Annotated in this window: 54 protein-coding genes and 1 tRNA gene (1 of these 55 only partly in view); 27 read left to right on the top strand and 28 right to left on the bottom strand. The window is 54.7% G+C overall.

Annotation, left to right across the window (positions count from 1 at the left end; translation table 11 throughout):
- Positions 1 to 258: 258 nt before the first annotated feature.
- From CODIS_RS03435 to CODIS_RS03410, 6 genes are all read right to left on the bottom strand, one after another.
- Positions 259 to 981, bottom strand: a complete 723-nt coding sequence (locus CODIS_RS03435) for an energy transducer TonB (RefSeq protein ID WP_069121326.1) — start codon at positions 979 to 981, stop codon at positions 259 to 261.
- Positions 978 to 1,355: a TonB system transport protein ExbD gene (exbD, locus tag CODIS_RS03430; protein ID WP_069121325.1), complete on the bottom strand. Its 378-nt coding sequence runs from the start codon at positions 1,353 to 1,355 to the stop codon at positions 978 to 980. Before exbD ends, CODIS_RS03435 begins: the two co-directional genes overlap by 4 nt.
- Positions 1,352 to 1,777, bottom strand: a complete 426-nt coding sequence (gene exbB / locus CODIS_RS03425) for a TonB-system energizer ExbB (protein ID WP_069121324.1) — start codon at positions 1,775 to 1,777, stop codon at positions 1,352 to 1,354. Before exbB ends, exbD begins: the two co-directional genes overlap by 4 nt.
- 151 nt (positions 1,778 to 1,928) lie before the next feature.
- On the bottom strand, positions 1,929 to 4,256 hold the full coding sequence (locus tag CODIS_RS03420) for a TonB-dependent receptor (RefSeq protein ID WP_069121323.1): 2,328 nt from the start codon (positions 4,254 to 4,256) through the stop codon (positions 1,929 to 1,931).
- A 322-nt stretch (positions 4,257 to 4,578) separates the two neighbouring features.
- On the bottom strand, positions 4,579 to 5,226 hold the full coding sequence (locus tag CODIS_RS03415; RefSeq protein ID WP_069121322.1) for a response regulator: 648 nt from the start codon (positions 5,224 to 5,226) through the stop codon (positions 4,579 to 4,581).
- A gap of 15 nt (positions 5,227 to 5,241) precedes the next feature.
- Positions 5,242 to 6,570, bottom strand: coding sequence for an ATP-binding protein (locus CODIS_RS03410; protein ID WP_069121321.1), 1,329 nt, complete (start codon positions 6,568 to 6,570; stop codon positions 5,242 to 5,244).
- Between the two features lie 108 nt (positions 6,571 to 6,678).
- On the opposite strand from CODIS_RS03410, the gene CODIS_RS03405 reads away from it, so the two are divergent.
- Positions 6,679 to 8,742 (top strand): TonB-dependent receptor family protein, encoded by a 2,064-nt coding sequence (locus CODIS_RS03405; RefSeq protein WP_069121320.1) that lies wholly within the window; start codon positions 6,679 to 6,681, stop codon positions 8,740 to 8,742.
- A gap of 104 nt (positions 8,743 to 8,846) precedes the next feature.
- Positions 8,847 to 9,209, top strand: coding sequence for a putative quinol monooxygenase (locus tag CODIS_RS03400; protein ID WP_069121319.1), 363 nt, complete (start codon positions 8,847 to 8,849; stop codon positions 9,207 to 9,209).
- A gap of 56 nt (positions 9,210 to 9,265) precedes the next feature.
- Here CODIS_RS03400 and CODIS_RS03395 read toward each other — a convergent pair whose 3' ends face one another.
- The 4 genes from CODIS_RS03395 to CODIS_RS03380 all read right to left on the bottom strand — a co-directional run bounded on the left by CODIS_RS03395 (position 9,266) and on the right by CODIS_RS03380 (position 12,931).
- Positions 9,266 to 9,910, bottom strand: a complete 645-nt coding sequence (locus CODIS_RS03395) for a response regulator (protein ID WP_069121318.1) — start codon at positions 9,908 to 9,910, stop codon at positions 9,266 to 9,268.
- Positions 9,907 to 11,247: an ATP-binding protein gene (locus CODIS_RS03390; RefSeq protein ID WP_069121317.1), complete on the bottom strand. Its 1,341-nt coding sequence runs from the start codon at positions 11,245 to 11,247 to the stop codon at positions 9,907 to 9,909. Before CODIS_RS03390 ends, CODIS_RS03395 begins: the two co-directional genes overlap by 4 nt.
- 531 nt (positions 11,248 to 11,778) lie before the next feature.
- Entirely contained in the window at positions 11,779 to 12,738 is a 960-nt protein-coding gene (locus CODIS_RS03385) for a 2-hydroxyacid dehydrogenase (RefSeq protein WP_069121491.1), read from the bottom strand.
- A 116-nt stretch (positions 12,739 to 12,854) separates the two neighbouring features.
- Positions 12,855 to 12,931, bottom strand: a tRNA-Arg gene (locus tag CODIS_RS03380).
- Positions 12,932 to 13,118: 187 nt separating this feature from the next.
- Between CODIS_RS03380 and CODIS_RS20380 the strand changes: the two genes are divergently transcribed.
- On the top strand, positions 13,119 to 13,634 hold the full coding sequence (locus tag CODIS_RS20380; protein ID WP_235615117.1) for a c-type cytochrome: 516 nt from the start codon (positions 13,119 to 13,121) through the stop codon (positions 13,632 to 13,634).
- A gap of 288 nt (positions 13,635 to 13,922) precedes the next feature.
- Here the strand turns inward: CODIS_RS20380 and rep are convergent, their stop codons facing one another.
- Positions 13,923 to 15,926, bottom strand: a complete 2,004-nt coding sequence (gene rep / locus CODIS_RS03370; protein WP_069121316.1) for a DNA helicase Rep — start codon at positions 15,924 to 15,926, stop codon at positions 13,923 to 13,925.
- Positions 15,927 to 16,083: 157 nt separating this feature from the next.
- On the opposite strand from rep, the gene CODIS_RS03365 reads away from it, so the two are divergent.
- From CODIS_RS03365 to CODIS_RS03350, 4 genes are all read left to right on the top strand, one after another.
- Positions 16,084 to 16,800: an LOG family protein gene (locus CODIS_RS03365; protein ID WP_417903649.1), complete on the top strand. Its 717-nt coding sequence runs from the start codon at positions 16,084 to 16,086 to the stop codon at positions 16,798 to 16,800.
- A 90-nt stretch (positions 16,801 to 16,890) separates the two neighbouring features.
- A complete protein-coding gene (locus tag CODIS_RS03360; RefSeq protein WP_069121315.1) occupies positions 16,891 to 17,238 on the top strand; it encodes a DUF2782 domain-containing protein in 348 nt (115 codons plus the stop codon).
- 16 nt (positions 17,239 to 17,254) lie between these two features.
- Positions 17,255 to 17,803 (top strand): TRAP transporter small permease subunit, encoded by a 549-nt coding sequence (locus CODIS_RS03355; RefSeq protein WP_069121314.1) that lies wholly within the window; start codon positions 17,255 to 17,257, stop codon positions 17,801 to 17,803.
- Complete coding sequence (locus tag CODIS_RS03350; RefSeq protein ID WP_069121313.1) at positions 17,796 to 19,175, top strand: TRAP transporter large permease; 1,380 nt, start codon at positions 17,796 to 17,798, stop codon at positions 19,173 to 19,175. The genes CODIS_RS03355 and CODIS_RS03350 overlap by 8 nt, the downstream gene beginning before the upstream one ends.
- Positions 19,176 to 19,302: 127 nt before the next feature.
- Here the strand turns inward: CODIS_RS03350 and lysM are convergent, their stop codons facing one another.
- From lysM to CODIS_RS03325, 5 genes are all read right to left on the bottom strand, one after another.
- The gene (lysM, locus tag CODIS_RS03345) at positions 19,303 to 19,734 is read right to left on the bottom strand and encodes a peptidoglycan-binding protein LysM (protein ID WP_069121312.1); all 432 of its coding nucleotides are present in this window, start codon (positions 19,732 to 19,734) and stop codon (positions 19,303 to 19,305) included.
- A gap of 75 nt (positions 19,735 to 19,809) precedes the next feature.
- On the bottom strand, positions 19,810 to 20,013 hold the full coding sequence (locus CODIS_RS03340) for a dodecin family protein (protein ID WP_069121311.1): 204 nt from the start codon (positions 20,011 to 20,013) through the stop codon (positions 19,810 to 19,812).
- Positions 20,014 to 20,345: 332 nt separating this feature from the next.
- Positions 20,346 to 20,954: an XTP/dITP diphosphatase gene (locus tag CODIS_RS03335; RefSeq protein WP_069121310.1), complete on the bottom strand. Its 609-nt coding sequence runs from the start codon at positions 20,952 to 20,954 to the stop codon at positions 20,346 to 20,348.
- A gap of 96 nt (positions 20,955 to 21,050) precedes the next feature.
- Complete coding sequence (rph, locus tag CODIS_RS03330; RefSeq protein ID WP_069121309.1) at positions 21,051 to 21,767, bottom strand: ribonuclease PH; 717 nt, start codon at positions 21,765 to 21,767, stop codon at positions 21,051 to 21,053.
- A 270-nt stretch (positions 21,768 to 22,037) separates the two neighbouring features.
- Positions 22,038 to 23,525 (bottom strand): helicase HerA-like domain-containing protein, encoded by a 1,488-nt coding sequence (locus CODIS_RS03325; protein ID WP_069121482.1) that lies wholly within the window; start codon positions 23,523 to 23,525, stop codon positions 22,038 to 22,040.
- A gap of 276 nt (positions 23,526 to 23,801) precedes the next feature.
- Between CODIS_RS03325 and ypfJ the strand changes: the two genes are divergently transcribed.
- Positions 23,802 to 24,725 (top strand): KPN_02809 family neutral zinc metallopeptidase, encoded by a 924-nt coding sequence (ypfJ, locus tag CODIS_RS03320; protein WP_069121308.1) that lies wholly within the window; start codon positions 23,802 to 23,804, stop codon positions 24,723 to 24,725.
- 111 nt (positions 24,726 to 24,836) lie between these two features.
- A complete protein-coding gene (locus CODIS_RS03315) occupies positions 24,837 to 25,121 on the top strand; it encodes a GlsB/YeaQ/YmgE family stress response membrane protein (protein WP_069121307.1) in 285 nt (94 codons plus the stop codon).
- A 27-nt stretch (positions 25,122 to 25,148) separates the two neighbouring features.
- Here the strand turns inward: CODIS_RS03315 and CODIS_RS03310 are convergent, their stop codons facing one another.
- On the bottom strand, positions 25,149 to 26,036 hold the full coding sequence (locus tag CODIS_RS03310) for a PP2C family protein-serine/threonine phosphatase (protein WP_069121306.1): 888 nt from the start codon (positions 26,034 to 26,036) through the stop codon (positions 25,149 to 25,151).
- Positions 26,033 to 26,959 (bottom strand): serine/threonine protein kinase, encoded by a 927-nt coding sequence (locus CODIS_RS03305; protein WP_069121305.1) that lies wholly within the window; start codon positions 26,957 to 26,959, stop codon positions 26,033 to 26,035. The genes CODIS_RS03310 and CODIS_RS03305 overlap by 4 nt, the downstream gene beginning before the upstream one ends.
- A 352-nt stretch (positions 26,960 to 27,311) precedes the next feature.
- Here CODIS_RS03305 and CODIS_RS03300 point away from each other — a divergent pair, with 352 nt between their 5' ends.
- From CODIS_RS03300 to lnt, 8 genes are all read left to right on the top strand, one after another.
- Positions 27,312 to 28,178 (top strand): YicC/YloC family endoribonuclease, encoded by an 867-nt coding sequence (locus CODIS_RS03300; RefSeq protein WP_069121304.1) that lies wholly within the window; start codon positions 27,312 to 27,314, stop codon positions 28,176 to 28,178.
- A 41-nt stretch (positions 28,179 to 28,219) separates the two neighbouring features.
- Complete coding sequence (gmk, locus tag CODIS_RS03295) at positions 28,220 to 28,852, top strand: guanylate kinase (protein WP_417903647.1); 633 nt, start codon at positions 28,220 to 28,222, stop codon at positions 28,850 to 28,852.
- A 271-nt stretch (positions 28,853 to 29,123) separates the two neighbouring features.
- Entirely contained in the window at positions 29,124 to 29,429 is a 306-nt protein-coding gene (locus CODIS_RS03290) for a hypothetical protein (RefSeq protein WP_069121303.1), read from the top strand.
- A gap of 22 nt (positions 29,430 to 29,451) precedes the next feature.
- Positions 29,452 to 30,969, top strand: a complete 1,518-nt coding sequence (locus tag CODIS_RS03285; protein WP_069121302.1) for a hypothetical protein — start codon at positions 29,452 to 29,454, stop codon at positions 30,967 to 30,969.
- 245 nt (positions 30,970 to 31,214) lie between these two features.
- The gene (gene miaB / locus CODIS_RS03280; protein WP_069121301.1) at positions 31,215 to 32,567 is read left to right on the top strand and encodes a tRNA (N6-isopentenyl adenosine(37)-C2)-methylthiotransferase MiaB; all 1,353 of its coding nucleotides are present in this window, start codon (positions 31,215 to 31,217) and stop codon (positions 32,565 to 32,567) included.
- 9 nt (positions 32,568 to 32,576) lie between these two features.
- Positions 32,577 to 33,551, top strand: coding sequence for a PhoH family protein (locus CODIS_RS03275; protein WP_069121300.1), 975 nt, complete (start codon positions 32,577 to 32,579; stop codon positions 33,549 to 33,551).
- Positions 33,529 to 34,020, top strand: a complete 492-nt coding sequence (gene ybeY, locus CODIS_RS03270; RefSeq protein WP_305782082.1) for an rRNA maturation RNase YbeY — start codon at positions 33,529 to 33,531, stop codon at positions 34,018 to 34,020. Before CODIS_RS03275 ends, ybeY begins: the two co-directional genes overlap by 23 nt.
- A gap of 62 nt (positions 34,021 to 34,082) precedes the next feature.
- Positions 34,083 to 35,618: an apolipoprotein N-acyltransferase gene (gene lnt / locus CODIS_RS03265; protein ID WP_154722996.1), complete on the top strand. Its 1,536-nt coding sequence runs from the start codon at positions 34,083 to 34,085 to the stop codon at positions 35,616 to 35,618.
- Here the strand turns inward: lnt and CODIS_RS20830 are convergent.
- A complete protein-coding gene (locus CODIS_RS20830; protein ID WP_154722995.1) occupies positions 35,580 to 35,837 on the bottom strand; it encodes a hypothetical protein in 258 nt (85 codons plus the stop codon). The genes lnt and CODIS_RS20830 overlap by 39 nt on opposite strands.
- A gap of 70 nt (positions 35,838 to 35,907) precedes the next feature.
- On the opposite strand from CODIS_RS20830, the gene CODIS_RS03260 reads away from it, so the two are divergent.
- The 5 genes from CODIS_RS03260 (at position 35,908) to CODIS_RS03245 (ending at position 39,712) form a co-directional block, all read left to right on the top strand.
- On the top strand, positions 35,908 to 36,690 hold the full coding sequence (locus CODIS_RS03260; RefSeq protein WP_305782081.1) for an SDR family oxidoreductase: 783 nt from the start codon (positions 35,908 to 35,910) through the stop codon (positions 36,688 to 36,690).
- A 46-nt stretch (positions 36,691 to 36,736) separates the two neighbouring features.
- On the top strand, positions 36,737 to 36,898 hold the full coding sequence (locus tag CODIS_RS20825) for a hypothetical protein (protein WP_154722994.1): 162 nt from the start codon (positions 36,737 to 36,739) through the stop codon (positions 36,896 to 36,898).
- Positions 36,898 to 37,398, top strand: a complete 501-nt coding sequence (locus CODIS_RS03255; RefSeq protein ID WP_235615116.1) for a hypothetical protein — start codon at positions 36,898 to 36,900, stop codon at positions 37,396 to 37,398. Before CODIS_RS20825 ends, CODIS_RS03255 begins: the two co-directional genes overlap by 1 nt.
- Positions 37,398 to 38,771 carry a UDP-N-acetylmuramate:L-alanyl-gamma-D-glutamyl-meso-diaminopimelate ligase gene (gene mpl / locus CODIS_RS03250; protein WP_069121296.1) on the top strand — a complete coding sequence of 458 codons (1,374 nt, stop codon included), beginning with the start codon at positions 37,398 to 37,400 and terminating at the stop codon, positions 38,769 to 38,771. The genes CODIS_RS03255 and mpl overlap by 1 nt, the downstream gene beginning before the upstream one ends.
- Positions 38,772 to 39,091: 320 nt before the next feature.
- On the top strand, positions 39,092 to 39,712 hold the full coding sequence (locus CODIS_RS03245) for a flavin prenyltransferase UbiX (protein WP_069121295.1): 621 nt from the start codon (positions 39,092 to 39,094) through the stop codon (positions 39,710 to 39,712).
- Here the strand turns inward: CODIS_RS03245 and CODIS_RS03240 are convergent.
- The 7 genes from CODIS_RS03240 to thiD all read right to left on the bottom strand — a co-directional run bounded on the left by CODIS_RS03240 (position 39,699) and on the right by thiD (position 49,363).
- Entirely contained in the window at positions 39,699 to 40,007 is a 309-nt protein-coding gene (locus CODIS_RS03240; RefSeq protein ID WP_069121294.1) for a c-type cytochrome, read from the bottom strand. The genes CODIS_RS03245 and CODIS_RS03240 overlap by 14 nt on opposite strands.
- 214 nt (positions 40,008 to 40,221) lie before the next feature.
- Positions 40,222 to 42,558 carry a diguanylate cyclase gene (locus tag CODIS_RS03235; RefSeq protein ID WP_069121293.1) on the bottom strand — a complete coding sequence of 779 codons (2,337 nt, stop codon included), beginning with the start codon at positions 42,556 to 42,558 and terminating at the stop codon, positions 40,222 to 40,224.
- Positions 42,555 to 44,393 (bottom strand): PhnD/SsuA/transferrin family substrate-binding protein, encoded by a 1,839-nt coding sequence (locus CODIS_RS03230; protein ID WP_162420115.1) that lies wholly within the window; start codon positions 44,391 to 44,393, stop codon positions 42,555 to 42,557. The genes CODIS_RS03235 and CODIS_RS03230 overlap by 4 nt, the downstream gene beginning before the upstream one ends.
- A gap of 169 nt (positions 44,394 to 44,562) precedes the next feature.
- Positions 44,563 to 46,548 (bottom strand): bifunctional DedA family/phosphatase PAP2 family protein, encoded by a 1,986-nt coding sequence (locus tag CODIS_RS03225; RefSeq protein WP_069121291.1) that lies wholly within the window; start codon positions 46,546 to 46,548, stop codon positions 44,563 to 44,565.
- A gap of 70 nt (positions 46,549 to 46,618) precedes the next feature.
- Complete coding sequence (gene hemL / locus CODIS_RS03220) at positions 46,619 to 47,902, bottom strand: glutamate-1-semialdehyde 2,1-aminomutase (RefSeq protein ID WP_069121290.1); 1,284 nt, start codon at positions 47,900 to 47,902, stop codon at positions 46,619 to 46,621.
- Positions 47,899 to 48,552, bottom strand: a complete 654-nt coding sequence (gene thiE / locus CODIS_RS03215) for a thiamine phosphate synthase (protein ID WP_069121289.1) — start codon at positions 48,550 to 48,552, stop codon at positions 47,899 to 47,901. The genes hemL and thiE overlap by 4 nt, the downstream gene beginning before the upstream one ends.
- Positions 48,539 to 49,363 (bottom strand): bifunctional hydroxymethylpyrimidine kinase/phosphomethylpyrimidine kinase, encoded by an 825-nt coding sequence (gene thiD, locus CODIS_RS03210; RefSeq protein WP_069121288.1) that lies wholly within the window; start codon positions 49,361 to 49,363, stop codon positions 48,539 to 48,541. Before thiD ends, thiE begins: the two co-directional genes overlap by 14 nt.
- Before the next feature lie 307 nt (positions 49,364 to 49,670).
- Here thiD and CODIS_RS03205 point away from each other — a divergent pair, with 307 nt between their 5' ends.
- The 3 genes from CODIS_RS03205 to CODIS_RS03195 all read left to right on the top strand — a co-directional run bounded on the left by CODIS_RS03205 (position 49,671) and on the right by CODIS_RS03195 (position 51,994).
- Positions 49,671 to 50,147 carry a DUF5063 domain-containing protein gene (locus CODIS_RS03205; RefSeq protein ID WP_069121287.1) on the top strand — a complete coding sequence of 159 codons (477 nt, stop codon included), beginning with the start codon at positions 49,671 to 49,673 and terminating at the stop codon, positions 50,145 to 50,147.
- Between the two features lie 140 nt (positions 50,148 to 50,287).
- Entirely contained in the window at positions 50,288 to 50,656 is a 369-nt protein-coding gene (locus CODIS_RS03200; protein ID WP_069121286.1) for a HesB/IscA family protein, read from the top strand.
- Positions 50,657 to 50,794: 138 nt separating this feature from the next.
- Positions 50,795 to 51,994, top strand: coding sequence for a protoporphyrinogen/coproporphyrinogen oxidase (locus CODIS_RS03195; protein ID WP_069121285.1), 1,200 nt, complete (start codon positions 50,795 to 50,797; stop codon positions 51,992 to 51,994).
- A gap of 39 nt (positions 51,995 to 52,033) precedes the next feature.
- On the opposite strand, the gene CODIS_RS03190 is transcribed toward CODIS_RS03195, so the two are convergent.
- Complete coding sequence (locus CODIS_RS03190; RefSeq protein ID WP_083220525.1) at positions 52,034 to 54,427, bottom strand: thioredoxin domain-containing protein; 2,394 nt, start codon at positions 54,425 to 54,427, stop codon at positions 52,034 to 52,036.
- A gap of 115 nt (positions 54,428 to 54,542) precedes the next feature.
- On the bottom strand, positions 54,543 to 55,439 hold the full coding sequence (locus tag CODIS_RS03185) for a sulfurtransferase (protein WP_069121284.1): 897 nt from the start codon (positions 55,437 to 55,439) through the stop codon (positions 54,543 to 54,545).
- 169 nt (positions 55,440 to 55,608) lie between these two features.
- Between CODIS_RS03185 and CODIS_RS03180 the strand changes: the two genes are divergently transcribed.
- Together CODIS_RS03180 and CODIS_RS03175 are read left to right on the top strand one after the other, a co-directional pair.
- Positions 55,609 to 56,013 carry a tetratricopeptide repeat protein gene (locus CODIS_RS03180; protein ID WP_069121466.1) on the top strand — a complete coding sequence of 135 codons (405 nt, stop codon included), beginning with the start codon at positions 55,609 to 55,611 and terminating at the stop codon, positions 56,011 to 56,013.
- Positions 56,014 to 56,028: 15 nt separating this feature from the next.
- A protein-coding gene (locus CODIS_RS03175) for an ExeA family protein (protein WP_069121283.1) crosses the window boundary here: on the top strand, positions 56,029 to 57,543 show its 5' portion. The gene runs 246 nt beyond the window's last position; the window shows 1,515 of its 1,761 coding nt (coding positions 1–1,515); the start codon lies at positions 56,029 to 56,031; its stop codon lies off the right edge, out of view.

The following is a 57,543-nucleotide window of genomic DNA, read 5'->3' as shown; positions in this document are numbered from 1 at the left end:
GCGGCCGGTGATTCAAATTGCCGGTTCCAATCAGGGTCAATCTCTTCATCTATCCTTTGAAGAGTATGGGCCGACCCTGACCCCGGAAAGGGTAGATGCCCTGTTTAGCCAAGTCCAGTGATTGATCTCCGCATGTTCATTAATCCTCTATTTTACACTGTTCTCCTGCTGGTGCGGCTAAAACTCATAATGAAATTAAAGTTAACTTCAAACATTTTTTCTGCGACTACCCTGGATCGAGATATGCTTGGCGGCAGTTCAACGGAGTCCATAGTTGATGGGAATGGTGAACTCCCATTGATCACGTTTAAACTCCTCGGGAAAGGGCAATCTGCCGCTGATCTTCTCAACCGCTCGACGAGCGGCCGTATCCAGCAATTTGCTGCCTGAACTCTCGACGATTCGCAGGGCCCCGATGACACCGTCCCGGCGGACGGTAAAACCCACCAACACCTCACCCTCCTGACGCAGGCGCACGGCCCGGCGGGGATAACCTTTGTTGTTTTCGATCGCCTTGCGCAGTGCGGCCTTGTACTCCTCCTCGAGGCGCCGGATCAGGCCCATATCGACGGCAGGTGCGACCGGTAGCGGTGTCTGCTTTAGCGGTTCAATGGGTTGCTCCACTGGCGGTGGTTTGGGCCTGGGCTTAGGTTCAGGCATGGGCTTGGGTTTCGGTACTGGCTTGGGTTTCGGTACTGGCTTGGGTTTTGGCGGCGGCGGTGGTGGCTCGACCACTTCAGGCTCCGGTTCGGGCTCCGGTTCTAGCTCCACAACGGGCTCTGGTTCCTGGATAGGCTCCGGTTCAGGTTCGGCCTCGGGTTCGGGTGGAGGAGGGGGTGGTTGAAACATCTCCAGGCGCACTGCCAGCCGGGTTTCCGCGGCGCTATCGCTGGGTAGCTGGGCGACACCGGTCAATACCAGGGTCAACAATCCCAGATGGATCAGGGCGGAGATGAGGAATGCCGGTGTATGGGTACTCATCGATCGCCGCGCGCAACGATAGAGAGCGTCTCCAGATTGTTCGCCTTGAGCAGATCGATGACAGTCACGAAGTGCTCGAAGCGTACCGATTTGTCCACATAAAGGATGATCGGGGTATTTTCATAGAGCGTACCTAGCCGCTCCCCGAGCGTTTCCTTGTCTACGGCAGTTTGATTGAAGTAGATCTGTTCCCCGGCGTCGATGGCGATCTCCACGCCCTCTGGATCACTGAGCGTTTCCGCGTGATCAGCCTCGGGCAGGTCGAGGGTGATTTTGCCCTGGTAGATAAAGGTCGCGGTGGTCAACACAATCGCCAGTAACACCAGCATGATGTCGATGAATGGGATGACGTTGACAGTGTCGATGCGTTTCATGATCGTTGTAAACGCTTCCAACGTTCAGTGATGACGTCGACCTTGCGCAGCAGGGCGTTGTAGAAGAGGATCGCCGGAATCGCCACCACCAGCCCCATGGCGGTAGCCTTCAATGCCAGGGCCAGTCCGAGCATGATCGTCGCCGGTTCGATATTGCCGCCCTGACCCAGGTCGTAGAAGGTGATCAATATCCCCAGTACCGTGCCGAGCAGGCCGATGTAGGGTGCATTGGCACCGATGGAGGCAATGGTCGTCAGGTGCGCGGTAAGCGCAATATTGAGGGTGTCAGGGTGGTCATAGTCGGCGAGACTGATTCGGGCGAAGAAGAGGTAGCGTTCGATGACGAACCAGACCATGACGAAGCTCATCAGGCCGAGCAGACCAAAGACAAAAATATCGAGATATTGTTTTAGGAACTCCACGCAGCCTCCGGCTCGAGCCCGGGAAAAAACAAGGGCCGGGATCACGCTCGGATGATGCCTGATGTAGACCCTTAGGTCCACTCACCCAAAACGATCAGCCGGCCCACACCGAGGATAAAAAGTTCTATTCACTAAGCAAAGCGCAGATCCTTCAATAAAACTTGTATCTGACCCCTGCCCAGACCGCCCTTGGCGAACCGGGTGAGAGGAATCGGGGATTTTCATAGTCGTCGCCCAGTACCTCGTCGGCCTCGCCATAGAGGCCGAAGGTTTCGTATTCCTTGTCGAACAGGTTGTCCACCTTGGCGAACAGCTTGAGGTTGTCAGTGGCCTGGTATTCACCCCGCAGGTTGATCAGGGTGTAGCCGTCGATCTCATCATCGAGGTTGGCCTCATCGCCACGTAACACGATATCGGAACTGTATTGGAGATCGGCGCCAAGGGAGAAGTTCGAAGTCACCCGGTAGGTCGCTCCCGCCTTGAGCAGGTTCTCTGGCAGCCCGGGAAGTCGGTCTCCGGAGCTCACTGCGATTTCGCCTTCGACCGCGAAGGGATTGTTGGGACTGGCGATGCTCAGATTCTCCTCGAAGCTGGCCTTGAGACGGGTGTAACTGAGAAACCAGTCGAGGCGATTGTCGGCCAGGCTGCCGTTGAGGGTTAGTTCAAGGCCCTGGCGTCGGGTTTCACCCACGTTGTCGAAGAAGCCCTCGTTGGTCAGGGCGCCGGCGCTGATGAAAAGTATGTCATCATCGTTGGTGGTCTGGAACAGTCCTACGTGCCAACTCAACCCAGGCATAGACCCCCTCAGACCGGCCTCCCATGTCTTTGCCACCACCTGCTCCAGGGGCGGATCGGAGAGGAAGGCGTTGGGTAACCGGCAGGGATCCTCAGGATCGGCGCAGGTCAGTTCCATGGCGGTGGGGGCACGATTCGATTCGCTGTAGCCGGCATAGAAATTGACTCCCTGGTTGATGTCGTAGGCCAGGCCCAGGGCCGGGTTGAAGCGGGTGAAGCTGTGGTCGCCGTTGAGTGCTGTGCCCAACTGGTCACGCAGCTCGATCTCTGTCTTGTTCCAACGACCGGAGAGAGTCAGTGCCAGCTGTTCGCTGACAGACCAGGTGTCGGTGAAATAGAAGGAGAGGTTTTTGGTCTCGGTCTCCACCTCGGTGAAACTCTCCTCGACGAAGATACCGCTACCGATTGCCTGACGGCTCTCATCGAGGCTGGCGAGCTCGGTATCGGAAGAAAAATCCACCTCGCTGCGATCCGCCGCCACGCCAATGATGAGTTGGTTGTCGCGACCGCCGAGGGGTTGCAAAAAGGCTGTCTGCAGACTCAAGCCAAAGGTATCCTGATCGCTCTTCGAGCGGTTCACGGTACCACCCTCCACATCGTCATCCGCAACGATGGGATTGCCGTTCCGGTCTAAAACAACTTCTTCCTCTTCCTCTTCTCCTTCCTCTCCCCCCTCCTCTTCTTCGCAGATAAAGCCTTCGTTCTCCTCCTCTTCGCACTCTTCAAAGTCGGAGTCATCGCCGTTGAGGGTGTCGATCTGGCTGTTGCGGAAATAGATCGCACCCTCCAGGACGATCTCGTCACCCAGCTCACGCTGACCGCCAAGGCGCAGGAGTGTCGCCTCCTGTTCAGTGATGTCTGGGCGGGTGAAGATCGCCTCCCGATCCTCCTCCAGCAGGTCCTCAGGTAAGGCTCCGTTACCGATCAGTTCGCTGTCACTGAGGCTCAGGCTTAGGTCGAGAGAACCTGTTTCACCCTGCCAGGCCAGGCTGCCGAACAGCTGTTTCGACTCCGATGGGGAGTAGTCGCGCCAGCCATCCTCGTCGAAGTAGTTGCCGGTGAAGAAGTAACCCAGGTTATCCCGGTTGCCGCCGATGCTGGCCTGGGCCGTGTAGCGGTCGAAGGAACCGCCCGATACCTCAACCTCGGCGCCTGGGTGGGTGAAGCCGTTCTTGGTCTGCACCGAAAGGGCACCGCCAAGGGTGTTGAGTCCGAACAGGGGGTTGGAGCCCGCCATCAGGTTGACTCCCGCAATGGCGGACTCGGGAATCACCGACCAGTTGACGGTATCACCGAAAGGCTCATTGATCCGCACCCCGTCCATGTAGACCGACATGCCCTGGGGCAGTCCGATCAGGGGAGAGGCGACGAAACCCCGATAAAGCAGGTCCGGCTGCAGGGGATTGTTCTGCGCCTCGTTGAGAAAGACACTACCGAACCGCTGGTTGAGAAACTCCGAGAGATCGAGACTCTGCTGCCGTTCTATCTCTTCATCGGTGGCGATCTCGGTATGCATCGGCAGACGGGTGCGTTCGATCTCGACCCCGTGCAGCGGGGTGGTGCTGATGACATCGATCGATGGTAAGCGTTCATCCGCCCACCCTGTCCCGGAGCCCGTCAGGACGAGGGAGGCGGTGAACAGCAACCTCTTGTGGTTTGCCTGTCGAAGCAGAACGGCGTACATGGTCTTTTCTCACTTTTTGTCGATTGCTTTGAGAGAATTTATATGCCCTTCAGGCCTTGAGTTGAAGAGGAGCTTTTCTCGGGATTTCGGGAAATTTTCCCGTACCAAAAAAGAACAAATTTGAACAGTGTCACACGTGACACCGTTAAACATTGTCAGCAAGTTCACGCATTGGATCTGTATTTGGACAGATGTAGGGTGCGGCTTGCCGCACCAAAACGCTGGCATGGACATGGTGCGAGCGTACTTAGGTTTACGCTGCGGCGAGCCGCACCCTACACGTAAAAAGTAAGATTTGCGTTCATTTGCGGAGCAATCGAAACTATTCGCTGACCGGGTCGATGATCCCATGCCGAATGGCAAGGTGTACCAGTTCTGTGGAGGTCTTTACATTGAGTTTGAGCTTGATCTGGGTGGTGTAGTTGGCCACGGTCTTATAACTCAACGCCAGTTCGCTGGCGGTCTCTGACGGTGTCTTACCGTGGGCCAGGAGGTTGAAAATCTGGAATTCACGGGTGGTCAGGCAATCGAATATCTCCCCGCCTCCGCCAGCCCGGCGCAGGGCCAGATTCTGTGCCAGTTCATGATCGATGAAGGCCTGGCCCGAGGCCACCGCGCGAATTGCATCGACCATGATCTCGGCGGCGCTGTTCTTGGTGATATAACCCCTTGCACCAGCGGCCAGCGCCTTTTCCACAAAGGCTGTGTCGTCGTGCATGCTGAATACCAGTATGGCCGCTTCGCTGTCACGGGCGATGATACGGCGGGTCGCTTCAAGACCGCCGATGCCGGGTAGCGATAGATCCATCACCACGACATTCGGAAGTAGCTCGGCGAAACGCTGACAGGCTTCTTCACCCCGCTCCGCTTCGGCGACGACCTTGATGTCAGGTATGCCGTCGAGCAGGGTGCGGTAGCCTGCCCGTACCACCGCATGGTCGTCGACCAACAGTACCCGGATTGGATTCATCTGCAATTGCCTCTGTCAGTCGGTCTTCTGGGTGAAGGGTAGATGGATATCAATTGATACACCCTGATCAGGCTCACTGGCAAGGGAGATTTTCCCATTCAACGCCTCGACCCGCTCACGCATACCCAGCAATCCCATGCCCTTATGTCTGCTGCTTTGGTCGAAGCCATCACCATCGTCCCGTATAGACAATGCAATCAAACCGTTTGCATCCCGTTCGAGTCGGATCTCGGCCTTTTCCGCGGCGGCATGCTTGGCCACATTGGTCAGTGCCTCCTGCACGATGCGATAGAGTGTGATCGCCGTATCCTCGTCTACCCCATCGAAGTTGCTGTTGATTGTGAGGGCGCAGAAACACTCCTCTTGGCGGTCGTTCCAGCCGTCCACCAACCGCTCGATTGCCGTTACCATCCCCAGCTCCTCCAGGGCTACCGGCCGCAGGCGGTTCATCATGTCCCGTACCACGCCATACATATGGTTACAGACACCGATGATGGCATCGGCACTCTCCGGTTCTCCGTCGGTTTGCAGCTTGAGGGTCACCGCCATCGCCTTGATGGCGCTGATGGATTGTCCCAGTTCGTCGTGCAGTTCCCGGGACAGGTGGCGACGCTCCGACTCCTGTACCGACAGCAGCCGCTTGTTCAGCTGCCGGTTTTCCCTCTGCTGTTCATCCAGCACCTGCGCCATGTGGTTGAATTGCTGAGACAGGCGATTGAGTTCGGGCAGGTTGAAATGGGGCAGACGGGCGGCATAGTCCCCCGACTGAATGATTCCAAGGCCGGTGCTGATCTCGTTTACCGGCTGCAGCGAGCGGCGGATGATGATGGCCATCAGAATGATGCAGAGGAAGGTGAAGGAGACGATGAGCAGCACGATCGAGCGTGCTTCCCGCCATGCATCTTGGATCTCATCGGTGGGATCGGCCAGGATAACGATCTCGCTGGTACCGATCAGCGGGCTGGCGATTCGCTTGCGATACTCCGCCGGCGGCGGTTTCACCAGATCGATGTACCATCCGGGCACACTCAGTTGGCGTGCCTGTTGGCGTTCGCTGAAGGGATAGATGATCGTGCCGTCTCCACGTACCACTGCGATGTTGAGGTGGCGGATATCGTTCAGTCGCTGAAGATGGCTGATCAGGATCTGCTGCTCCGCCGGTTGGTTCTCGGCGGTGCCGCTGATCAGGGCTGCGGTCAGCAGTTGCATGGTCAGGCGGGCACTCGACTTGATCTCGTCTGAGATATTGTCGCGCGTGGCGTCAATCGCATAGTAGGCGCCACTGGCGAGCATGCTCATGACGATTGCGATCACCAGCAGTATCAGTCGATGTGTCAGGGTCATGGGAACCCCCGGCCGGTAGTTGTCGGGAAAATATCCCTTGGCAGCTCTAAGACAACTGGATTATTTATAAGGATATACAAACCGTCCATTCTATCGGAGTCAATCACGATGCCTGATGTTCGTCAAACCCTAGTACCGGCCGTATTGATACTCATTGCCTCCCGATTCAGCGTCGTCATTGCCGATGAAGCCGGCAGGGCGACCGCCCTGGACGACATCTCGGTCACCGCTACGCGGGTCGAAAAATCACTGGAGACTGTGCCGGCAGCTGTCGGCATTGTGCAGCAGGAGGAGATCCAGTTTGCCGAGCCGCAGCTGGGTCTGGACGAGTCTCTTGCCAAGGTGCCGGGTATCTTCATGCAGAACCGCTACAATTTCGCCCAGGATCTGCGTGTCTCCATCCGCGGCTTCGGTGCCCGCTCCGCATTCGGTATCCGCGGCATCAAGGTATTGGTGGACGGTATCCCCGAAACCCTGCCGGACGGTCAGGCCAACGTGGACAGTATCGATAGCGGTTCAATCGGTAACATGCAGGTGATCCGCGGACCCGTCTCCGCCCTCTATGGCAACGCCTCGGGAGGTGCGTTGCTGATCGAGTCCGAGGAGCCGCCCGAAACCCCCTTCATCTCCTTTCGCCCAACCGTTGGCGAAGATGGATTTCAGAAACACCAACTCAAGTTTGGCGGCAAGCATGAACGCTTCGACTATCTGCTCAATATCTCTGATCTGAGTTATGACGGCTATCGGGAACACAGCGCCACCGAGCTCAGCGCCCTCAACAGCAAGTTCGGCTTCGATTTCACCGGCGGTGGCCGCCTCACCACCGTGCTCAACTACACCGACTCACCCCAGGCCGACGATCCCGGCGGCCTGACGGAGGCCCTGGTCGACGAGGATCCGACCCAGGCATGGACCCGCAACCTCAGCCTCGATTCCGGCGAGAAGCTGGAGCAGACCAGACTCGGTTTTGTCTACGACAGGCCGCTGGGTGAGCGTGGTGAGCTGCGCGTGCGCAACTACTACGTCTCCCGCGACCTTGCCAACCGTCTGCCTATCGGGGCGACCGGTCATGGCATTCTGTTGGATCGTTTTGCGTTTGGCGGTGGAGTACAGTATACCCATACCGCTCCCTTCTCGGGACACGCCAATCGGCTCACGCTGGGAATCGATCTGGACCGTCAGGAGGATGAGCGCAAGCGATTTCTGCTCGCAGGCGACAGCCTGGGCACGAAGATTCAGGATCAGGACGAACAGGTCGACAGTATCGGCTTCTACATACAGAACGAATACAGCATCAGCGAACAGATGGAACTCACGTTGGGTGGGCGTTACGACCGTCTTGACTTCGATGTGGATGACAACTTTCTCAGTAATGGCGACGACTCCGGCGATCGCAGCTTCCGTAAGTTCAGCCCGACCCTGGGAGTGCGCTTCACACCCAGGCCCGGACTTAATCTGTACGCCAATATTTCCCGCTCCTTCGAATCGCCCACGGCCGTCGAGCTGCGTGATCCCGACGGTGCCGGCTTCAACCAGGAGCTCGATCCACAGGTTGCCACCAGTTACGAAATCGGCGTCAAGGGCGTGTTGGGGAACAAGGTCCGTTATGACCTGGCTCTGTTCACGATGGATGTCACAGACGAGTTGGTTCCTTTTGAAATTGATGATACCGAATTCTATGAGAATGCAGGTGAATCGAGACGCAACGGATTGGAGGCTCAGTTGGTGTTCGAGCCGGTGGAATATCTGATCGCCACCCTGGCCTATACCTATTCTGACTTTGAGTTTGATGAGTTCATCGATGACAACGGCAACGATTTCAGCGGCAACGTAATCCCCGGTGTCCCCGAAAATCTACTCAGCGCCGATTTCACCTATACCCATCCCAACGGTATATACAGCCAGTTCACCGCCCTCTATGTGGATGAGATCTACGCTAACAATGCAAATACCGTCACCAATGATTCCTATACCGTGGCCGATCTGCGTCTCGGCTATAGCAAATTTATCGGACCCTGGGAAATTTCACCCTTCGTCGGTGTGAATAATATGTTCGATAAGCAATACAACGGCAATGTGCGCATCAACGCTTTTGGCGGTCGCTATTTCGAACCGGCGCCTGACCGGGATGTCTATGCCGGCTTGACTCTGCGTTACGATTTCGAAGGATAAGCCACGTAGGGTGCGGCTTGCCGCACCGAATTGATGAGGTATTGCGGATAATTAGGGCCTGTTAACAGGCATAAGCAGACGACAACCATCTTAGGAGAACAACCATGGCACTGAACGATCCCTGCTGTACCTTGGTCCCGTACTTCAAAATCCACGAAGGAAAGCTCGATGAGTTTCGTGATCTTGGTGAGCAGTTTGTGGAGAAAACCAGGACAGAACCCAGATGCATGCACTACGGTTTCAGTTTCAATGGCATGCAGGCACACTGCCGCGAAGGCTATATCGATGCGGAGGGGATACTTGCGCATCTCGATAACGTGAGCGCACTGCTGGATCAGGCCCTGAAGATCGCTGATATTACTCGGCTGGAGATTCATGCGCCTGCCTCCGAGATCGAAAAACTGCGGGAACCCCTGAGTGCATTGAATCCGGATTTCTTTACAATGGAAACCGGTTTTCGGCGTTAATGCCCCAGGGCCTGATAACCGGCCCTGATTAAAGCTGCATAATTTGGGAGTGATATCTACGCTTTCGGTATGACTCCATATCTAATTGCGAGTCGAACGAGCTCGACAGGGGAGTTAATAGCGAGCTTTTGTTTAATGCTCGTTTGATAATTGGCGACGGTCTTGTGCCCAATATCCAGGTGACTGGCTATGTCCTCAACAGTCTTGCCTTTTGCCAACAGACGGAACACTTCAAACTCCCTTGTTGTCAGTCTTCGCGTGGGATCATCATCACTGGACTCACTATGCAGGGCTACTTTCTGAGCCATATCAGTACTCAAAAAACTTTCCCCAATACTCGCTTGCCGCACGGCATTTATCAGATCGTTTGTAGGCCCTGATTTTGCGACATATCCCATGGCGCCGGCTGCCATCGACTGGATTGCGTAGCTGGTGTTTTCATGCATGCTGTACATGACAATCTTCGCGTCGGGCCAACGTCCTATAATTCGTCTCAAAGCCTCGAGCCCTCCCATGCCGGGCATCGACACATCCATAACCAATACATCAGGCATGGATTCACTGTATAACCGGTAGGCTTGCTCACCATTCTCAGCTTTACCTATCACGATCATGTCGCTGTTTTGTTCCAGTAGTCTGGTCAGCCCGGATCTGACTACGACGTGATCGTCCGCCAGCAGGACGCTGATGCTCTGACTCACATGACTTCTCCCTGCTTAGGGATGCTTACCCGGATGATCACACCCTCTCCAGGTCTGCTAATGATATCGATCTCACCATTCACACTGTTGACCCGTTGCTGCATCCCTGACAGGCCGAAACCTTGTCTCTGCTCCGACATGTCGAAACCCTCTCCGTTATCTGCGACCTCAAGTTCATAAGTTGCCGTGCATTCCTCCAATTCAATCCTGATACCAGCGGCCTTTGAGTGACGACTGATATTTGTCAGGCATTCCTGCAGAATGCGGTACAGGGTCAACTGAACGTTCTCGTCAAGTGCGGAGAACTGCCCCTGTATACGGTATGTGAGATCTGTCTGTGAATGCCGCTCTTGCCAGGATTTAATGAGCTCTTGCAGCGCTTCAATGAAGCTTAAATCATCAAGACCACCGGGTCTCAGGCGCTTTAGCATACTTCTCAGAATCACAATCATTTGGCACGCAACCTCATCGATTGCCTGGGCGCTTTTTATACTGGATGATAGATCCTTGGATCGCTGTATCACAGATGCGTCGACATGTATCGCCGTCAAATGCTGACCTATCTCATCGTGTAGCTCTTGCGCAAGACTTTTTCGCTCTGCCTCTTGCAGGGAAATGATCTGCTGGGTCAGGCGATGGTTATCCCGGATGCTGCTTTGCAATGTCGAGGCCATCGTATTGAACTTGTGGCTGATAGCCGCCATTTCAGGAAGCTTGAAGATGGGGAGACGCGTTCCAAGCTGCCCCGACTCAATGTCGGACAAAGCCTTCGTGATATGTGAAATCGGTCTCAGGGCGTGTGATACAACAATGTAGACCATTATGTTTACAGCCAGGAATACCAGAGAAATCATCGTCAGCAACATTTTGGTTTCTTCCCACGCCTCCGCAATTTCGCTGTTCGGCTCCGGACTGATGACAAGCTCCCCCTGTTTGGTCGTATTGACATAGACGGGCAGTCGTTTCTTGGTTATATCCCGTAACGCTGTCTGCATCAGTTGTTTGAACCAGTCAGGAGTGGCGTCGCTGTTTTCCGGGGGTGTTATGTTGTTACTTTCGATCAGGTTGTTCTGAAGGTCGTAAAAAGCGATCTGAAGATGACGAACATTTACCAACCGATCCAACTTGAATGGAGCAGGCTGTTGCTGTCTGGGCTCCTCGGTCTGATAAACATGGCGTAGCTCCGCCGCCAGCATATGCGCGGCAAACACCATCGCTGACGCCAATTCGGCACGGACGTTTTCCCGTGCGTTATTGACCGCCTGTATGGCACTGATAACAAGAATGATCAACAGTACCAGTGTTACGATAAGATTGAGTCTGAATCGAAGGTTCACACATTCTCACCAAAGTAGGGGAACAGTTCTTTTTATTCTAGGGCCTGTTAACACTAATCCAATGCACCCTGTTGTGCCTGAAAAAGCGCCAATCAAGGCGCACCCCAAGGGCACTTCCTTCGGGGCGCGAGGAGAGAGGTTTGGTGATTCCAAATGAGCGACGAGCAACGCCGAGTGGCGCTTTTTCAGGCACAACCCGAAGGGCTGGGGCTGTTTTCGCCCCCAGCGGCGTTATCATTCGCTCATGTAGAATAACTACACTACGCTCATTCTGCCTTGCTGGGCACGAAAACAGCCCCAGCAGGGCGTATTGGATTAGTGTTAACAGGCCCTAATGTTGTATATACCAAGTTTAGATAGGAAAAACCGCTTATCTGCACCAAGTATAAGCATATTGACAACATCGCAATGCAAGAGGATGCAGCGAAGGCTGAATGTATGCGGATCCCGGGCTGTGCAGGTTATGCACGGTGATATCCTAAATAATAATATTGACCTGACGGGTCTCCGTGCAGGTTCAGAATGACGGTGTTATACGACGCGATTGCGGATTTCACCAGCCAGGAAGGCCTGGATATTTGCGGCCACGTCATCGACCAGCCGCTGCCTTGATTCATGGCTGGCCCAAGCGATATGGGGCGTGACAATCAGATTGGGGATCTCAGGGTTGAGCAACGGATTACCGTCTACCGGCGGTTCCGCGACAAGCACGTCTATTCCGGCTCCGCCAAGCTTGCCGTTAACCAATGCTTCCGCCAGTGCTGCTTCATCCAAAATGCCACCGCGGGCGGTATTGATCAACAGGGCATGAGGCTGCATCAAGGCCAGTTCGCGGGCGCCGATTAGGTTGCGGGTGTTCGGTGCCAAGGGGACATGCAGTGTAAGCACATCCACCTGGGGCAAAAGCTCATCCAAGGGTATACGGTCGGGATCCGGTTCGCTGCCAGGTCGTTGAGCCACCACCACGTTCATACCGAAGGCCTTGGCCAGGCGGTCCACACCTCGGCCCAGTTCACCGTAGCCCAGGATACCCATGCATTTACCCGACAACTCCCGGATGGGGTAGTCAAGGAGACAGAAATGGCTTGATCGCTGCCAGTCGCCTCTTGCAACAGCTCTCTGATAGTACTGTTGTTGAGTCGTGAGAGAGAGGATCAGTGAAAATACGTGTTGCACCACCGAGGGCGTGGCATAGCCGGTAACGTTTGTTACAACGATGCCGTGCTCGGCGGCCGCTTCAAGGTCAACATTGTTGCTGCCGGTGGCTGCGATACAGATCAGCTTTAGATTTCGGCAGGCGGCTAAATGGGAGCGATCGAGCACCACCTTGTTACTGATCACCAGCTCTGCATCGATGATCCGTTCCATTGTCTGTTGGGGTGAAGTAGCCCGATGCCAGCCCCAATGGCGGGTCATGGCTTTGAGTGGCGACCAGACGATGTCTCCAGGATCGACCGAGCCCACATCAAGAAATACACCCTTATTAAACAAATCCGCCTCCAATATGGGTACTTTCGGATAATCCTGAACAGGTAACACTGAATGCGGTTTTTGCCCGATTCCGCTGATTTGCCGGCTGTCGGGGGATATCCGTCCCTTGATGGAAATGGCGCGCCCGACAGGATTTGAACCTGTGACCCCCGCCTTCGGAGGGCGGTACTCTATCCAGCTGAGCTACGGGCGCTGAATAGGAAGCGTAGTGTAACGACAGGCGCCGGCGGCGTCCAACCCATAATCGACCTCCCCAAATCAGAAAGATTACAGCTCGGGATAGAGTCGGTTCGAACTTTTTGCCGCCTGTGGGTATAATTGTCGGGTTTTGCGAACAGCCCAGGCCACTGGCCTCAAGAGTAACAACGGAGGAAGAGCCCGTGAAGATTAAAGCCGTATCCCTGTCTGTCCTCATCGCCCTGGCGGGACTAACCAGTCAACTGATGGCCGAGGAGCGGGCGGATGTGCTCGAAAGAATTGCCCCTATCGGTAAGGTGAGCGTGGCGGGCGAGGCCAAACCCGCTGCCGCGCCGGCAACCCAGTCCGCTGCCGCTGAAGCGCCTGCGGCAGAGGCCCCGGCAACCGAGGCCCCCGCCGCTGAAGCCGCAGAAGCCGCGTCCGCCGCAGAAGCCGCGCCCGCCGCAGGTGGCGATGCGCTGGCCCTGGCCACCCAGTCCGGCTGTATGGCCTGTCACCAGGTCGCAACCAAAGTGGTCGGTCCCGCCTACACAGAGGTTGCCGCCAAGTACAAAGGTGATGCTGGTGCCTTGGATATGCTGGTGGATAAGGTGAAAAGCGGTGGTGTGGGAACCTGGGGCCAGGTGCCGATGCCACCCAATGCCCACATCTCCGATGACAATATCCGCACCATCGTCAGCTGGGTGCTCACCCACTAAGGCAGCTATTCTGGTTCCCACGGTCCTCCGTGGGAATCCCTATCTTGTTCTGCCGTTCAATCAGGGGTATGCATTCCCACACAGGAGCCTGGGAACAATGTAATGAGCGTGAATGTTCTTTACATGTAGGGTGCGGCTCGCCGCACCTTCAACCGTCTAAATATGCCTGTGCCATCGTGAGAATTGTGTGATGGTGCGGCAAGCCGCACCCTACGCGGCTGCGTGGCAATATAATATCATTTGCGTTTATTCGCGGGCGCTTATCAAAAAATGGCCTCATACAGTCGGTTATGAGAGCAGGGATTTCAGATTCGCCAGGTGGGCCGATCCCCGTTGCTGCTTCTCCTCCTGGCTGAGCTGGCTGTTGCGACCCTCCCAGCTGAGGTCCTCTTCGGGTAGTTCCTGCAGGAAGCGGCTCGGCTCGCAGGGGACCATCTCGCCGAAACGCTTGCGTTTGGCGGCATAAGTGAGGGTCAGGCTGCGTCGTGCGCGTGTGATGCCCACATAGGCCAGGCGGCGCTCCTCCTCGATGTTATCTTCCTCGATACTGCTGCGATGAGGCAGCAGCTCCTCTTCCATACCGACCAGGAAGACGTGGGGAAACTCAAGTCCCTTGGCGGCATGCAGGGTCATCAGGTGGACCTGGTCCTGCTGCTCCTCCTCATTCTGCCGCTCCAGCAGGTCCATCAGGGTCAGATGATTGACCATCTCCTCCAGGCTTTTCTCCTGCAGATCGCCGTTGTAGAGGGCCTTGATCCACTCCAACAGATCGTGGACGTTTTCCATGCGCCTGTCCGCCACGCTGTCGCTGCTGGCGTTGGCCCTGATCCAATCTTCGTAATCGATCTCCCGCACCAGGCCGCGGACTGCCTCCACCGGGTTGTTCTCGGCCTCCCTCGCGCGGGCCTCTATCAGCCGGTTAAATTGTTGTAAGCGATCATAAGTGCGCTGATTCAACACCCTCTGCAGTCCCAACTCGCGGCAGGCCGGTAGCAGGCCTGTTTCCCTTTGGCGGGCATAGGCGCTGAGTTTTTCAAGAGTGTTGGGACCTATCTCCCGACGTGGCGTGTTGATGATCCGCAGAAAAGCGCTGTCGTCGTCGGGATTTGCCAGCAGTCTGAGGTAGGCCATGACATCCTTCACCTCGGTACGTGCGAAGAACGAGGTGCCGCCGCTGAGAAAATAGGGAAGATTATGACTGCGCAGCGCCTGTTCGAACTGCCTCGCCTGATGATTGCCGCGATAGAGGATCGCGAAATCGTTGTTGGCGGCCTTTGCCGTGAATTTCAGATGGATGATCTCCGAGACTACCTTCTCAGCCTCATGCGCATCGTTGCGGCATTCGAGCACACGTAATTCCGGGCCCGGGCCGAGATCGCTCCAGAGCCGCTTGTCGAACAGATGTGGATTGTTGCTGATCAGGTGGTTTGCCGAACGCAGGATACGTCCGCTGGAGCGGTAGTTCTGCTCAAGTTTTATCAATTTCAATTGCCTGAAATCGGACTGCAGCTTTGCCATGTTTTCAGGGCGGGCGCCACGCCAGGCATAGATAGACTGGTCATCGTCACCGACAACGGTGAACGCGGCACGCACACCGACCAGTAGCCTGACCAGTTCATACTGGGCCTGGTTGGTGTCCTGATACTCGTCGACCAACAGATAACGGATCCGGTTCTGCCAGGTTTCGAGGGCATCCGGATGTTGTCGAAATAGGCTCACGGGCAGCAGGATCAGGTCATCGAAATCGACGGCATTGAAGGCCTTCAGGTTTCGCTGATAGGCGGCATAGAGATGCGCCTTCCCGGCCTGTAAATCGTCCTCTGCGCCGCTCAAGGCCTGTTCCGGGGTTATCAGATCGTTTTTCCAGCTCGATATGGCCCACTGGATTGTATTGAGTTCAGACTCATCTCCCAGGTTCCCTTTACGCAACAGTTCTTTGAGCAGGGTGTCGCTGTCCTGTTGGTCGAAGATGGAGAAGCCGGCCTTGTAATCCAGTCGCTTCAACTCCCGCCGTATGATATTGAGGCCCAGGGTGTGAAAGGTGGAGATGGCCGGGCCGGCGCCGTTTTCGAGGCCTATCATGCCAGCCACGCGCTGCTTCATCTCCCTTGCTGCCTTGTTCGTGAACGTGACCGCCGTGATAGATCTCGGATCGATTGCGCAACGTTTTATCAGATGGGCGATCTTGGCGGTGATCACCCGTGTCTTGCCGCTGCCCGCTCCGGCGAGCACCAACAGTGGGCCATCGATATAGTTGACCGCCGCTTGTTGACGCGGATTGAGATCGGACATGGGTTGCAGTCTTGTAGGTAGTCCAGGTTAGAGGGATTGATATCGGAAGACGGAAGGTTACGCAGTGACGGGGTCCATTTCAACAGGGTGGCTTGCTTGCTATGATGCGCATTTCATGTCGCTGTATAAAACGAGAACGAGTGAACACCTGATGGCGATGACAAGAGACCGGCGCCGCACCCCCAGGGGAGGCAATGAACGTCAGCTGACCCGAGAGTCCTGGCGGGTATTCCAGATTATGGCGGAGTTCGTCGAAGGCTTTGAGCAGCTGGCTCAGATCAGTCCTTCGGTCAGTTTTTTCGGCTCCGCACGCACCCCGCGTGATCATCACCATTATGCCCTGGCGGAAGAGATCGCACGGCTGTTGTCCGACAGTGGATTCTCTGTGGTCAGTGGTGGCGGCCCCGGGATCATGGAAGCGGCGAATAAGGGGGCGTTCGAGGGGAAATCCACCAGCATCGGCCTGAATATCCAACTCCCCATGGAGCAGGCCGGAAACCCCTATCAGGATATTGCTCTCAACTTCCGCCATTTTTTCGCCCGCAAGGTGATGTTTGTGAAACATGCATCGGCCTATGTAGTACTCCCGGGCGGTTTCGGCACACTGGATGAGATGGCGGAGATACTGACGCTGGTTCAGACCGGCAAGACCCGTAAGATTCCGATCATCCTGGTTGACGGGGCGTTCTGGCAGGGATTGCTCGATTGGTTCCGCGATACCCTGTGTACGGCGGGCACCATCAGCCCCGAGGATCTCGATCTGGTGCAGGTCTGCAATCAACCTAAAGAGGTGGTGGATGCGATTTTCGCCCATTACGAGACACGCCGTTTTGAACCCTCGCCCGCGGAGCAGGAGATTCTGCTCGAACTCTAACCTCGGTGGCTGATAGACTCTGCATAGAGGGTCTCCGGTGTTACCGGGAATAGCCGGCTAGAAGTTGATGCACCTCCCAGGAGGGAGAAGATGTCTAATCATAGTTATGCGATCATTCCAGCGATGCTCAGTCTGGTGCTGAGTTCCGCTGGATTAACAGCAGCGGAGGAGCAGGGCGTACCTGAACCTCCAGAGGTGCCCCTGCCGGAACTGGTCGTCGACGGTGAGGTGATCGAACCCGAAGTGACGATTATCAAGCGGGAGGAGGGGACTATCTATGAGTACCGGATCAATGGCCAGCTCTATATGGTAAAGGTCCAGCCTGACGCCGGCCCACCCTACTATATGGTCGATCGGGATGGTGACGGCGAGTTCGATTCCCGTTCCACCGACCCCACCAACATTTCTGTACCGCAATGGATATTGATGCGCTGGTAACGGTTCGAAACACTTCATGAAAGGCGTTATATCGCTACTCGAACGGATTGCCTCGCTCTTCGAACTCATCAATGAATGGCTGGGACGGGCCGTATCCTGGCTGAGCCTGTTCATGGTGTTGGTCACCTTTGCCGTTGTGGTGTTGCGTTACGTCTTCGACCTGGGCTGGATCTGGCTGCAGGAATCGGTCACGTTCATGCATGGGGCGCTGTTTCTGGTAGGTGCCGCCTATACCCTGAAACATGAAGGTCATGTCCGGGTCGATATCTTCTTCCAGCGTTTCTCACCGCAGAGACAGGCATGGGTCGATATGCTCGGCAGCCTCTTGCTATTGATGCCGGTGTGTCTGTTTATCTTTCTGATCAGTTGGGACTATGTGGTTCAGTCCTGGTCGCTACGGGAGGGTTCCAGAGAGGCCGGGGGGCTGGATGGGGTCTATCTATTCAAGAGCCTGATTCTGATGATGGCGGGTTTGTTGCTGATTCAAGGAATCAGTACGGTCATCCGCAGTCTTTCACGCCTGATGGGGCGGGTTGACGAGGTGGAGACGGGAAGCGATGGCTGAGTATCTGCCGTTGATACTGTTTCTGGTGGTCTGTCTGGTGTTGCTGCTGGGCTATCCGGTTGCCTTTTCCCTCGGTGGCACCGCATTGGCATTCGCCTGGTTCGGCAGCCTGAACGGCTATTTCGACGATGCCTTCCTGCAGGCCCTGCCCAATCGCCTGTACGGCATCATGACCAACGAAACATTAATCGCGGTGCCGCTGTTCGTTTTCATGGGGGTCATGCTCGAGCGTTCCCGGGTGGCGGAAAATCTGCTCGATACCATGGCCGCCCTGTTCGGTCCGCTGCGGGGTGGGCTCGGCATATCGGTAACCCTGGTTGGCATGTTGCTGGCGGCAAGTACCGGCATCGTCGGTGCTACGGTGGTTACGATGGGTTTACTGTCGCTGCCGACCATGCTGAGACGCAACTACCATCCGGCGATTTCAAGTGGCGTTATCTGTGCCGCCGGTACCCTCGGCCAGATCATTCCGCCTTCCATTATTTTGGTCTTGCTGGGCGATGTGCTCTCCGCCGCTTACCAGCAGGCACAGCTGAACATGGGGATCTTTTCCCCGGATACGGTCTCGGTTGGCGATCTGTTCGTTGGTGCGATGATCCCGGGCCTGCTGTTGGTGATGCTCTACCTTATCTACCTGGTCATCGTCGCCTTCGTCAAACCGGATTCGGTGCCCGCCATTCCCCGCGCTGAGCGGGAACAGGAGCAGCAACTCCTGATGCGGGTGGTCAAGGTGCTGATGCCGCCCCTGCTACTGATCGTCGCTGTGCTCGGTTCCATACTCGGCGGCCTGGCCACACCCACCGAGGCGGCTTCCGTCGGTGCCATAGGGGCCATATTACTGGCGATCGGCCAGCGCCAGTTTACTCTGAAGACCCTGAAGGATGTGATGAGCGGCACCACCAAGGTCACCAGCATGGTGTTCATGATTTTCATCGGCGCCTCTCTCTTTTCTCTGGTTTTTCGTGGATTCGGCGGTGATGAACTGGTGACTGAACTGCTGACCGATCTGCCGGGCGGTGTTATCGGTGCCATGGTGGTCGTCATGCTGGTGATGTTCCTGCTCGGTTTCATCCTCGACTTCATCGAAATCACCTTCGTTGTGGTACCGATCGTCGGTCCGATCCTCCTCTCCATGGGGCTCGATCCGGTCTGGTTGGGTGTGATGATCGCCTTGAATCTGCAAACCTCATTTCTGACCCCGCCATTCGGCTTCGCACTCTTCTATCTTCGTGGTGTCGCCCCGAGGGAGGTGACCACAGGCGCCATCTACCGCGGCGTGGCGCCGTTCATAGTGATTCAGTTGGTTATGCTGGGTCTGTTGGCCTACTGGCCGCAACTGGCAACCTGGCTGCCGGCTATTGTTTATGGCTAGGGCCGATTGGGATGCGTGTGAACGGGCCCAAAAAAGATTGGGATCAGGGGTGTTGGTCTGAATCGGCGATCCCCGGCAGGCCGGGGATTCAACCAATTAGTTGATACCGCTTGATCGACGCCTTGAATCAATCCAGCGGTATACGGATCTTCTGGCCGGGGTAGATCAGGTTGGGATCTTTGATGACCTCGCGATTTGCTTCGAAGATTTTCGGGTAATCGGACGCCTTGCCAAGAAAGCGTTTGGCGATTGCTGAAAGCGTATCGCCGCTCTCAATCGTATAGTACTCTACCTTGGCCTGTTGTTGTGGTGCGGTGACAGCATCGGCGGTGACTTCACTGACACCCTGAACATTGCCAGCGATCAGGACCGTCTTTTCCAGGGCCTCGGCACTATCAGCGTTGCCTGACAATACCACCTTGCCATCATCAAAACTGACATCCAGGTCCTTGATGCCCGGGTTGTCCGCTTCGATCTGCTGCTTTATCTTTTCAGCAGGATCGTCATCCTTGCCAAACAGTTTTTTCCCCAAATTTGCGGCGAAATCAAACAGCCCCATTGTCTACTCTCCTATCGTATGTTGACTAAATTCATTTCGGTGAATTCCTCCCTGGAATTCCGACCGGATAGCGGGTCAGTCTTTCAATACGAAAGTGACCTTCAATGTGACACGGTACTCAGTGACCTTGCCGTTACTGACGGATACCTGTTGATCCTTGACCCAGGCCCCTTTGATGTTTTTCAGTGTCTTGTTGGCTCGTTTGATGCCTTTGGTAACGGCATCATCAAAACCCTTATTGGATGAAGCGATGATTTCAGTAACTTTTGCGACTGACATGTGATATCTCCTTTATGGGGTTTATTATGTGATCTGTGATTCGGCAACCTGTCGGTACGGTGGTCAATAATCTGATGCAAGCTGGACAGATCGATGTGCCGACAATTCAAGCTTAGGCAACCTCAAGATGCTATATCACGTCCTCTTTGTTGGGTTGTAGCGATCGCAGAATTCTTTATTTTTTCGCACGCTGCGAAATCCTGGTCCGCGTTTTCCCGCAGAGGCGGCAGACCAGCCTGTAGCATAGGATAGTGGGGCACTTCCCAACAGGAAAAGCCAGGAAAAGACACAAAAATTTTCAAACAATCGGCAGCGTATATGCGCCGCAGCGGTTAGCCGCTCAATGCGTGCAGCAGTTTTTTAAGCGCCTGTCCCCGGTGGCTCAGGCTGTTTTTCACTTCCGGTTCGAGTTCTGCAGAACTGCAGTCATGGCTGGGGACATAAAAGATCGGATCATAACCAAATCCGTTTTCTCCCCGCGGTTGGTGCAGTATACGCCCTTCCCATGTGCCCTGGCAGATGATCGGCGTCGGATCCTCGGCGTGTCGCATATAGACCAGCAGGCATTGGAATCTGGCGCTGCGCTGCGCCTCGGGTATCTCTTTGAGATGATCAAGCAGCTTCTGCAGATTTGCCTCGTCTGTCGAGTCGGGGCCGGCGAAACGGGCGGAATAGATGCCGGGGGCGCCATTCAGGGCATCCACTTCGATACCCGAGTCATCGGCTATTGCAGGCAACCCGCTCAGGCTTGCCGCATGACGTGCCTTTTTGATGGCGTTCTCAACAAAGCTGAGTCCATCTTCGATCGCATCCGGAATATTAAACTCCTTTTGTGCGACGACCGTGATCTGCTCACTGGCAAGCAGTTGGTTGATTTCGCGAACCTTGCCTGCATTGTTGCTGGCCAGAACAATTTTTTCGCCTGTGTGTTGTCCACTCATTCCTGTCTACCTGTTCCCATAGTTGGAGTAATATCCTTAAAATACGGCTATCCCTTTTTAAACATTGGTTTCCGTAAGCTTGTATTCTGATCCTGTTCAGTCGTTGAGAACCTGTTTCTGAATCTGGATTATCTGCGCTATGCCTTGCTGGGCCAGGTCCAGCATGGCATTCAACTCATCACGGCTGTAGGCCGCACCCTCAGCTGTGCCTTGGACCTCGATGAAACCACCCTGGTCATTCATCACCACATTCATATCAGTCTCGGCATTCGAGTCCTCGGCATAGTCAAGGTCGAGCACCGGTTCGCCATTGTAGACACCTACTGAAACGGAGGCGACCATGTTCAGCATCGGATCATCATCCAGCAGTCCGAGACTGCGTGTGTGATTGATGGCATCGACCAGCGCGACACAAGCACCGGTAATGGACGCGGTTCGGGTCCCGCCATCGGCCTGGATTACATCACAATCAAGGGTAATGGTTCTTTCGCCCAATCGTTTGAGGTCCACTGCGGCACGCAGCGAGCGGCCGATCAGACGCTGTATCTCCAGGGTGCGTCCCCCCTGCTTTCCGCGGGCCGCCTCTCGTCCCATGCGATCGGTGGTTGAGCGGGGCAGCATGCCGTATTCAGCGGTAATCCAGCCTTGGCCAGCACCCTTGAGAAACCGCGGTATCTGTTCTTCGACGCTGGCGGTGCAGATTACCTGGGTGTCACCGAAGCTGACCAAGACCGATCCCTCGGCATGCTTTGTATATTGACGCGCAATGGTGATCGGTCGCAGTTCGTCAGCTTGGCGTGCGGATGGTCTCATCAGAGAATCGACTCCATTGTTACTATCGTGTTCCGGCCTGACTCGATCAAACCGCAGTGAATATCGGGGGCGACATTATGGGTGAAAGCGGCAGTGTTGTCAGCCTTTCAGAAAAATTGTCACAATTCAGCGTGTGCCACTACCAGCGATGGGTGCGGCTTGCCGCACCATAACCCTGCATCAGCGTGGCACTGGTATATCTGGAGGATTAGTGGTGCGGCAAGCCGCACCCTACATTTTTCGCTAGATCATTAATAGTGATGGTGATGCTCAGCCGCGGCCACCGATGATTGATCCCAGGATGCCACGAACGATCTGTCGTCCCAACTTCGATCCAATGGCGCGCGCCACCGACTTGGCGAAGGCCTCGCCGACGCTCTGCCGCCGGGAACCACCGCTACTTCTGCCGGCCTTTTTCCGAGCCTTCTCTTCGGCTTCTCTCTTCGTCTGCTCTTCCCGTCGCTTGATCAACTCCTGTTCTCGTTTCTTCAACATCTCATAGGCTGATTCCCTGTCGATCTCCGCACTATAGGTGGTGCTGAAGGGCGAACGCTTGATGATCTTTTCACGCTCAGTCTGATCGATCGGTCCGAATTGAGAGCGGGGAGGGGACATCAGTGTCCGTTCCACGACACTGGGTACGCCTTTTTTGTCCAGGGTGGAGATCAGGGCTTCGCCTACCCCCAGATTGCTGATCACTTCCACGGTGTCGAAGGCCGGGTTTTCACGGAAGGTTTCAGCGGCAGCCTTGACGGCCTTTTTGTCCCGTGGGGTAAAGGCCCGCAAGGCGTGCTGTATGCGATTACCCAATTGACCTATCACCTCATCCGGCACGTCGTTGGGGTATTGGGTTATAAAGAATACCCCCACACCTTTGGATCGTATCAGCCTGACAACCTGGGTGATTTTTTCCAGCAGTGCCTTGGGCGCACTGCTGAACAGCAGATGCGCTTCATCGAAAAAGAAGACCAACTTAGGCAGATCGGCGTCACCCCTTTCCGGCAGCTCCTCCATCAGTTCGGAGAGAAGCCATAACAGGAAGGTGGCATAGATGCGCGGTGAGTGGTACAGGGTGGTGGCATCGAGAATGCTGACCACGCCCCTGCCCGAAAAATCAGTCTGCATAAGGTGCTCAATCTGAATCGCGGGTTCGCCGAAAAAGACCTCGCCGCCGGCCTCTTCCAGTACCAGTAACCTGCGCAGAATGGCAGTAACACTCTGCTTGGAGACACGGCCGTATTCCCGTTCAAGTGTCTTGCTGTTGTCCGCAACCCAATTCAGCATCGATCTCAGATCTTTCAGGTCAAGCAGCAACAACCCCTCGTCGTCTGCCAGGCTGAAAGCGATCTGCAACACACCCTCCTGGGTCTCATTCAACTCCAGCAGGTTCGCCAGCAGGGTCGGTCCCATCTCGGAAACCGTGGTGCGCACTGAGTGTCCCTGTTTCCCGTAGACGTCCCAGAAGAGTACCGGGCAGGGCTCGAATTGATGACCCTCGATTTTGATATATTCCAATCTCTCCGTGATTTTGGGGTGTGTTTTGCCGCTACCCGCGAGGCCCGACAGATCACCCTTGACGTCAGCGGTAAATACCGGCACACCCAGGCGTGAAAAGGACTCCGCCAGTACCTGCAGGGTGACTGTCTTGCCGGTGCCGGTGGCTCCCGTGATAAGGCCGTGTCGATTCGCCATACCTGCATTCAGCAGGATCTGCTGAGTGCCATTGCCGCCAAGCAGGATCTTGTTGTCTGTCATCATCATTCTTCCCGGGTCGCGAGTTGACAAATATTTAACATTCTCGACTGTTATGCATCACTTTTTCGGTTAGACTCAGCCAACGATAGGTCATAAGTCCATATCCCGGCCACACTATTTAACATGCCTGTCGGGATTTGGCGAATCGACGAGTCTGTAATGTTCACGGAGAATGTTTTCGTCAGGGATTGTACCGAACTGATCCCTGGGTTGAGGCCTTGGTAGTTTGGGGCTGGCTCTGGGGCGAACGGGTCCTACTCACGATTGGGGAGTTGACAGATGCGTTGGAGAGGTCAGCGAAAAAGCGACAATATCGAGGATCGCAGAGGTATGCGTGCACCATCCCCGATGGGCGGGTTTGGCGGCGGCGGTGGCGGTCTGCTCAATCTGCTGCCCGCGGTGTTCAAGCTGCTCGGATTCAAGGGTGGTATGGTCGCGGTTCTTGCGATTGGCGCTTATGCCTTGATGAGTGGCAATCTTGGATCCATCCTGGGAGGGGGTGGCGGACAGGAGAATCTCTCCACCCATGAGGCTGGTCCGGTCAAACAAAGCGTGGAAGAGAAGAATCTGGTCGATTTCGTCTCGGTGGTATTGGCCGATACCGAGGATACCTGGCATAAGCTGTTCAGACAGTTGGGCAGCAAGTATGAGGAACCGAATCTGGTTCTGTTTCGGGGTGCCACCAAGACAGCCTGCGGCTTCGGTCAGGCGGCAATGGGGCCGTTCTACTGCCCCGGTGATCACAAGGTCTACATCGATCTCTCTTTCTACAGTGATTTGAAAAATCGCTTCAAGGCGCCCGGTGACTTCGCCCAGGCCTATGTGATCGCCCACGAAGTCGGGCATCATGTGCAGACCCTGCTGGGGATTTCGCAAAAGGTACAAAAGGCAAAACGATCACTGAGCGAGGTGGAGGGGAACAAGCTCTCTGTCCGCCAGGAGCTGCAGGCAGACTGTTTTGCGGGTATCTGGGCCTATAACGCTGACCGTTCACGCCAACTACTGGAATCGGGGGATATCGAGGAGGGATTGAATGCGGCGAGCGCTATCGGTGACGATCGCCTGCAGAAACAGTCGCAGGGCTATGTCAGCCCGGACTCTTTCACCCATGGTAGTTCTGCGCAGCGTGTCAAATGGTTCAAGATCGGTTTTCAGGGTGGTGATTTAAAACAGTGTGATACCTTTTCCGCGAAATCACTGTAGTTAAATCTGATGCGGTATCTCATGTGCAACCATTGGGGGGTGTTGTCAGCCAAACAAGGTTATACATGAAGGAACCCACGACGAGAATAAGATGATAGGAGAGAATTAGTTATGGGTATAATTTCCTGGATAGTGCTTGGGCTGATCGCAGGTGCGTTGGCTAAGTGGTTGATGCCCGGTAAGGATGGAGGCGGTCTGATAATAACCACATTGTTGGGGATAGCTGGCGCTATGGTGGGCGGTTATATCGGTTCGTTCATCGGACTGGGCAGTACCGCCGGATTGAGTATCCCCACTATTCTTACCGCCACCGCGGGTGCGTTTCTTATACTTTTCGCTTACCGGCTGGTCAAACAGACCGATAAGGGGAACGACACTGGCGGTGCTCCCGACTAGGGCCTGTTGACACTCATCCAATCGGCCCTATTCAATATCGATATCGTCGACAAATTTGCGCAGGTCTTTGATGGCCTTCGTCACATCGACCTGCTCTGCAGGGGTGCTGAGCAGATCCCTTTTCTTACGTGAAATGGCCATGCTGAAATCGGCGGGTGCCAGCTTGGCTTCCTTCTCCCGCCATTTCAAAGCGACCACTGTGACGTTGTCGCTCTCAGGGTGGCTGGTGGCTGCTGCGTTGTTGGCCAGTTGGGCGATTTTTTTCACCAACGATGCCTGATCTTTATACAGGGTATCGACCATCGGGCGCTCTGCCAGCGGTCCCCAAAAGCCATCGCTGCAGAGCAATACCACGTCACCTTCCTTGAGTTCATGCGGTCCGCTGAGTTCCGCGACCGGTCGGTTGCTGGTGCCGCCCAGGCAGCGGGTTACATAGTTGCGGAATTTATGCGTGTGTACCTGTGCCGCAGAGATGAGCCCCTGTTGGCGCAGATGTTCCACATAAGAGTGATCGTCGGTACGGAGATGGATTACCCCATTGCGCATGATATAGAGACGGCTGTCACCGATATGCGCCCAATAGGCGCAATCCTCCTGAACCAGGCACAATACCCCCGTGGTGCGGGGTTCTATCTGTGGTTCCTGCTTGCTGCCGAATTCGAGGATTTCCCGATGGCTCATCTCCATCAGTCCGGAGAGGAAAAAGCGTGGATTGGCAATGGGTTTGCGGCTGGTGAGGAATGCCTTGCGTGCATTGTCCATTAATATCTGCGCAGCCATCTCTCCCTTAGGGTGGCCACCCATGCCATCCGCCAGGGCCAGCAGGATGGCATCAGGCGCCTCCATGATCAGGTAACGATCCTGATTCATGGTACGGTCTCCCAACAGGGTATATTGCGCCGTTTCGTATTTCACGAAATCGCCCTCTCCTCACCGATCAGGTTCGAAATGGCGCTTTCACTATCGAGCTTATCGACCTGCAGTGCCTGCAGCAGTTCGCCGGCATCCTGGGGCCGCTTCTCATACTCGATCTCCATTGCCCAGTCGATCGCCTCCAACATGCTTGCCGGATAACGGCGACGGTAGATCCTGGCTGCGGGTTTCAATTTCTCCTTGGCATGGCGTTCGATGGCGGATGGCGGTGCTTTGCCGTCGAGGCAGGCGCGCATACTGGCGCCGATGGCATACACGTCGCTCCAGGGTCCGACATTGCCCGACTGGTAATATTGCTCGACCGGAGAGAAACCTGTCGTGACCACGCGTCCTGTCCGACTCCCCTCATTTTGCACCTCATGCACCGCGCCAAAATCGAGTAGCAGCGGATTACCGCCGGTACGAAGGTGGATGTTGCTCGGCTTGATGTCCAGATGCAGCAGGTTGCGCGAGTGGATCAGGTTGAGGGCATCGAGTATCGGCGGGAACACGGTCATCAGGAAGCGCGTGCTGAGACTGCCGCTACGCTTTTTGATGTAGCTGGCAAGGTTCTTGCCGCGCTCATGATCCATCACCAGATAGCCGGTGTTGTTGGCAAGAAAGAAACCTCTTACCTGCACGATATTGGGATGACGCAGCGAGGCCAGGACCTTGGCTTCCTGATAGAAGAGTCGCAGGCTGCGATTGAAATTATCGGCTTGTTTGTCATCCAGGGGGATCACCTTGCCGTTGCCCCCTCTCTTCGCCAGCTTTTTGGGCAAGAACTCCTTGATGATGACCTCATCCTGAGTATCTTCGTCTTCGGCCAGATAGATCAGGCTGAAGCCACCGCTCGCCACCACCTTCATGATCACGTAGCAATCGATTTCAGTACCTTCCGTCAGACTGTCTCGGAGCTTATCCATGCAGTCCCCGTTGAAAATGTTTAGCTGTCAAAGATAGGATGAGCATCACACTGATTATAAGGACATATTTCAGAAATACTTCGGTAGATTGAGAATTTTGATCCAGAGACCGGTAAAAAAGTGATTTTCTTCAAAAAAAACGGTTGATATGACGACACTGAGGATATACTGCCACGCTGACTCGGCCCCTCATACCCAAGCATAGCGGCTTGGATCACGGATTCTGTAGGCGTGGCAATGTCAGCTGCCTCATTGTCAGGTATCATGCCACAGGCCATGAAATAATGTGAGCCATTGGGATGGTGATTGCATACCCTCCCCAAACTCATCAGGAGATCTCAGGCAGGACTATATGATCAGTAGTATGACAGCCTTCGCACGGGAGGAATATCGGGGTGACCTGGGTATCCTCAGCTGGGAAATCCGCTCAGTGAATCATCGCTATCTCGAGATGTTTTTACGCTTACCCGAGGAGTTGAGGGTGCTTGAACCGATGATACGGGAGCACATCAATGCCAGGCTCGGGCGGGGCAAGCTTGATGTCAGCCTGAAATTCAAACCGGGCGGGGTGGCGGAAGCGGGCTTGAGTGTCAACCAACGCATGGTCCATCAGCTCGTGAATGCGGAACGGCAAATAGCCGATTTAACCGATCTGAATGAGAGTCTTCGCAGTGGGGACCTGCTGCGCTGGCCTGGTGTGCTTGAAGAGAATGAACAGGATTTGACCCCGGTTAAACAGCAGGCAATGGCGTTGTTGGAGACCACCATCGACAGCCTGATCGATAATCGCCTGCGGGAAGGGGATCGCCTTGGTGAGATTATCCGGCAGCGCTGCGGTAGCCTGAAGTTGCAGGTTGAGCAAGTGCGCGACCTGATGCCGGAAGTGCTGGATGGTTTTCGAAACCGGATAAGTGAACGCCTTTCAGAGGTATTGGATGAGATGGATGAGACCCGCTTGGAGCAGGAGATGGTGATTCTGGCGCAACGCCTCGATGTGGATGAAGAGATGGATCGCCTTGAAACTCACCTCGATGAAGTGGAACGGGTGTTGGCGGCGGATGAACCCATCGGGCGAAGACTCGACTTTCTGATGCAGGAACTCAACCGTGAGGCCAATACGCTGACATCCAAGTCGACCAGCGTCGATGTGACCCGCGCCGCGGTGGAGATGAAGGTGTTGATCGAACAGATGCGTGAGCAGATCCAGAATATTGAATAAACCCGACATTGAGATACCAATAAAGATCGGATGAAAACCATATGGGAACAGCATCGATGACGGCTCAGGGTACTCTGTATATCCTTTCCGCACCCTCTGGAGCGGGTAAGACTAGCCTACTGAAGGCCTTATACAAAAAGGATAAAGCAATAAGAATTTCCGTTTCTCATACCACGCGCCCGATGCGTCCAGGTGAGGAGGACGGAGTAGATTACTATTTTATTGATCAGGAGAGCTTTCTGGTCAAGGTGAAACGGGGCGATTTCCTCGAGCATGCGGAGGTCTTTGGCAATTACTATGGCACGGATGAGACCTCTGTCCGCAGTCAGCTTGAGGCCGGCGAGGATATCGTCCTGGAGATTGACTGGCAAGGGGCAGAGCAGGTGCGCCGGCGATTTCCCGATGCAGTCTCGATATTCATTCTTCCACCCAGCCCGGGGGTGCTCTACGAGCGATTGAGCAACCGTGGCCAGGATAGCCATGAGGTGATCCAAGGGCGCATGCGTGAGGCAATTAGCGAGATGTCCCACTACGCCGAGTTTGACTACCTAATCTTCAACGACAATTTTGAACTTGCGCTGAGTGAGCTGTGGTCGATTGTGATCGCACATCGATTAAAACTTTCCCGTCAGGCAGCGGTACACGCAGAAACTATATCTCTATTGCTGCTGTAGTGTGGCTGTTGCCGAGGAAAAGAAGGGTTGTTAAATCAAAGTTCCTTGCACCTTAGTTATTTTTTATCTAGATAGGGGCGCTCATATTATTGTCTTATATATGGTAGGACCCTATCTCAAATTCAAGTTATCTACCCACATCTCAGGTAGTAGTCCACCTACCTAACTGTTTTTGATTCTCCACGCAATACTTAAATTCGAGAGAGTTTAACTGTCTTGGCTCTGCAATTTATGGGCTAAGGATCTGCGAACTGATTATGGAGGATTAGCTATGATTGCTCTAAAACATCTGGGTGCAGCATCTGCGGCACTCATACTATATGCTGGCTTGTCGTTTGCGACAAGCATTACAGAGAGCGACTCCACTCAACCGCGGGGATCTGAACCCGGCTTCAATGCCAACGGCCAAGTGTTGGATCCGATTATAGATGATTTCAGAAACCCAGCCCGTTTTCCAGGCATCTTTCACGACGACTGGGCGGGCAGCATCATGGCCCATGCCACCAGAGACCCCTCATTCTATGCTGCGCTCAACGTGGCCAACCGGGACTACATCAATCTGCTGGAAAAATGTTAGCCAGGGGGGCGATACTCCTCCATTGACCGACTTGGGCCTCTCCACCGCCCTGGACCTCTTGGACAAGACTGAAGAGGAGCAGGCCGTTGTGGGTGATTTCTGCCTTCGCTGCCACTCGCCTGTGGGTTGGTTGGAGGGTTTTTCCGAGCCGCCGAATGCCGCGGAGCCCCATCTGCGTGGCGACTTCTGGGGCGCGAGCCTGCAGGAGTTTTCACCCACCAGCGCCGAGGCCCCGGACCCGCTGCACAACAAGGACTCGGAAGGACATATGGATGGCATCACCTGCGATTTCTGTCATCGCGTGATCGACAACCAGAAAGATGCCGGCGGCATCAAGGCGGCAGGTAACGGTGGCGTGTTTGTGACACCGTATGAGTTTTTTACTGCCAATCCGGAGTGGGAGGGTGACATGCAGCCGGGTGGTCCGCGGGTCATGGATCCCTTCCAGAGAGAGAGTGAACTCTGCGGTACCTGCCATGAGGTGACCAATCCCTTTCTGATGACCCTGACCGATCCCGACGGCGATGGTACACCGGTCAATGTTCCCCATCCCATCGAACGCACCTATACCGAGTGGTACAACAGTGCTTTTCCAGATAAGGCAGGGGGTCGTTGCCAGGATTGTCATCGTCCGATGCGCTTCCCCGGCGCCCAGACCTGGATGCTCACTCATCTCGAACGGCTATGGGGTCCCATCGATCAGACCTGGACCGATCTCGGATATGACGTCACTTCCTCGCGGCAGGCCGCGCTGGATGCCCGGGTGTTGGATAACCTCGATTTCGTTGACGGTGCCACTGCCAGGATCAGTGTGGTCAACCAACCTGAGAGTCTTCGCCCTGGTGATACGGGCAGCGTCAAGTTCAGAATCACCAACCTGACCGGACATAAGCTACCCACCGGTTACGGTGAAGGGCGTCAGATGTGGCTGCATGTCAGGATCTGGACCAAGAGTGGCACTATCCTCGAGGATGGTGCTGTCGATCCGGCCAGCGGCGAGGTGCTGGTAGCCGATCACGATGATATCTTTGAGATGCACGCTCTGGCCGAAGGCTATGGAGATCTGCTTGACGAGGATAGCGACGGCCTGGTCACCGAGCACGAAAAGGAGTTCCACTTCGTCCTCCTGAACAAGGTTGTGAAAGACAACCGGATACCACCGGAGGGATACGACAAGGCGGCCTACATGGCGCAGGGCGCGTTCATTATACCGGCGGACGAGTACGCTGACGGTCAGAATTGGGCCGACCGGGAATACACCTTCACCGTGCCGGCCAATGCCAGGGGCAATATCAAGCTGGAGGCGAAGCTGATGTACAAGACCTTCAGTAATCACTATGAGGATTTCCTGGCGGAAAAGGATAGCGAACCGACAGTCAGTCATGGCGGTCACGCCCGGGATCTCCCTGCCGCCGGTTCTATGACCTCCAATCCACAGCACTGGGGAGAGGCCTTGAAGGAGATCTATGAAGTCTCGGGTAATGGACCCGCTGTGCAGTTCGCGAGAAAAAAGACCGAGATTGAACTCAACCGCGAATAAATTCCTCCCCAAGTGCAGTTATCCTCTACGCCCTGGTTAACCAGGGCGTTTTTTTGTAATTTTAAAAAAATATTTAAAGAGGAACAGAATTGGCGAGGGTATCCGATTGCTTTCCCATTGACCTGTGTTGGATGCCTGATCTCTAGTGACTTTGTGGTTTCGGTAGTGCTTTTCCCATGTTGGCGTTGAGCTGAAGGTAGGCGAACAGCTAAAATGGGCGCTTGTCTCCCTGACGCACGAACATAATGACCAGAAAACTCTATATCAAAACCTTTGGCTGCCAGATGAACGAATACGACTCTTCTCGCATGGCGGACGGGCTGCGTGTGGCCGAGGGGCTGGAATTGACAGAGGAGCCTGAGGCAGCTGACGTGTTGCTGCTCAACACCTGCTCGATTCGCGAAAAGGCGCAGGAGAAGGTCTTCTCCCAGCTCGGCCGTTGGCGCCCCTGGAAGGAGAAAAATCCGCAACTGATCATCGGAGTCGGCGGCTGTGTGGCGAGCCAGGAGGGAGAGGCGATCCGCGAGAGGGCGCCCTATGTGGATCTGGTATTCGGGCCCCAGACCCTGCACCGGCTGCCGCAGATGATCCGTCAGGCCCGTGCCCAACAGGCCCCGGTTGTGGACGTCACCTTCCCCGAGATCGAGAAGTTCGACCGGCTTCCGGAGCCCAGCGCCGACGGGCCCACCGCCTATGTTTCGGTGATGGAGGGGTGTTCAAAATATTGCACCTATTGCGTGGTCCCCTTTACCCGCGGCGAAGAGATCAGCCGACCCTTCGACGACGTCATCGCCGAGGTGGCGGGACTGGCGGCCCAGGGAGTACGCGAGATCAATCTGCTGGGGCAGAATGTCAATGCCTACCGGGGCGAAATGACGGACGGCGACGAGGCCGACCTGGCTTTGTTGATCGAATACGCGGCGGCGGTGAAGGGGATTGAACGGATTCGCTTCACCACCTCTCACCCGGTGGATTTCTCGGACTCGCTGATCGAAGTCTACGGCCAGGTACCGGAGCTGGTCAGCTTCCTCCACCTGCCGGTGCAGTCGGGTTCAGATCGTGTGCTGGCGATGATGAAACGGGGCCACATGGCCATCGAATACAAGGCCAAGATACGCCGTTTGCGGGAGGTTCGGCCCGATATCACCATCTCATCCGATTTTATCGTCGGCTTCCCCGGCGAGACCGAGGAGGACTTCGAGGCAACCCTGCGACTGATCGAAGAGGTTGGCTTTGACCACTCCTACAGCTTCATCTTCAGTCGCCGCCCCGGTACCCCGGCAGCCGACCTGCCGGACGATGTTCCGTTGGCGGTCAAACAGCAGCGGCTGGAGCGTTTACAGCAGCTGATCAATAGCCAGGCTCAGCGTATCAGTCGCCGGATGGTCGGCACTGTACAGCGCATTCTGGTGGAACGGCCGGCGAAGAAGAACCCGGCTCAACTGGCGGGACGCACGGAGAACAACCGGGTGGTGAATTTCGATGGCCCCATTGAATTGATCGGTCGATTTGTCGAGGTGCGGATTACCGAAGCGCTACCGAATTCCTTAAGGGGCGAGTGGTTGCAGCCCGCCAACGATAGAGCGGCAAACGCCTAGGACTGACGCTTGGCTGAACATCCCGAATCCCTGGATCTGCTCCTCGAACCCGCCGACAATGAAAGGCTGGCCAACCTGTGCGGTCAGCTTGATGAACATCTGCGCCATATAGAGGGCCGTCTGGGCATCGAGATCAACAATCGGGGAAATCGCTTCCGCCTGATCGGCGAGCGCCCTTCGATTCAGGCGGGCGAACGGGTGATATTGGATCTCTACCGCGCCACGACGAGCGAAATACTCGATTCGCAACGGGTCCACCTCTATCTGCAGGAGGCGGGTGTGGATGAGCTGTTGGAGCAGAAGTCCACCAACGATCTGCCTGAGACTGTCATCAAGACAAGGCGCGGATTGGTTCGGCCGCGCGGGGCGAATCAGAAAGAGTACCTGCACAAGGTACTGACCCATGATATCAATTTCGGTGTCGGACCAGCGGGTACCGGCAAGACCTACCTCGCCGTCGCCAGTGCGGTGGACGCGCTGGAACGTGATCAGGTTCGACGTATCCTGTTGGTCAGGCCCGCCGTGGAGGCGGGAGAGCGACTCGGCTTCCTGCCCGGTGATCTGGCGCAGAAGATAGATCCCTATCTGAGACCACTCTACGATGCCCTCTACGAGATGCTCGGTTTCGAAAAAGTGGCGAAGCTGGTGGAACGCAATGTCATAGAGATCGCCCCCCTCGCCTATATGCGAGGCCGTACCTTGAATGAGTCGTTCGTTATTCTGGACGAGGCGCAGAACACCACGCCGGAACAGATGAAGATGTTTCTTACCCGAATCGGTTTTGGTTCAACCGCGGTGATCACGGGTGATGTGACACAGATCGATCTGCCCCGTGGTCAACAGTCCGGGCTGCGCCAGGTCACGGAAGTGCTGGCCCATGTGGAGGGGATCAGTTTTACCTTTTTCAATGCCAGGGACGTGGTGAGGCATCCGGTGGTACAACGGGTTGTTCGTGCTTACGATGAGTTTGACCGCAAGGGTTGATCCGATGGACAAGCTGATGGTGGAGATACAACAGGTCGCGGCGGCATCCGTTGACCTGCCCACGGAGGATGAGTTCAGGCGGTGGGTGGAGGCGACGTTGCCACAGGATCACGATCCCGTGGAAATGGTGATTCGCCTGGTTGATGAAGAAGAGAGCCGCCGACTCAACCGCGATTTCAGGGGGCAGGATAAATCCACCAATGTACTCTCTTTTCCGTTTGAGGCCCCCGCCGAAGTATCTCTGCCGTTGCTGGGAGATCTGGTGATCTGTGTTCAGGTCGTGGCGCGGGAAGCGGTAGAACAGGGAAAGGATCCACACGCTCACTGGGCTCACATGGTGGTTCACGGGGTATTGCATCTGCTGGGGTATGACCACCAGGACGCTGCTGAAGCTGAGCGGATGGAGCATCTGGAGCGTGACATCCTGCACAGCCTGCACTTCACTGATCCCTACAAAGATGAGGTGTGATGTCAGTGAATCTTGAGTTTGCCACGCCTGTTTCCAAACCGGCATAACATACGGATCTGATTTTGCCGATAAGCTTAAAGCAAACCCTGCCGGTTTTCCTGCGTTATCCAACTCTTCTGGCCCTGGCGGCAGGAGGTATCACGACGCTGGCATATGCACCGTTCAATGTCTGGATTATGGCGCTGGCCGGGCCTGCCGTGCTTTTCGTGCTGTGGCTGGAGCGACCACATCTCTGTGTCAGGACAGGCTTTATGTATGGACTGGGCCTGATGGGCAGTGGTGTATCATGGCTGCACGTCAGTATCGCCCAGTTTGGGGATCTCGGCTGGCTTTTCCCCCTTGTTGTGACCTTTGTATTCGTTGTCCTGATGGCGCTCTATTATGCCTGCCTGGGTTGGCTGGCGGGGCGCTTCCGGACTACCCGGAGCCAATCGCTGATACTGCTCTATCCCGCTCTTTGGGTGTTGCTGGAGTGGCTGCGGGGTTGGTTTCTGACCGGCTTTCCCTGGTTGCAGATTGGCTATTCGCAAATCGATTCCCAGCTGGCGGGATATGGACCGCTGCTGGGTGTGTTGGGGATCAGCTGGATGGTGCTTGTTACAACGGGCCTGTTGCTCTCCCTGACAACCCCCACGCGTTATCGGATCGGTTATTTGAGCGCGGCGGTGTTGATCTGGGTGGCGGGCTGGATGGGGACAAGGATCGACTGGAGTCAGCCGATAGGGGCGCCGATCAGGGTTGCCCTGGTCCAGGGGAATATACCGCAAGCGGAAAAATGGCTGCCTGAACAGTTGCTGCCCAGCTTGGTGTTGTACGCCAAAAAGACCAAGGAGAACCTTGATCGTGATCTTATCGTCTGGCCCGAGACGGCGGTCTCGGCGTTTCAGTTTCAGGTGGATGACGCCTTTATCCGGCCCCTTGAAAACACGGTTAAAAGACACCAGACGCACCTGGTATTCGGAGTCGTGCAGATGGATCAGGAGCGGAAGCATTATTTCAATGCCATGGTGGCCCTGGGTAACGAGGAGCGCGATCACTACTATAAACGCCATCTGGTGCCCTTCACCGAGTATCTGCCATTGAAGGGCATACTCTGGCCGCTGGTCGATCTGTTCACCATTCCGATGTCGGATTTCAGCACGAAGGAGGAAGCCAAGCCGATCATGCGTGTCGGTGATTATCTCGCGGGACTTTCGATCTGTTATGAAGACGCCTTCGGCAGTGAGATGATCGAGGCCCTGCCGGAAGCGGCATTTCTGATCAATGCCAGCAATGATGCCTGGTTCGGCAAGTCACTGGCTCCCTATCAGCATCTGCAGATCGCGAGGATGCGGGCGTTGGAGACTGGACGCTATCTGCTGCGCTCCACCAATACAGGAATCTCAGCCATTATCGGACCGGGCGGTGACATCCTGGTGGCGTCACCGCTGTTGGAGGTCGATGTGTTAAAGGGGGAGATTCTGCCCCTGGAGGGTGTAACACCCTATGCAAAATACGGAAATCTTTCCGTACTTGCTCTGATACTGCTCACGATTATCGCGGGATTTCCCTGCCGATATTCAATGCTCGGGGATCATTGCGGCAGGTCTCGGGAGTGAAAGCGCGTCCAGCTCATCAAGCCGCTGTTGATACTCCAGCTCCTCATAACGTATCAATTCATACAGCTGATGGATCACCATCTCTTCCGTACTCCACTCAGAGGAGGCTACCGGACGTGTCGACGTGGATGTATCGCAGCCGATCAGGCAAAACAGTAGAATAAGATGTACTCCAACAGTATGGTGGATTATCGTTGGATGGCTGTTTCGATTGTGCATGGTTGTGTTTAAGGATGGTTTCAGGACTAAGTATAGGTCCTGACACAGCCCGTTTTTTTAGATAATTTACATGAATAATATGATGAAGAAATGTATCTTGATAACCGGCGCCTCCTCCGGATTTGGTGAGGCTTGTGCACGTCGATTCGCCGCCGCCGGCAGTGACCTGGTGCTATGTGCCAGGCGCCTGCAGCGGCTAGAGACATTGGTGTCGTCACTCCCATCATCATGCCGTGTCCATGTACAGCGGTTGGATGTGACTGACCGAAAAAGCGTGGAGGCATTCGTCGATCAACTCCCGGATGATTTCAGGGAAATCGATGTCTTGGTGAATAATGCCGGACTCGCTCTGGGTCTGGAACCAGCCCATGAATCCAATCTCGATGATTGGGAGACCATGGTCGACACCAATATCAAAGGCTTGATGGGCATGACCCGCCAGATTCTGCCAGGAATGGTGGCGAGGAGACGTGGTCATATTGTGAATATCGGTTCGGTGGCGGGCAGCTGGCCCTATCCGGGAGGTAATGCCTACGGTGCCAGCAAGGCCTTCGTTCAGCAGTTCTCACGGGGGTTGCGTGCCGATCTGCTGGGTACCCCCGTGCGTGTCAGCAACATCGAACCCGGTTTGGCGGAAACTGAATTCTCCCTGGTGCGTATGAAGGGTGATGCGCAGAAGGCCGGGGATGTCTATACCGATACCCATCCTCTTTGTGCCGAGGATATCGCCGAGATCGTCTATTGGGTGACTTCGCTTCCGTCTCACGTGAACGTAAATGCCTTGGAAGTGATGCCGGTGTGTCAGGCATGGAATCCGCTGGCGGTCGACCGCACACTCGGTAACGAGGTTTGAATTTAAATACACACAAACTGTCCGCAATGGGAATAGGATGCTAGCCATGCGCATTGTCATGCCATTCGCGATAGTTTGCGGTGATTGGCGTCCAATTGCGGCCTATGCCGCGTCAGTTCGTTACTCCCTTGATGAGGGACAGCGCCTCGAGAAAAAGAGCGGGGAGTCTGACCGCCAATTGATCAGTGAAGTGAGGTTGCAAGCTTGATGGCCCTGTTGAAAAGTGCGGTCGATCTCTGCCTGTTACGCAGTGCGCCCCAGGATTTACCTGCCTCGAACCATCTACTCTGGTTATTGATACTATTGAACCTGCTGGTCGGTACTGCGATGGTTTTGGATGGGCGGTTGGGGCTGTTTCGTGCCGTTCTGGAGAACCTGTTCGGTCTGGCGCTGATGCTGGGTGTACTCACCGCAGCCCTGAGTATCAGAAGCCGGCTGCCGCGTTTTAATCAGACAGCCAGCGCGACTTTGCTCAGCGGTCTGCTGTTGAGCCTTCTCGCGCTACCCTTGGTAGCATGGAGGCATCGCAGTGAATCGAGCGAGTCGGAACTTTTATTGCTGGTACTGTTCGTCTGGAGCATCGTGGTACTTGGCCACATTCTTCGTCATGCATTCGAGATCAGCCTGAACCTGGGTATCGGCTTTGCACTGCTCTATACCCTCATGGCCTGGAGTATCATGAGTCATCTTTTTCCGGTAGCTGTCTGATGCACATACATATCCTCGGAATCTGCGGTACTTTCATGGGTGGAATCGCACTGCTGGCGCGAGCCCTGGGTCATCGGGTCAGCGGTTCGGATGCCAATGTCTATCCTCCCATGAGTACACAACTTGAACAGGCGGGGATAGATCTGATGGAGGGGTTCGAGGCGGATCACCTGCAACCTGCGCCCGACATGGTCGTGGTGGGGAATGCCATGACCCGCGGCAATCCCGCCGTGGAGGCGATGCTGAATCGGGGATTGCCCTATACCTCCGGACCCCAGTGGCTGGCGGAGCATGTTTTACAGGGGCGTTGGGTGTTGGCGGTGGCAGGAACCCATGGCAAGACCAGTACCGCCAGTCTGCTTGCCTGGATCCTCGAGCAGGCGGGTCTGCAACCGGGTTTTCTGATCGGCGGTGTTCCGGAAAACTTCGGTCTATCCGCCCGCTTGGGTGACTCTCCGTTCTTCGTGGTCGAGGCGGACGAGTACGATACCGCTTTTTTCGACAAGCGGTCCAAATTCGTCCACTATCGGCCACGCACATTGATCATGAATAACCTTGAATTCGATCATGCCGATATATTCGATGATCTGGCGATGATACAGCGCCAGTTTCACCATCTGGTCAGGACCGTTCCCGCCGAAGGATTGATCATCAGTCCGTTGAACGATGGTAATATCAGTGACGTATTGGATATGGGGGTGTGGACGCCCCTGGAGTTTTTCGATCCGGAGATCGAAGCGGGATGGCATGCCGAGCATACCACCGCTGATGGCCACAGTTTCGATGTTGTCTGCGAGGGTGAGATGCAGGGACGTGTCAGTTGGGAACTGATCGGGAATCACAATGTCGCCAACGCCCTGGCAGCGCTTGCCGCTGCCCGCCATACCGGGGTGCGGCCAGGGGCCGCCATCGAGGCCTTCAGTGGCTTTAAGAACGTCAAACGACGCATGGAATTGTGTGGAGAGGTGAACGGGGTACGTGTGTATGACGATTTTGCCCATCATCCAACAGCCATAGAGACCACCCTCGATGGTTTACGCAAACAGGTTGGCGATGCACGAATCATCGCCCTATTGGAACCCAGATCGAATACCATGAAGCGGGGAGTGCATGCTGACCGCCTGGCAGATGCGCTGCGGACCGCCGATCAGGTGATGATGTTCATGCCGGACGATCTGCAGTGGGATGCCGCTGCCGCACTGGCTTCTCTGGGGGATAGGGCCGAACTTTTTAGCGATACCGCATCAATGGTCTCCCTGGCTGTGGAGATGGCTCGACCGGGAGACCATATACTGGTGATGAGCAACGGCGGCTTTGAGGCGATACATCAGCGTCTGCTGGATGCCCTGAAATCCAGTCATTACATACAATAACGCTTGCGTCTCAAGTAGTTTGATTGACTCAACACCAAACCTGTCGAATCAGGACTATTTATTTACCGCAAATGAACGACAATCACCGCAAGTTTTCGCAAAGTGTATAACTATGTGCATAGCTGACAGGCAACCAATTACCCAATCAGCCATCGCGGGAGATAGCCTATGTAGGGTTTTAGATCGCATGGCACCTGGTTTGAAAGTCGGTGTTCGACACTATCCTCAAACAGAACATTTACGTTTATTTGCGGTGATTGGCGTTCATTTGCGGCTAACCTATTCGCAACTTGTCACCCACTGATCAGGGGAATAACCGTATGGAAAAGAGCCAAGACCCCGTCGCTGTGGCGATCACCGGCGCATCCGGCAGCGCCTATGCTTTGCGTCTTATCGAATCGCTGATCGCGGCAGACAGGGATATCTATATGATGATCAGCCAGGCCGGTCAGATCGTGTTGAAAATGGAGAGCGATCTGGAACTGCCCGGGCAGCCTGCAGAGATGGAAAGAGTGTTGATGGAAAGATTTAATGCAAGAGCGGATCAATTGCGGGTATTCGGTAGACAACAGTGGATGGCGCCCGTGGCGAGTGGATCCAATCCGCCCGGCGCCATGGTGGTCTGTCCCTGTACCACCGGCACCTTGTCGGCCATTGCCTGTGGTGCGAGTAACGATCTCATCGAACGTGCGGCTGATGTCGTGCTGAAGGAGCGCCGCAAGCTTATTCTGGTCGTGCGGGAAACGCCCTTCTCAGAGATTCACCTGGAGAACATGCTGAAGCTGAGTCGTATGGGGGCCTTGATCATGCCGGCCAACCCCGGCTTCTATCACAACCCTACAACACTTCAGGAGATCATCGACTTCATGGTCGGCCGGATTCTCGATCAACTGGATATTGATCATCGTTTGATGCCCAGGTGGGGTGCTACAATGTCTTGATATAGGCGGCAACAAGCCCGGCATGCTGGGTATCGATATTCGGAAATGCCGGCATGATGTGGCCGCCATTGCGGATCTTGTGGACGATCTCTTCCGTGTTGCTGCCGCTGCCGGTCAGTTTCAACAAAAAGCCAAATTTTCCGCTACCGTTTACACCATGGCAATGGGAGCAAGCATTGGCATAGATATCCATGCCGTCCATACCTGTAGCAGGTTTGAAATCGTTATTGTCACTACAACCGGTGAGAAGGGATCCAGCCAGGCATATGCCTGCAAGACAGGTCGTTTTCTTCATTTTGTTACCTCATGATTTACTGCGCATATCCGGTTTCATCAATTGCATTGGCCTAACTTCATGTTCCATGCCAGCCAACAGCGCAAACAATTTAGGAACCAGAGTTTGAGGCAGCTCAGGCTGCCGGGAGCAGATACTACTCTATTTGTTGACTGTTCGAATAGCTTTGCAGTTGAATTGCAAACCAGTCGTCACTGATTGTTGGAATAAGCCCTTAAAGAATAGTGCAACGGTTGCGGCCGCTGTTTTTCGAACGGTAGAGTGCCATGTCCACTCGTTTGAGCAGGGATTGAATATTATCGTTGGGCGTAAGTATAGTCGCACCGAAACTGGCTGTTACTGTTCCCACATGCTCGTGATCGATTCCCGCTATAGCCTCTCGAAGAGACTCGATCATCGCAAACATATCATCCTGTTGTATCTGGGGGGCGATGATCATAAATTCCTCACCACCCCAGCGGGCAAGGATGTCTGATTTGCGGATTCGGTTGTGTAACAGTTCTACCGTACGTTTCAATACCTTGTCACCCGTATCGTGACCATGGTTGTCGTTGACATCCTTGAAATGATCAAGGTCGAGCATGATCAGACCGAAATTTTGATTGGCCAGGCTGGCCCAGGCGATTTGATTTTTCAACTCTTCATCGAATTTTGTTCGGTTATAGATCTGAGTCAAGCGATCTGTTTCAGCGATATATTGTAACTGCTTCTCCATCTTCACAGTGTCGGTGATATCACGGTGCGACTCGATAATCTGCACCAGATTCTCACCGGATTCATCAAAGATTGGAGTGGCGCGTACATCCACATGCATCACTCTGCCTTCACTGTCATAATGTTTGTGTACAGCAGATACAGTATGCTTGGTCTTTAATATCTCAGTGATCGGGCAAGGATCATGTTTGCCGCTGCACGGGGTATTGCGTTTATGGGTTAGACGGTAGCATGTGACGCCTTCCTTCAGCTGTTTATCGTTGGTATAAAGGTTGATGGCGGATTGGTTTGCCAATTTTAATTGATGGGTGTTGATATCGATCACAAGAGTTGGATCGGCAATGGCGTCGATTACCCGCTGGATGTAGTTGTGTGATTCCGTGAGTTGTTCTTCCACCTGTTTGAGGTGGGTAATGTCGCTGATATGGATAAAGTAATGGGTCAGTTTACCAAATTCGTCACGGATGAGATGGGTTGTATCCTGAACCCATTTGCGCTTATTTGCGTGGTCGATGATTTTATATGGACTACGTTTGAAATCAGTGGCTCGGTCCCGGTCAGCCTGGATGTTTTCCTGGGAGTATTGCTGCAGGTAGTCGGGATCGATGAGGTTGGAAAATGTCAATTCGCCAGCCGTGAATTTATCAGGTTCATAGCCCAGAAAATCAGTGATGTTGGAAGAAATGAACTCTACCGGCCATCCCAGCTCATTTCGCAGCTTGGCGATGATACTGGGTCCGCTAAGGAACAGATCATGTTCATGAGATATACGTTTGTTTAAATTTTGAAGCTGCCGTTCATTGAGATTGCGCTTTTCGCGATTCCAGATTGCAATCGCCAATACGACAAACAGGATTATGAGTGTTGTGCCGAGCAGGTGTACACTGCTGGTAAGTTGTCTCCATAATCTTGCGTCGATCAGTTCTTTCGGTATTTGCAGGAGTACCCGGAGACAGCTTGCGCAGTAACTATCCAACTTGTTGCCCGAAGGATTGATGGCGTCGAAAGTATAAAGGCCTTGCTGGTTGATTTCCTGACCGCGATTCAATTGTTGGATGGTGCGCCAGGCAGTGGCATGTTGCACATTGATTCCGGTCTGGGGACTATCGGGAAACATGAAACCCCAGTCCTGGGCGCTCTCAGGGCTCAATAATGTATAACCCTGCCAATTAAGTAATATGGCGTTCCCGGCAAAGCCGGCGGAGATTCTGCGAAACTCATTCAGGATATTATCTGCCAGGTAGTTGAGTATGACGACACCGATGGTTTCACTGTTGTTGTCATAGACTGGCGAGGCAAATCGGATTGTCGGTTTCAGCGGCAGCTCGATCTGTTGGTTCTCGATATTCAGGTCCAGCTGGGTACTGTATATGGTGCCGGGCGGTGTATTGATCGACTCGGTAAAGTAGTAACGGTGCTTTTTGGATTGCAGGTGCTCGTCTTCAATTACAATGGGATTTTCGTTGTTGTAGTTGACGCGTATGCGCTCCTGCCCGGTGTGGTCGAGAAAGCGTATCTGATCATAACGTTTTCGTTGCAGAACCAGGGATTTCCATGATTCCTGAATATGGTCGAGTTTGATTGGAGTTGTATTTTCCGGATTCAGATCACGAAGTTCCTGTTGTTCGATTATGTAGAGCAGATCGGAGTGTATTTCGATAAATGCGAGGCTGATCTGTTTTGATAATTGATTGATGAGGATGTTCGATTCGAGTTTCAGCTCGCTCACGATTGTGTTCAGGGTTTGGTGATAGATACCCCAGAACAACAGGCCTCCAAGGGTGGTGATGAATACCAGAAGAAGTAGGTAGATTCGAACCAATCTGCCTGAATTCATGACGTGGCCACAGCAAGTTTGTCAGGGTTCGATAGGGCGTCACGATGAAAAACGATCACTGCTCCGATAACCGTGTTCTCCTCCATGATCGGCGTGCTGATGTAATTGACCCGCAGGGGTTTGCCGTTCTTCCGCCAGATTGTCTCCTGTTCTCCACGATGCATATTGCCATGTTCAAGTACCTTGGTTATCGGACATTCCGATTCAGGAAACTCGCTGCCATCCTCTCTGCTATGGTGCCATGTGGCATGGCTGTTCTTATCGAGTAACTCGTCGATGGTGAATCCCAGCATGTCCGCCGCTGCAGGGTTGACAAAAATGTGATTTGCCTGGCTGTCGATGCCGATAATGCCAGCACCCGCGATATCCAGAATCAGTTCTTTCAACTGTTTGGCATGTAACGACTCCTCCTCAATTTTTTTATACTGATCGATATCATCGATCACCGCAATCAAATGGTCGTCACCGTTGCGATGATTGGCTATGGTGGAAAGTGAAAGCTGGATCCACTTGGTGGTGCCATTGGCGCAAACCAGGCGCACTTGAGCAGAGATTCTGCTCATCTCTTTACTGCGAAGTTTGTCGAAGGCGGCGGTGCATAAAGGTACATCCTCGCTGAACAGCAGTTCCTTGAGGTTTATCTCCATGATTTGTTCAGGTGTCAGTGCGACGATTTCGCTCAGTCTATTATTAAGACGCACTACCTTCCCGTTCAGGCTGATATGGGCTAGCCCTACCGGGGCCTGTTGAAAGGTAATAATTTGCGCATGTTCGCTCTCTTCCAGGGTTTTCTTATGCGCTGTCAGCGATCGATTGAGTCGAATCAGTCGCGTGACAAGCATCATTAGGATTACCAGGACAAGCAGAACCAACAAGTACCTGTACAAGATATCAACAATCGAATCGAGAAATCTGTATTTCAGTTTTTTTTCGTAGGGAGGCATCTCCAACTGCGCCAAAAGATCATGTACTGCCTGATAGTTCTCGGGAATTGTCCATCCGTGTATGTTGGCATCAAGGGCGGCCGGGTGATCGGGGGGAAGATTCAAAAGCGCCAATGCGACGTCTTTTGCTAGGGCTTTAGGTGTGCTGGCTAGTTGCGATAAGGGCCATTCGGGATGAAGCGGCGTACTTATGGCATAAGGATAGTCGTCATAAAACTTGGGTGAAATGATACGAAGGTCAGCCTGATTCAGCTTACCTTCCTGAGCCATCCGTTCCAGGGTGTCGGTTCTGACGATGCCGACCTCCGCTTCCCGATTCAAGACTGCGTTCACAACCGCATCATGGGTGTTGAGGAACAGCAACGAGGCGAAATCCCATTTTTCCAGACCCTCAACTCGCAACTCCCTTCGCGCCATGATCCATCCGCCGAGAGATGTGCTGTGAACTGCAGCAACACGCTGATCTTTCAGGTCAGCCAGATTTCGAATACTCTCCAGCTCATTGAGGGTGAAGACGACACTGCCAAAATTGGATACCTGGCTTTCGTGGGACAGTTTATTGATCAGGGTGAGTACCCGTCTGATCCCATATTTGACCGAAAGGTTCACATAGATTCCCGGATTCACGATGACGAAATCGACCATCTGGTTTTTAACCAGGATCTGAATGTCATCGAAAGCCATGGGTATGATTCTGAACCGATAGGCGGGCAGGGTGGTGTTTAGATAATCTGCCGTCGCGCTCCATCGTTCCAGGCTTTTTTCAGGGCCCCTTTTTGCCAGTACACCAATGCGTACATCTGTCGTATCCGCCAATACCACAGAGATGGGTAACCATAATAGAAGTATGGTGAAAAGATACCTGATTGAATATCGGGTTTGTCGTTTCAATTGCTTAAACACATTGCGGATTCTGCGGCTTCCATTCCTTCGTCGTTTATCATTATTATTGTAGGACAGGGTATAACGTACGATAAGTAATTTCGGTAATTCACACATATACTTCGACCAAAGTATATTTTGCTTTAATCCGTGAGTAGGGTCGGGATTGATAGCCCGGTCATTGGCGTGGTTTCAGTATCAGTCTGGTCGGAGTGCCCGGGTCAAGTTTGACACCATCCTGCAGTTGCACGAGATTTTGTCTTAGCATGTCGATTGGTTGTTCAAATTGTCGGACCGTCCGTGGTATGGTCAACATGCCGATCACGGTTTCGGCGCTTTGTAGTGTTACGTTACCGATGGATATTCTCAAACCGTCAGGGTCGAGTCTGAGTGGTGTCGACCAGAGCCTCAGCAGCAGCCGTCGTTGATCCGAGAGGGGTTTGACCATGACCAATTCCTCATGACGCGCGTCATGCGCCTGCGGCGGTATGGGCAGGGTCTCAAGCTGGGCTTTGGGAGACAACAGACGCAACAGATTGCTCCATCCCAGCATCTCCGCCCGGTGCCAGCCATGCGGTTTTAGCAGGTCGGCGAGTTGTGCATGATCGCCTGCCAACTGTATGTTCAGGGGATGGTCCTTGTTACCAAAGATATCATTGCGGTATAGCGGTAAACCGGCCTGGCCGCTCCACCATGCCTCAAGGGAGATCTGCACAATCTCTGGTGTGCGTTGATAGACGGCGGATCTTTCAGCTGCATTGAACCAGCCATAGCTGCCGCATGATAAAAGCAACAAGAGTGTGGTACCGATCAGGGTGGCTGGATGGGTTTCCGCTTCCACATGGCGATAGTATGCAATACCGAGCAGGGCTATCCAGGCGATTCCCAGGGTGAGGCTACCTAGAATATCAGTAGCCCAGTGGACCCCCAAATAGAGCCTTGAGAGGGCAACTGCACCGATTGCCAGCGCAGCGATACTGTATGGAAACCAGCGCCATTCACGAATCAGCGTCCTGGCAATCATGATCGAGAGAAATCCGTACAGGGTTACACTGCGTAACACATGTGCACTCGGGAAGGACCATGGGCCCAGGGAATCCGGTGAGTTGGGCGGTCGAGGTATGCGCAGGCTGTATTTGAGCAGCAGCGGTGCCAGCATCCCAAATGCGGTTGCTGCAAACAGATAGTAGAAGGCCCGCTGATGACCTTGCAGCAGCAGGAGTATGGCAACCCCCAAGGCAATCCAGAGAATCGGGCCGATATCACCCAGGCTGGTGAACAACACCATCAGCTGGTCACCCCAGGGTGTGTGCAGGCTTTGCAGACCGCTATAGAACAGAAGATCGGTCTTTTTTGTCAATGAGCCATCTAAAACGATGCCGGTGATCAGAACGAACAGCAATGCAGCGAGCAGCAATAGGGTTGCAAGGAATGCCAGTCCACGGGCCTCGGGATGGTTCGGATCAGCCAGGGAGCGGGAGATCGACCTGAAACCTCTATGCAGCTGTCCCCACTCGAAGCCCAGCTGGACCAGGGTAGTGGCATGGGGTTGAATCAACCTGAACAGTGTTCGGACGAGGATGAACAGGGCCCAGGCCAGAAACAACAGTAATATCATGAGGGCGACCAGCCGGAAGGCGACCTCCGATGCGAGTTCCAGGGAGGCGCCAAACACGATACCGGGCAACAGGTAGGCCGGAGCCCAAACCAGCGCCGAGAGAATGTTGGCGGCTAGGAAACGCAACGGGGGCATCCCCAACATGCCTGCCACGAGGGGGATGATGGCGCGCACGGGTCCGAAGAACCGGCCGAGGGCCACACTTTTACCCCCATAACGCTGGAAGAAGGTGATACCCCGTTGCAAGGTGGCGGGATGACGGTTGAATGGCCAGAAGCCTCGCAACCTGTCCTGAAAATGGTGCCCCAGCCAGAAGCTGAGCCCATCCCCCGCCACCGCGCCGGCGACGGCCCACCAGAAGACGGCCCAGAATTCCAGGATACCGGTGGCGATCAGTGCGCCGAAACCGAACATCAATACCACACCGGGTACAATCAGGCCGATAATGGCGACCGATTCGGAAAAGGCTACGACGAAGACCGTCAAACCTGCCCAGAGCGGGTTTTCTCCGATCCATGCCAGCAGGGGGGTGAAAAACTCACTCATCGATAGCGGCTCGCACAAACGATTGAATGACTGTCGGCAGGTGTGGAACCTGCATTCCTACGCCCTAACACTATTCCAATGTTGTGAATGACTCCCCGGCAGCACGGATAGTGTTTTCGATATCCTCGTCACTATGGGCATCAGAGACAAATCCCGCTTCGAAAGCGGATGGCGCCAGATAGATGCCTCGTTCCAGCATTGCATGATAAAAGGCTTTGAAGCGGTCCTGGTGGCATGCGGTTGCACCGGCGTAATCGTTAACCGAGGCGTTGTCGCTGAAGAACAGGCCAAACATACCGCCGACATGATTTTCAGCCAGCGGAACGCCGGCTGCCTCCGCCTGTCGCATGATGCCTTCGACCAGTTTTTCGACTTTAGCCGATAGACGGTCATGGAAGCCGGGCTCGGAAATCAGTTCAAGGGTTTTCAGACCGGCACTCATGGCGACTGGATTGCCGGAGAGCGTGCCTGCCTGATAGACCGGTCCCAGTGGGGCGATCTTTTGCATGATATCGTGTCTGCCGCCAAAGGCGCCAACCGGCATACCGCCACCGATCACCTTGCCCAAGGTGGTCAAATCGGGAGTGATGCCGTAGTGTGCCTGCGCACCGCCCAGAGCGACCCTGAAACCTGTCATCACTTCATCGAATATCAATACTGTTCCATGCTTGTCGCATACCTCGCGCAGGGTTTCCAGAAAGCCGGGAACAGGAGGGATGCAGTTCATATTGCCGGCCACCGGTTCAACTATGATGCAGGCGATTTTGTCGCCAAGCCGATTGAAGGTATCACGTACCTGTTGGCTGTCATTGAAGTTCAATGTGATCGTGTGTTCAGCCAGGGCGGCGGGCACCCCGGGGGAGGAGGGTTCGCCCAATGTCAGCATCCCGGAACCGGCTTTCACCAGCAGTGAGTCCGAATGGCCGTGATAACAGCCTTCGAATTTGATGATCTTGTCGCGTCCGGTAAAACCTCGGGCCAGACGGATCGCCGACATGGTGGCCTCTGTGCCAGAGCTGACCATGCGGACCAGATCCATGCTCGGCACCAGTTCACAAACCTTCTCCGCCATCTGGTTCTCAAGCTCGGTGGGGGCGCCGAAGCTGAGGCCTTTATTGATCACCGAGGCCACGGCCTCGATAACATCGTGATGTGAATGGCCGAGGATCATTGGCCCCCAGGAGCCGACATAGTCGATATATCGATTGCCATCCGGATCATAGATATACGGCCCTGCGGCACAGTCGACAAAAACCGGCTCGCCGCCTACCCCATGGAAGGCCCGGACCGGTGAATTGACACCTCCCGGAATATGTTTCTGTGCCTGGGTAAAAAGGTCATGGGAACGGCTCATCGTGAATCCTCCTCCGGCTCGAATAGTCTTGTCAGTCGACGGCAGGCGGCTTGAATATCCGTCTGTCCGAACACCCCGTGTATGACAGCCAGCATGTCTGCCCCTGCACGGATCAATGGGGCGCCATTCTCCGGCGTTATCCCACCGATGGCAACCAGGGGGAGTTTGAATTTGTTTTTGGCGATCGTTAACAGCTCCGGATGAGCCTGCACTGCATCGGGTTTTACACGCGAGGGGAAAAAACGTCCGAAAGCAATATAATCGGCCCCGGAAGCGACCGCTCTGTGGGCGAGATCGATTCGGTCGTAGCAGGAGACGCCTATAATTGCATCTTCACCCAATATCCTGCGAGCGTACCCGGGTGCATCATCTTCAGCTCCCAGGTGAACACCGTCCGCTCCAACCCGTTTAGCCAGCTCGATATCATCATTGATGATCAGGCGTGCGGCATGAACGCTGCATAGGCGCTGTAAGGCCGTGGCATCGGTGAGGCGCCGGGAGGCGTTGTCTGTTTTATCCCGATATTGAATGATAGCGGCGCCACCAAGCAGCGCCTGTTCCACGTGTTGCAGAAGGTGACGCTGGGGACTGAGTTGCGCATCGGTTATGGCGTAAAGACCCCGTAAGCCGGATCGCTTATCTCTCGTCATGGTGTCGTAAAATTCTGTAGAGTCGTCCAGGGATGGATTGGCATTTTCCCGTCTTGAATCCATGGGTCAATGCCGACCAGCTGTATTCGAGCCCCTGCGCTACCGCGACCTGCAGTGCTTCACCCGCGGCCATTCTGGCCGCGATGGCGGATGCCAGGGTACAACCGGAGCCGTGAAACACGCCGGCCAGCCGCCTGCAGGATGTGTGGATTGGGGAGGCGCCGGTCTGGTAGAGATAGTGGGTGATCTCCCTTCTCTCGTCCGGTTCGTGGGTACCGGTTATCAATACCGCTTCTGCACCGAGGCCGAGCAGTTGACGGCCCACGGTATCCGGGGCGGACAATCCATTCATATCGGTCAATTTCACGGCCTCGGGTATGTTGGGTGTGATCAGACGGCACAGTGGGATCAGCGTCTGCCGAATATAATCAATCAATCTCATATTGGCGAGTTCACCGCCACCACCCGCCCTCAGGACCGGATCGAACACCACAGGGATGGTTGGATGCCTGTGTAGGATCTCAACAATCGCCTCAGCTGCGGACAGGCTGCCGAGCAGACCGATCTTGATGATGGCTACCTGGCAGTCTGAGAGGGTCGCACTGATTTGATCCGCCAGTGTTGCGGGGGGAATAGGAACCAACTGACTGACGTTACAGCTGTCCTGTACGGTCACGCAGGTGAGGGCGGTAGCGGCATGGCAGCCATTCGCCCCGATGGACTCGATATCGGCCTGGATTCCGGCACCCCCCCCGGGATCATGCCCGCCAATGGCTAAAACCACAGGTAAATGGGGTGATTTAAGATGCATGACTGAATTGTATCCTTTTTTAATATCTGTGTGGTTTTTCTTATGGATAGCCTTATCTGTGGGGTTGTGGTGGCCCAAAAAAACGATATCCTATGCCGCCCCACCATTTGAGAGATATATTTTTTCAATTGAAACGGGTGGATGGATTAAGGGTTTTTCCTAGGATTGAGCGCTATCACTGCTAGACTCAGGGTGTGTGAAGCAATTGAAACAGTAGTATTAAGCAGTCATTCGGTTATCGGCAGGTCGCTGGCTACAGGATACAGCTTGCAGGCACTGGTCGAGTCAGACTGTGAGGGAATGAGAGATGAGTCCACAAATAGAAGAACTTCAAGCACTGGCACGCAACTATTGTGAACTGGTAGAGAGTCTGCAGGAAGGCAACACCCAGTGGTTGCAAGAGGTAGCAGGCCTGCTGCCACGTCTGCATGCGGCTGTAGCGGCACTCAATCTCCCGACCCCGCGAAATTGTCACTACACAGCGGCAGACCTGGATGCCAGATTTGAGCTTTATACCTATCTGCGGCAGTTGTTGGGTGAACGCGACAGTTATTGGATGGAGTATGATGTGGCCGGCGACGGTCAGAGCATGAGCGGCAGCCTGGCGGATGACCTGACGGATATCTACTGTGAGCTTAAAAGCGGACTCAATATGCTTGATGGGCATCCACAGAGGGCTGTAGAGGGCTGGCACTTGGGATTCCACCTGCATTGGGGACAGCATCTGCTTGATGCCGAGCGCCATTTATACGATCTGAATGCCCGAAACCAGTTGGCAACCTGAGCATACTACAGCATCATTTCTGTTATTGGCCGCCAAACATCCATAAAAACCAACTTTTTTTCTATGTTAATTGGCATGGCGATGCCATTTCTTGGTAATATTGCGCCTATACGACCATCTTGAATTTTAGGAGACACGGCATGAATTTAAATGCCCTAAGCGAAAGCGACTTAACCCTGACCAGCACTGCACAGACAAAAATGGGCGAACTGTTTCAGCAGGTCGATGACAATATCGAGGGCGTGCGGGTATTCGCAACCCCTGGTGGTTGCAGCGGTATCAGTTTCGGAATGACCTTCAGTGATGCGATCAATGAAAATGACGGCATACTCCAGTGTGACGGTTTCAAGGTGATCGTCGATGATGGCACTTTGCAATACCTGCGCGGCGTCGAGATCGATTTCATCGATCAGGGCGATGGCAATGCCAGTTTTGTGTTTAACAATCTACAGCCCGTGGGGGGTGGTTGCGGCACCTGTGGTTCCTCTTCAGGCGGTGGCTGCGGCTAGAAATCTCACCGATCATACTGCGGGAGACGTGCGTTTGGGCACACGGATCCCCCGTGAATCGGACAGTGCATGTTGTGATGAAACCGTGTCCAGGGATCCTGGCACGGTTTTTCTTTGATAGGTGATTAGGGTTGTGCGATGAGCAATGGAGTTGTTGACCTATTGGTGGTGGGCGCGGGCATCAGCGGCCTGGGCATGGCGCGGATGGCCAAACGTCAGGGTATCGAACCACTGATTCTCGAGGCGGGCAGCCACATCGGTGGCGCCATCAACAGCCACAGGTTTGAGACTGACGAGGGCAGGTTCTGGGCGGAGCTGGGCGGACATACCTGCTACAACAGCTATGGGAATCTATTGCAACTGCTTGAAGAGAGTGGGCAACTTGGCGACCTGCAGCCGAAACGGAAATTACGCTACTGGCTCCAGACCGGTGACCGGCTGACCTCCATTCCATCCAGATTGAACTACCTGGAGCTTCTCGGGGCCTTGCCGCGCCTGTGGATGAGCAAAAAGGCAGAACGCACCGTTGCAGACTATTTTGGCCATATCATGGGACAGCGTAACTTTAAGCAGGTGCTGGGTCCCGCATTGGATGCGGTTGTCTGCCAGCCAGCCGCCGATTTTCCCGCAGATGCCCTGTTTCGCAAGAAACCTCGCCGTAAAGAGATTGTCCGCAGCTACACCGGACCTGAGGGACTGCAATTTTTTATAGGTGGTATCGCATCCGCGCTTGAGATACGCCCGGATACCCCTGTCATCAGGCTGGAAAAGGGCGATAACCACTACCAGGCAGTAACCCGGAATGGCGCAATTCAGGCTAAGCATATTGCCCTGGCGGTGGCGCCTGATGTGGCGGCAAAAATTTTGCTGGAGTCTATGCCGGATCTGGCTGCGCGTCTGCAGGAGATCGAAATGGCCTCAATCGAAAGCCATGCCGTGCTTGTGAGAGCGGATCGGGTCAGATTGCCGCCGCTGGCCGGCATCATCGGTGTCGATGATGATTTCTACTCTGTGGTTTCGAGAGATCCTGTGCCAGATGAAACCTACCGGGCCTTTACCTTCCACTTCCGGCCAAACGGGCGGGATGAGGCCAGCCGTATGGCCAGGATCAGTGAGGTTTTGGGCGTAGGCATGGAGGCCATCGAGTCACATGTCAGTTGCAGCAATCGTTTACCTGCATTGCGCTTGGGTCACCATGAGCGGATTTCCTGGATCGACAACGCTCTGCAGGGTGGTTCTCTGGCGTTGACCGGAAACTGGTTTTCCGGGGTCTCCATCGAGGATAGCCTGATCCGCTCGAACCAGGAGTGTCAGCGCCTGTTCGGCGCGGCGGACTGATTCGGTCTCGGCCATGTCTTGTGTCTTGACCCCTGTCGATCACGGACGGGGCCGGGGGAGACTCAGTGTGACCGTCTCCGGTGCCAGACAGACCTGGTCGTTACAGGCTTGCAGACGTATCTCCAATGGGAGTATCAAGGGTGCGGTGGGGCTGCTCTCTTCGGTTGAAACCAGGGCCTGCAAGCGTACCTTGCCGCTGAAGACAGAGAGGGGTTGTTGTTGAAAGGCGAGGACCTGGTGCTCCTCTTCAGGATAGGTGACGGGCCCCATCTGCCATCCTTGTACCCTCTCCGACAGCTTCAATCGGGTTGCTATCAGGTCTTTCGCCATCGGCTGGTTGGAGTTGATATGCCAGCCATCGGGGATATCGATATCGACGCTCAAAAGCAGCTGATTCGAGCTCAACGCTACCGCTCCTTCGATTTTGATACCTCCCTGGGCGGCGTAGGCCAGTCCCCCCAACTCCCCATGAAGGTGGCTGGCCGTGGCGGTCAGGAGATAGCCATAGCTGGTTGGATTGCGTTCGATTGAAGGGGCGAAGCGGGCGATCAACGCATCCGTCTGACGGCGATAGTCAAGCTTGCCGGTACGCTGCCAGAGGCGTTGCAGGACGTGGATCGCCACGGAGCTGCCGGAAGGCATGGCATTGTCCGAGCCCTCATCCTTGGGACGACCCATGGCGGTAATACCACTCTGAGCCTCATTCATAAAGAAGCCACCTTCGTCGGCATCAAAAAAACGATCAGTCAATGCCTGGGCCAACTCCTCGGCCCGCTGCAGCCATTTGGCTTCTGCCGTCAGGTCGTAGAGGTAGAGTAGCGCTTCGGCCAGATAGGCGTAATCCTCTTGTGTGGCGGGTATTGAGGACTCGCCATCGAGATGAACCCGCCACAACATGCCCTTGCCTCGTCGGTTGTGTTGCCAGATAAACTCCGCTGCCTTGATGGCCGCCTTGCGGTACTCGGGATTTTCCAGGATTTGCGCGGCCTGGGCGAATGCGGTGATCATCATGCCGTTCCAGGCGGTAACGATCTTATCGTCACGCAAGGGAGGAGAGCGTCGGTTTCGAACTTCCAGCAGTTTTTTGTTTATGCGATCGAGCTGTGTTCTGAGGGATGCGATGGCGAGATTGTGCTCTTCGGCATACTCCTCCAGATCCTGGTTGAGGTGGAGGATGTTCCGCCCTTCAAAATTACCCCGGGACGTCACTCCGTACAGGCTGTTGGCCAGCTCAGCATCCTGTGGCGCCAGGGCTGCCGATATCTGCTCCATGGTCCAGACGAAGAAGAGGCCCTCTTCACCCTCGCTGTCGGCATCGGTGGCTGAGTAGAAACCCCCTTCGGGAAGCGTCATCTCCCGCAATATATAATCCAGGGTCCGGGTGGCCACTCTGCGGAACTGTTCCCGTCCAGTCAGACGCCATGCCGAGAGATAGATACGGCTTAGATGGGCCTGGTTATAGAGCATCTTCTCGAAGTGGGGGACCAACCACTCATAGTCGGTGGAGTAGCGGTGAAAGCCGCCCCCTACCTGGTCATAGATACCGCCACGGGCCATGTGGTCAAGGGTTGTTTCAAGCATCTGCAACGCTTGCCTGTGATCGCTTCTCTCCGCCTGGTCGAGGAGTAGGTAGAGCCAGGGTTCACGCGGAAATTTAGGGGCCTGACCGAATCCACCCTGGATTTCGTCGAATGTGCGGTGCATGCTATCCACCGCACTGCCGATGACAGAGCGGTCCAGCGCCTTGGCCTCTCCCGCGAGGCTGTTGCTTGCCTCAACCGCCGATGCCACCTGTTCGGCTTGTTTTTCCACATCCTTTTGGCGCTCCCGCCAAAGACGCGATATCTGCTGCAGCAGTGAAGTGAACTGTTGCGGGGTATAGTAGGTGCCGCCATAGAAGGGCTTGCCCTGGGGAGTGAGGAAACTCGACATCGGCCAGCCGCCATGACCGGTCAGCAACATCACCGCAGTCATATAGACCTGATCCACATCAGGGTGGCTCTCCCTGTCGACCTTGATCGGGATGAAATGCTCATTCAGGAGGGCGGCAATGGCGGGATCTTCGAAGCTCTCTTTCTCCATCACATGGCACCAGTGGCAGGGGGAGTAGCCGATGGAGAGAAAGACCGGCTTATTCTCCCGTTTTGCTCGTGCAAAGGCCTCTTCCGACCAGGGATACCAATCCACGGGATTGTGGGCGTGCTGTAGCAGATAGGGGGAGTCTTCGAGGATCAGGCGATTGATGTATCGCGGTGAACCGTCCTCGTTGAAGTGCTCTGTGCGCGGACGATATGAGATGCCTTTACTGAGATAGGCTGCTTTGAGTTTCTGCTCCATTTGCGGTGGCCTCTCGACTCGGTAGGTTTGACAGTGGACAGGGGAGCTCAGGCCAAGCACCAGGCCGAACAGGATAATGGTTGTCCTGATAGACATTAAGTCGCTACTCCTTGTCTTGAACGCTATCCGCCGGGCTGCTGCAGGGTATATGCGCTGTGCCATCCCCTGCGGCATTGGCGTGCTTGTGTGGCATCTTCGGCGCTTTGATCGGTCAATAGCTCAATTTGACCTGCTGCTCCATGGGCAGTGACTGATCGGCAGCCCACTCCTGGGTGGAGCCGTCATAGAGTCTGGCTTGACGGTTGCCGAGAATTTCATGTGAGACGAACCAGCCCAGGGCAGCCCGGTTACCGGTATGGCAGTAGTTGATTTGATCTCTGTTCAACGCAACCTGGCTCGAGGCATAGATGCGTTGCAGATTGTCTGCGGTGTGTAGTCTGCCGCTGCCATTCACTGTCAGCCAGTCGTAGTTGAGGTGGAGTGCCTGGGGCAGTCGGCCTGCACGCTCCTTGCCACCACCGCCATAGATGCCGAGATATTCAGCTCGGGTACGGTTATCCACGATCTGGCTACCGTTATTGAGCGCCAATTCGACCTCTTTGGCTGTGGGGTTCATCTGTTTGCGGTATTTGGCGGTGAATTTTGTGGGTCTTCGTTGGTTGTTTCCCTTTTCCAGGGGATAGATGCGTTTCTCCGCATAGCCGACCAATCCACCATCGAGGATCGAGACACGGTCGTGACCGAGCACCTTGAAGGTCCAGTAAACTCTTGCGGCTGTGGCCATGTCCCCGGCACTGGCACCCAGGGAGATCAGGACCACATGGCTGTTGTTGTCTATGCCCAGCGAACCGATCAGCTTTTCAAGTACCGGCACCGGCGGCATGTTCTTCAGTTCACCCTTTTTTTCCACCCGCCACTGGGCATAATTTGTATTGATCGATCCGGGGATGTGAAAACGCAGGTAGTTCTGGTTATCCTGCAGATCGAGCAAAACCAGGTCTGGGTTATCTCTATTGTCATGCAGCCATGACGGGCCGATCAGGGGCGCTACAGCTGCTGTCAGAATCCCCGGAAACAACAGCAGTAACAGAATAAAAAATCGTTGCATATCGGTTTCCTGAATTTACTAAATTAACACTGGGTTGATGAGTGTGCAGCATGATCGCACCTATCAACAATCAGATCGATAACAGAGCGAAAAGTTTAAACTGCGTTACATGTGTGGATTTCATGCCCTGCTGTGTCAGAATAGCCTGATCAAGGAGCAATCAAGCATTATGAAATTTCAATCAGGGCTCATCTTAACCTTACTTTTATTGGTGTTTGGAGATCTGCTGGCGGCCGACTTCGAAGACGCCATGGATGCCATGACCGATGGCGAATACCAGGAGGCCTATAGAAGCTTCAAACGTTTAGCGAAAAGGGATCATATGCAGTCCCAGTATCAACTGGGTATGCTCTATCTCTTAGGTAAAGGGGTGGAACAGAATACGGATCAAGGCATCACATGGTTGAAAGAGGCGGCAAACAACGGCTCTTACAGGGCGGCCAATGAGCTGGGACAGATCTATCTGTCGGGCAAGGGCGTCGACATCGATGAGAAGGAGGCTATCAAATGGCTGGAACTGGCGACAGAGATAGCAGAGCAGAACGAGGGGGAGGCCGAGGATGGCTGTGATTAGCCACCCTGGCATGGCATGAAATTCAGCGACTTCGGTTTCGAGGAAAATCCCTTCGCGATAACCCCTGATCCCCGCTATCTCTATCTCAGTAGGGGTCACGAAGAGAGCCTTGCACATCTTATCTACGGCACCGGTCCGAATGGTGGTTTTGTACTCCTTACCGGCGAGGTGGGGACCGGCAAGACCCTGCTGCTGCGCAGCCTGCTGGCGCAACAGCTGGATAACGTGGACATCGCACTGATCCTCAATCCCCGCCTCTCCCGGCGGGAATTCATCGCCACCATCTGCGATGAACTGGGTATTGAATATGAGGGTCCGCCCTACTCCTTGAAAATACTCATCGATATACTGACCCGGCATCTGTTGCGGACCCATGCCGAGGGGAAACATACGGTTCTGGTTGTGGATGAAGCGCAAAATCTCAGTCCGCGGGTATTGGAGCAGGTGCGTCTGCTGACCAATCTGGAGACTTCCCGGCATAAACTGTTGCGAATCATTCTGGTCGGACAGCCGGAGCTACAGCAGATGCTGGAGCGCAAGGAGATGCGGCAGGTCGATCAGCGTATCACCGCCCGTTACCATCTGTTGCCGTTGAATGCACAGGAGACGGGTCGTTACATCGCCCACCGGCTTGCCGTTGCCGGGGTTCGCGAGGATCTGTTCACGCCGATGGCGCTGAAGCTGATACACCGTTTTTCAGGTGGTATCCCGAGGGTCATCAACGCCATCTGTGAACGTGCCCTGCTGGCGATCTATGCATCCGGCAGGCAACGGGCCGGCGTCAGGCTGGTATGGCGGGCTGCGCGGGAGGTCAAGGGGAAGCGCTTGGGCAATCAACGACGGGTTTGGGGTGGTGCCTTACTGATTATCCTACTGGGTGCAATGGGTTATTGGTATAGCCAGAGAGGTCTCGATCAAGCTGTTGTGCCCCGTGAAGGGGCAGACATACCGGAACCGGCAATCCCGGAACTGCCCACCGTCGTTGAAGAATCGCAGAGCGTGGAAATGCCCGTTCTGCCCGACAGGAAAGCCGATCGGGATGAGAAGGTCTCAATATCCCCGCAGAAGGAGATTGCTGAGCAGAATCTCTCCAGCTCACCTCAGGCGTTACCCTCAACCGACACATCGGAGTCACCAGCGGATGACTTCAGGCTGGGAAAGCTGTTCAGCCAACCGCAGCGTCGTGTGGATATGTATCAGACATTGCTCGGCCTTTGGCATGATGCCAAACAGTTTCAGGGTTCCTTGCCTCCTTGTCAGCAGGTCCGGGCATTTGGTTTGCGCTGTCTGATATCGACCTCGGAATGGTCGGGTCTGCTGGGTATGAACAGACCGCTGCTGCTGCAACTCAAACAGGATAAGCAGAGGCGCTTGTTGTTGCTGAAACATGTGGACGATGAGTGGCTGCTGGTTGACAGCGGTATGCAAGAGGGGGTCATTTCCCGCACTGAGCTGATGCGCTATTGGACCGGTGAGTACATATTGCTGTGGCGGCCCCTGGCCGAGATCGCCTTGATTGGCGAGGGCTCC

It is taken from the genome of Candidatus Thiodiazotropha endolucinida, from assembly GCF_001715975.1.
Classification (GTDB): Bacteria; Pseudomonadota; Gammaproteobacteria; order Chromatiales; family Chromatiaceae; genus Thiodiazotropha; species Thiodiazotropha endolucinida.
The sequence above is the reverse complement of the archived record's forward strand: the minus strand, read 5'-3'. Positions and strand labels throughout refer to the sequence as shown.

Bases quoted from the DNA above. Each gene is read 5' to 3' on its own strand.
- CODIS_RS20825 (WP_154722994.1), top strand. From the start codon at position 36,737: ATGCGCATTGTCATGCCATTCGCGATAGTTTGCGGTGATTGGCGTCCA.
- CODIS_RS03335 (WP_069121310.1), bottom strand. From the start codon at position 20,954: ATGAGTGGACAACACACAGGCGAAAAAATTGTTCTGGCCAGCAACAAT.
- CODIS_RS03350 (WP_069121313.1), top strand. From the start codon at position 17,796: ATGGCTGAGTATCTGCCGTTGATACTGTTTCTGGTGGTCTGTCTGGTG.
- hemL (WP_069121290.1), bottom strand. From the start codon at position 47,902: ATGAGCCGTTCCCATGACCTTTTTACCCAGGCACAGAAACATATTCCG.
- ypfJ (WP_069121308.1), top strand. From the start codon at position 23,802: ATGCGTTGGAGAGGTCAGCGAAAAAGCGACAATATCGAGGATCGCAGA.
- CODIS_RS03195 (WP_069121285.1), top strand. From the start codon at position 50,795: ATGAGCAATGGAGTTGTTGACCTATTGGTGGTGGGCGCGGGCATCAGC.
- miaB (WP_069121301.1), top strand. From the start codon at position 31,215: ATGACCAGAAAACTCTATATCAAAACCTTTGGCTGCCAGATGAACGAA.
- CODIS_RS03300 (WP_069121304.1), top strand. From the start codon at position 27,312: ATGATCAGTAGTATGACAGCCTTCGCACGGGAGGAATATCGGGGTGAC.
- CODIS_RS03200 (WP_069121286.1), top strand. From the start codon at position 50,288: ATGAATTTAAATGCCCTAAGCGAAAGCGACTTAACCCTGACCAGCACT.
- CODIS_RS03190 (WP_083220525.1), bottom strand. From the start codon at position 54,427: ATGTCTATCAGGACAACCATTATCCTGTTCGGCCTGGTGCTTGGCCTG.
- CODIS_RS03180 (WP_069121466.1), top strand. From the start codon at position 55,609: ATGAAATTTCAATCAGGGCTCATCTTAACCTTACTTTTATTGGTGTTT.
- CODIS_RS03405 (WP_069121320.1), top strand. From the start codon at position 6,679: ATGCCTGATGTTCGTCAAACCCTAGTACCGGCCGTATTGATACTCATT.
- CODIS_RS03325 (WP_069121482.1), bottom strand. From the start codon at position 23,525: ATGATGACAGACAACAAGATCCTGCTTGGCGGCAATGGCACTCAGCAG.
- CODIS_RS03340 (WP_069121311.1), bottom strand. From the start codon at position 20,013: ATGTCAGTCGCAAAAGTTACTGAAATCATCGCTTCATCCAATAAGGGT.
- CODIS_RS03400 (WP_069121319.1), top strand. From the start codon at position 8,847: ATGGCACTGAACGATCCCTGCTGTACCTTGGTCCCGTACTTCAAAATC.
- CODIS_RS03365 (WP_417903649.1), top strand. From the start codon at position 16,084: ATGACAAGAGACCGGCGCCGCACCCCCAGGGGAGGCAATGAACGTCAG.
- CODIS_RS20830 (WP_154722995.1), bottom strand. From the start codon at position 35,837: ATGCACAATCGAAACAGCCATCCAACGATAATCCACCATACTGTTGGA.
- CODIS_RS03255 (WP_235615116.1), top strand. From the start codon at position 36,898: ATGGCCCTGTTGAAAAGTGCGGTCGATCTCTGCCTGTTACGCAGTGCG.
- mpl (WP_069121296.1), top strand. From the start codon at position 37,398: ATGCACATACATATCCTCGGAATCTGCGGTACTTTCATGGGTGGAATC.
- CODIS_RS03360 (WP_069121315.1), top strand. From the start codon at position 16,891: ATGTCTAATCATAGTTATGCGATCATTCCAGCGATGCTCAGTCTGGTG.
- CODIS_RS03240 (WP_069121294.1), bottom strand. From the start codon at position 40,007: ATGAAGAAAACGACCTGTCTTGCAGGCATATGCCTGGCTGGATCCCTT.
- ybeY (WP_305782082.1), top strand. From the start codon at position 33,529: ATGAGTTTGACCGCAAGGGTTGATCCGATGGACAAGCTGATGGTGGAG.
- lysM (WP_069121312.1), bottom strand. From the start codon at position 19,734: ATGGGGCTGTTTGATTTCGCCGCAAATTTGGGGAAAAAACTGTTTGGC.
- CODIS_RS03235 (WP_069121293.1), bottom strand. From the start codon at position 42,558: ATGAATTCAGGCAGATTGGTTCGAATCTACCTACTTCTTCTGGTATTC.
- rep (WP_069121316.1), bottom strand. From the start codon at position 15,926: ATGTCCGATCTCAATCCGCGTCAACAAGCGGCGGTCAACTATATCGAT.
- CODIS_RS03355 (WP_069121314.1), top strand. From the start codon at position 17,255: ATGAAAGGCGTTATATCGCTACTCGAACGGATTGCCTCGCTCTTCGAA.
- CODIS_RS03315 (WP_069121307.1), top strand. From the start codon at position 24,837: ATGGGTATAATTTCCTGGATAGTGCTTGGGCTGATCGCAGGTGCGTTG.
- CODIS_RS03205 (WP_069121287.1), top strand. From the start codon at position 49,671: ATGAGTCCACAAATAGAAGAACTTCAAGCACTGGCACGCAACTATTGT.
- CODIS_RS03420 (WP_069121323.1), bottom strand. From the start codon at position 4,256: ATGTACGCCGTTCTGCTTCGACAGGCAAACCACAAGAGGTTGCTGTTC.
- CODIS_RS03225 (WP_069121291.1), bottom strand. From the start codon at position 46,548: ATGAGTGAGTTTTTCACCCCCCTGCTGGCATGGATCGGAGAAAACCCG.
- exbD (WP_069121325.1), bottom strand. From the start codon at position 1,355: ATGAAACGCATCGACACTGTCAACGTCATCCCATTCATCGACATCATG.
- CODIS_RS03410 (WP_069121321.1), bottom strand. From the start codon at position 6,570: ATGACCCTGACACATCGACTGATACTGCTGGTGATCGCAATCGTCATG.
- CODIS_RS03245 (WP_069121295.1), top strand. From the start codon at position 39,092: ATGGAAAAGAGCCAAGACCCCGTCGCTGTGGCGATCACCGGCGCATCC.
- CODIS_RS03305 (WP_069121305.1), bottom strand. From the start codon at position 26,959: ATGGATAAGCTCCGAGACAGTCTGACGGAAGGTACTGAAATCGATTGC.
- CODIS_RS03415 (WP_069121322.1), bottom strand. From the start codon at position 5,226: ATGAATCCAATCCGGGTACTGTTGGTCGACGACCATGCGGTGGTACGG.
- CODIS_RS03290 (WP_069121303.1), top strand. From the start codon at position 29,124: ATGATTGCTCTAAAACATCTGGGTGCAGCATCTGCGGCACTCATACTA.
- thiE (WP_069121289.1), bottom strand. From the start codon at position 48,552: ATGACGAGAGATAAGCGATCCGGCTTACGGGGTCTTTACGCCATAACC.
- thiD (WP_069121288.1), bottom strand. From the start codon at position 49,363: ATGCATCTTAAATCACCCCATTTACCTGTGGTTTTAGCCATTGGCGGG.
- CODIS_RS03260 (WP_305782081.1), top strand. From the start codon at position 35,908: ATGAATAATATGATGAAGAAATGTATCTTGATAACCGGCGCCTCCTCC.
- rph (WP_069121309.1), bottom strand. From the start codon at position 21,767: ATGAGACCATCCGCACGCCAAGCTGACGAACTGCGACCGATCACCATT.
- CODIS_RS03185 (WP_069121284.1), bottom strand. From the start codon at position 55,439: ATGCAACGATTTTTTATTCTGTTACTGCTGTTGTTTCCGGGGATTCTG.
- CODIS_RS03435 (WP_069121326.1), bottom strand. From the start codon at position 981: ATGAGTACCCATACACCGGCATTCCTCATCTCCGCCCTGATCCATCTG.
- gmk (WP_417903647.1), top strand. From the start codon at position 28,220: ATGGGAACAGCATCGATGACGGCTCAGGGTACTCTGTATATCCTTTCC.